Raw genomic sequence first — 54,780 nt, 5'->3', positions numbered from 1 at the left:
GCCTGCGCCGAACACCTCATCGACTGCGGCTACAGCTCGGCAGACAAGCTGGTCGCCGAGGGCCGCAGCGCCGGCGGGCTGCTGATGGGCGCCGTCGCCAACCTGGCACCGGCCCTGTTCGCCGGCATCCTCGCCGGCGTGCCGTTCGTCGACCCGCTCACCTCCATCCTCGACCCGAGCCTGCCCCTCACCGTGATCGAGTGGGACGAGTGGGGCGACCCCCTGCACGACGCCGAGGTGTACCACTACATGAAGTCGTACTCGCCGCTGGAGAACGTGCACCAGACCCACTACCCGAAGATCCTGGCCGTCACCAGCCTCAACGACACCCGGGTGCTCTACGTGGAACCGGCCAAGTGGGTGGCGCGCCTGCGCGAGGTGGGGGCGGATGCGCTGCTGAAGACCGAGATGTCGGCCGGCCACGGCGGCGTTTCGGGGCGGTACGCCGGCTGGCGCGAGCGGGCGTTCGACTACGCCTGGCTGATCGACGCGGCGGGAGCGCATCCGTCGGGTGAGGGCGAATTCGCCTCGGTCGGTGCCGCCGCCGATGCCGCCGACTCGGATGCCGAGTTCGGCGCGGAGGTCGGCATCGACTGATCCCTTCGGGGGCCTGGCCCGGAGGCCCTGGTCAGCGGTGGTTGCCGACCCAGTAAAGTGAGCACGTCGCGGCAGAGTGTCCCGAAGATCTGAGCTGTCGAAGGGGTGCCCGACCGTGACTGCCGCGTCGAATACACTCCGCCGCCACTCTCGGCTCTCGCGCACCGGCAGCGTGGTGATCGGCGGCAGCGCCGTGGTGCTCGTCGCCAATCTGATCGGCCTGGTTTTGCACGGCGACGGCTCCAATCCGCTCGTCGACGGCTGGCTCGCCGTTCTCAGCGATTGGGCCGCCGTCGTTCTGGTCGCTCTGGCGGCGGGCCGGGTACGCGCCACCCGGCCCGACATCGTGCTGGCGGCGGCGGCGGTCACGGCGCTGGCCGTCGGCGACACGGCGTACCGGCTGCTGCCCGGTGACACCGGTACCGAGTTCACCCCCTCGCTGGCCGACACGAGCTACCTGATGTTCTACGTTTTCATGGTGGGCGTGCTCGCGGTGATTGCGCACCGGTCGCTGCGCGGCCAGGCCTGGCCGGTGCTCCTCACCAGCGCCGTCGGCGCCTTGGGGGCCACCTCCCTGCTGGCCGTGCTGCTCGCCCCGGCCATGGAGACGGCGGCCGGCTCCCCCTTCTCCGTGCCGATTCTGCTCAGCCTGGCGTTCCCGTTGCTCGACCTGCTCCTGGTGGCGGCCCTCGCGGGCATCGCCGCGACCCCCACCAAGGTTCTGGGCCGCACCGGCCTGCTGCTGGTGAGCGGACTGCTGCTGTTCGCGACCGCCGACATCGTCTACGCCCAGCGGGTGCAGGAGGACTCGGTGCTGATGGGATCCGCTCTCAACGGGGCCTGGGCCATCGGCTTCGCGCTGATCATCGTGTGGGTGCTCGTCTCGGTGCGCAGCCAGGGCCGGCCCGAGCGGCAGCACCGGTCCTCCGCCGCCGCCCTGGCCCTCGGGTCGACATACGCGTCCTCGGCCGTGGCCGCTCCCATGGCCGCCACGGCAGCCGGCCTGGCCGTGCTGATGCTGGCCAGCCAGACCCACGTGTCGGTGCTGGCAGTCAGCCTGGCCGGCGGCACCCTGGCCCTGGCCGCCATTCCGCTGGCCTTCCGGCAACGCCTGCTGCACTCCCTGTCGCGCACCGACGAGCTCACCGGGCTGCCCAACCGTCGGGCGCTGGCGATGGATGTCTCCAGCCGGCTGCGCTCCGCCGGCGCGCGCCCCAGCGCACTGCTGGTGCTTGACCTGGACAGGTTCAAAGAGGTGAACGACAGCCTCGGCCATGAGGCCGGCGACCGCCTGCTCGAGCGGATCGGCACCCGCCTGTCCGCCGCCCTGCAGTCCGGCGACCTGCTCGCCAGGCTCGGCGGCGACGAATTCGCCGTGCACCTGCACCCCGCCGACAGCAAACGCGCGACGGCCATGGCCCGCCGGTTGCGTTCGGTGACCGCACGCCCCATCGTGATCGACGGCCTGAGCCTCGAACTCGGCCTGAGCATCGGCATCGCGCTCTCGCCCGAGCACGGCTCCGACCTGAGCGGGCTGATGCGCAAGGCCGACATGGCCATGTACGCGGCGAAGTCCAGCCGGATGGGCCAGCGGGTCTACTCACCCGGCGACGACAGCAACGATGAGGCCCGGCTGCGCACCCTGCACGAGCTGCGCATCGCGCTGGCCGAGAAGCAACTCGTGCTGCACTACCAGCCCAAGGTCGACCTGCCCAGCAACACGGTTCCCGGCGTCGAAGCGCTGGTGCGCTGGAACCACCCGACCCGGGGGCTCCTCTACCCCGGCGAGTTCCTGGACGTGGCGGAACACGGCGGCCTGATGCGCGGCCTCACCCGGGCGGTGCTCGAGCTGGCCCTCGACCAGGCCGTGCTCTGGCAGGAGCAGGGCCGCACGGTGACCGTGGCCGTCAATCTGTCCTCCCGCTCGCTGGCCGACTACCAGCTCGCCGGCGTGGTCACCAGGATGCTCGCCGCCCGCGGCTTGCCCGGCTCCGCCCTCATGCTCGAGGTCACCGAGGAGTTCCTGCTGGTGGACCGGGACCGCGCCCGCAGCATCCTGCTGCGCCTGCGGAACGCCGGCGTGCTGATCGCCGTCGACGACTTCGGCACCGGCTACAGCTCGCTCGCCTACCTGCGCGACCTGCCCATCGACGAGCTCAAACTCGACCAGTCCTTCGTCATTCCCATGCTCGACGACGACAGGGCGTCTGCGTTGGTCGCGTCGTCGATCCACCTCGGCCACAGCCTGGGCATGCGCATCGTGGCGGAGGGGGTGGAGACCGCCGAGGTGCTCGACCAGCTCAAGGAGTTCGGTTGTGACGTGGCCCAGGGTTACTTCCTGTCCCGCCCGATTCCCGCCGCGAACCTGGAACAATGGCTCGACGAGCGCGCCGTAGCCCACGTCGGAGCGCCGGTCGCCCGCTGACCCACGCCCGGCGCCCCGGCTGCCCGGGCCTGGCCCGGCACGTCGGGGGTGCGTGAGAGCATTGAGCCATGCCGCCCACCGCCCGATCGCCCCGCCGCGCGGCCGGCACCGCGGCCGGTGCACCTGCAGGCCCGGCGGTAGGCACAGCGGACTGGAAGTCGGCCGTTGCCGCGCTCACCGGCGAGGGCCCGCCCGACCAGGTCGTGCCGCTTGCCGCCCCCGGCGACACCCCCCGCACCGCGATGGGCCTGCTCTTCGAACTGCGTGAGCAGACCCCGCGCAACAACGACCGGTGGCGCGGCGCCACCGCCGTGCGCGCTTCGGCCACCCGGGCCAGGGCCGGCGCCATCAGGCTCGGCGTGCGCCCGGTCATCCGCAGCGACTCGGGCAAGTGGGTCAAGTCCACCATCACCTGGAGCAACGTGGGCTACCAGCTCAACCGGCTGAACCTCGATGCCGGACAGCACCGCTGGTTCTGCCAGTTCGTGCCGCTGCACAGGGTCGACCGGCCGGTCTACAACGGCCAGGACACCGAGTGGCTCTACCTCGACGAGTTCGAGAGCCCGCTGCTCTGGCACCTGCTGGCCGAGGCCCAGCGGCTGGGCATCGGCCTCACCGGCAGCCACAAAGACGCCGACGTCACCGTGGGCGCCGCCGCGAGCGTGGCCATGGATGCCGTGCTGACCGCGTCTGCTCTCACCCTCTCCCCCGTGCTGCGCATCGACGACCACGAGCATCCGGTCGGCACCGCCGGTGCCCTCGGCGGCCACGGCGTCTACGCCTATCGGCTCGGCGCCGACGCCGCCATCGTGCTGGCCCCGAGCCCCACCCCGCTCAGCCCCGAGCAACGCCGGCTGCTCGGCGGCGAGGGTGACCGGGCAGCGGGCGCATCTGGCCTGGTTGTTCCGGCCGCCGAGGTCGACGAGTTCCTGCGCGAGTACTACCCCGCGCTCCGCCGCGGCCTGCCCGTCACGAGCGCGGATGCCTCCATCGAGTTTCCGCCGCCGCCCCCGCCGGTGCTCGTGCACACCGTGAGCTTCGAACCCAAGCAGTCCGTGCGACTCGGCTGGCAGTGGCAGGGCGATCGCGACGGGCAGGCCGAGGGCGAGGTGCTCGACAGGGTGAACGCCGCGGTGCCCGGCCTGTCGGCGCCGGCCGACCCCGAGGCGCCGAGCGTGACCCTCAAGGGCATTCCCGCAGCGGAATACGCCGATAAGACGCTGCCCAGACTCGACGAGATTCCGGGGGTGCGGGTGGATCTGATCGGCGAGAAGCCGGATTACCGGGAACTCACCGCCACCCCGCAGCTGGTGGTGACCACCGTGGAGACCGAGAAACGCGACTGGTTCGACCTCGGCGTGATCGTGCGCATCGACGGCCGCAGCATCCCGTTCAACCCGATCTTCACGGCCCTGGCGAAGGGGCGGAAGAAACTGCTGCTGGTGGACAACAGCTACCTCTCGCTCACCCAGCCGGTGTTCGACAGGCTGCGCGAGCTGATCGAGGAGGCCAGGGCGCTGTCGGAGTGGGAGACCGGCCTGCGCATCAACCGGCACCAGGCCAGCCTGTGGTCGGACTTCGAGGACCTCGCCGACGAGACCGAGCAGGCGGTGTCGTGGCGGGCCGCGGTGGGCGGGCTGCTGCAGCTCGAGCGCGGTCAGGCGGATGCCGCGGCCCTGCCCCGGGCCACGCCGCTGCCGGCCGGGCTGAACGCCACCCTGCGCCCGTACCAGCTGGCCGGGTTCGAGTGGCTGGTCTTCCTCTGGGAGCACGGGCTGGGCGGCATCCTCGCCGACGACATGGGCCTGGGCAAGACCCTGCAGGTGCTGGCCCTGCTCAGCCACGCCGTGCAGCACCCGGCCGACCCGGCCGAGCCTGCCCGGCCGTTCCTGGTCGTGGCGCCCACCTCCGTGGTGTCCAACTGGCTCACCGAAGCCGCCAGGTTCACGCCGGGCCTCCGCGTCGGCGCGGTGAGCAGCACCCAGGCCACCAGCGGCCGCACGCTGGTGCAGCAGGCCGAGGGCCTGGACGTGCTCGTCACCTCGTACGCGCTGTTCCGGCTGGACGTCGAGGCCTACCAGGCGCACGGCTGGGCGGGGCTGATCCTCGACGAGGCCCAGTTCGTGAAGAACCGCACCTCGCAGCTGCACCGCGCCGCCCGCGACCTGAACGTGCCGTTCACCCTGGCCGTGACCGGCACCCCCATGGAGAACAACCTGCTCGAGCTGTGGGCCCTGTTCGCGATCGTGGCGCCCGGTCTGTTCCCGTCGGCCCGCCGGTTCACCGAGGAGTATCTGCGCCCGGCCGAGCGCGGGGTGCGGTCGCAGGCCGAGCTGATCGAACGGTTGAGGCGACGCATCCGCCCGCTGATGTTGCGGCGCACCAAGGATGTCGTGGCCCGCGACCTGCCGGCCAAGCAGGAGCAGGTGCTGCACATCGACCTCGACCCCGGGCATCGCGAGATCTACGACACCTTCCTGCAGCGCGAACGGCAGAAGCTGCTGGGCCTGATGGACGACCTGGAGGCCAACCGGTTCATCGTGTTCAGGTCGATCACCCTGCTGCGGATGCTGAGCCTGGATGCGTCCCTCGTCGACGAGCAGTATGCCGGCGTGCCCTCGAGCAAGCTCGACGCTCTCTTCGAGCAGCTCGACGAGGTGATCGCCGAGGGCCACCGGGCGCTGATCTTCAGCCAGTTCACCTCGTATCTGGCCCTGGCCGCCGCCCGGTTGGAAGCGCGCGGGGTGCCATACAGCTACCTCGACGGCTCCACCACCGATCGGCCGGGCGTCATCGACGAGTTCAAGTCCGGGGACGCACCGGTGTTCCTGATCAGCCTCAAGGCCGGCGGTTTCGGGCTGAACCTCACCGAGGCCGACTACGTTTTTCTGCTGGACCCGTGGTGGAACCCGGCCAGCGAGAGCCAGGCCATCGACCGCACCCACCGCATCGGCCAGACCAAGAACGTGATGGTCTACAGGCTGGTCGCCGCCGACACCATCGAAGAGAAGGTGATGGCGCTCAAGGAGAGCAAGGCCAAGCTCGTGCAGGCGGTGCTCGACGATGAGGGAGTTTTTGCTGCCTCCCTCACCGCCGACGACATCCGTTCCCTCCTGGAGCCCTGACCTACTTCACCAGGGCGAAGCCGCCGGTCCAGCCGATGGAGTTGCCGGCGGCCAGGGTGAGCTGCAGGAAGCCGAGGGCCTCGAGCTCCCGGGCGCGCTTGAGGGCGCCGGCGTCCAGGGCGAGCACGCCACCGGCGACGAGCAGGCCGATCAGGGCGTCTTTGGCGGAGGCGTCGTCGCCGGCGACGAGCACCGTGGTGGGGGCGACGCCGTTGACGCCGCCAGTGGCCAGGGTCGCGGCGAAGGTGGTGTTGAAGGCCTTGAGCACCGTCGCGCCGGGCACCGCGGCGGCGATGACCTGAGCGGCCGAGCCATCCGCCGGCACCACCAGTGAGTCGAAGGTGGCGAAGTCGAGCGGGTTGGTGATGTCAACCAGGATCTTGCCGTCGAGCTGGCCCTCGTACTGGGCGAGCACACCGGCCACCGCCGGGTACGGCAGCGCGAGAACGACGATGTCGCCGGTGAGGGCGTCACCCGCGGTACCCGCGACGACGGATGCGCCGGCCGAGGCGGCCGCCGCCGCGGTCTTTTCGGCGTCCTGTGCCAGCAGCTGCACTGAGGCGCCGCCCGTGGCCGCGATTGTCGCGATTGCGGTTCCCATGTTGCCTGCCCCGATGATGCTGATGCTCGTCATGACGTACTCCCTCTCGCCTTCCGGCGATTGATTAGTTGTTGTTACAAGTAATGTACCCGCTTTTACTTGTCGCGTCAACCAAACTGGCTTCGGCTTGATAAGCTATCCCCATGGACACGAACGAAACTCCCGCCGTGCAGGGACTCAATCAGGCCCAACTGCACGCCTGGTTGCGCTTCGTCGCCGTCATCGAACTGGTGCCCGGCCTGCTCGACTCACAGTTGCAGCGGGACTCGGCGCTGAGCCACTTCGAGTACTACGTTCTCGCCATGCTCTCCGAGGCACCCGACCACACCCTGCGCATGACCGGGCTGTCGTCGATGACCAACTCCAGCCTGCCGCGGCTCTCCCACGTGGTGCGGAGGCTCGAGGACCGCGGCCTCGTGCAGCGCACCCCGTGCCCGAGCGACCGGCGCGCGACCAACGCCTCCCTCACCGACGAGGGCTGGGCCGTCGTGCAGGCCGCGGCGCCCGGGCATGTGCGCACGGTGCGGGAGAACGTGATCGACCCACTCACCGACGAACAGATCGCGCAGCTCGACGCGATCTCGAACCAGCTGCTGATGAAACTCGACCCCACCAACCGTCTCAACCCCGGAGCTCCGAAGGGAGTCTGAGCCATGCGGATCACCCAGCTGGAGCCCGGAGAGGTGTTCGTGTTCGGGTCGAACGCGGAGGGACTGCACGCTGCCGGAGCCGCCGCGCTGGCGCACGACAGGTTCGGCGCGGTCTGGGGCCAGGGCCACGGGCTGCACGGGCAGTCCTACGCGATCAACAGCATGATCGGCCTGGCCATCCTGCAGCACGAGGTGACCGGGTTTGTGCACTTCGCGGCGGCGCATCCCGAGCTCAGGTTTCTGGTGACCGAGATCGGCTGCGGCATCGCCGGGTACACCCCGATGGAGGTCGCACCGTTCTTCGCGAAGGCCGGCGAAAACGTGGTGCTGCCGGAGCGGTTCGCCCAGGAACTCGGGCGCTGAGCGCTCAGCCCTCGACGAGCTCGATGAAAGCGCTCAGCTGGGCCAGGGTGCCCGCGTTGTGGGGCAGGGCGTTGGTGAGCTCGGGCGAATAGACCAGGTAGGCCGCCCACTGGGCTCGCGAGATGGCCACGTTGAGCCGGTTGGCCAGGAGCAGGAACTCCAGGCCGCGCGGCACCTCGTCTGCGCTGGAGGCGGCGAGGGAGACTATCGCCACGGCGGCCTCACGGCCCTGGAACTTGTCGACGGTGCCCACGCTGATGTCGTGCCAGCCGGCCACGGCCAGCCGCTGGCGGATCACCTCCACCTGCGCGTTGTAGGGGGCCACGACGATGAGGTCGCTCTGGCCGAGCGGGGCGGTGCGGCCGTCGACGGTCCAGGGCCGGCCGAGGAGCGAGCCGATGAGCTCGGCGACGGTGTCGGCCTCTTCGGGTGAGGAGGTGGAGTTGTAGGCGTGCGGCACCGGCACCGGGTGCAGGCCGGGCTCGATGCCGTCGAGGTGCCGGTCGGCGGCCTGGGACTCCAGCTTGCCCTCATAGGACAGCCGGGACACGGGCGCGCACACCGCCGGATGCATCCGCCAGCTCTTGGCCAGGAAATAGCCCAGTTCCTCGGGCAGCACGTCGTGCCCGTCGGTGAGCCAACCGAGCGCGGAGACGTCGACGGGTTCGGGGTGCGAGCCCTGGCTCACCTGCGGCAGCTGTTGCGGGTCGCCCAGCAACAGCAGGCGGCGGGCCGAGACGGCGGAGGCGATGGTGCTGGCCAGCGAGAACTGGCCGGCCTCGTCGATCACGAGCAGGTCGAGCGAGCCGGGTTCGATCCGCGCGGCGTTGCTGAAGTCCCACGCCGTGCCGCCGAGCACGAAGCCGCCGGCCTGCCCGGTGAACTCGGCGAACCGGTTGGGGGTCAGAGCGGTCCAGCCGTTCTCCCTGGCCTCCTCCCCCGACTTGGCCTTCTTGCCCACGTGCCCGGCGGCCAGCCCGGCCTTGAGCACGGCCGACAGCATGTTTTCCACGGTGGCGTGCGACTGCGCCACCACGCCGATCTTCCAGCCGTGGTCGCGCACGAGCTGGGCGATGATGCGGGAGCCGGTGTAGGTCTTGCCGGTGCCGGGCGGGCCCTGCACGGCCAGGTAGGACCTGTCGAGGGTGAGCAGGCTGTCCCGGATGGTGCCGATGATGTCGGTCGAGCTTGTCGACGCCGTGCCGAGCGTGTCGACGTGGACCGAACGCGGAGGCTGCCGCCGCAGGATGTCGAGCGCGGCATCGGGCAGCATCGCGGGCAGGGCGTCGAGCACGCGCCGGCCCCAGTCGGCAATCGCCGTGACCTGGGTGCCGGGCGCCGGCGGGGTGCCCGGCGTGAGGGCCATCGGCAGGTGCTCGTAGGGCTCGTCGCCCTTGCTGAGTTTCTCGGTGACGTAGAGCACCTCCTCGCCGGTGGCCTCGTCGGCCAGGCCGGTGATCTCGGTGCGGTCGTGGGCCACCCGGGAACCGGGCGCGCCGGTGTGCGCCAGCGGCGGGTAGGGGGCGTCGTAGAGCAGGAACGGCCTGAGGCCGAGCTTGAGCGAGCTGCCAGGGGCGGCTTCGCCCTCGATGCGCAATACCCGCGACAGGTTGCGGTCCCGGCCGACGAGGGCCCAGTCACGCGCCACGGTGACGTGCTCGGCGACGAGCACATCCCGGGTGGCCGACCACGCGTCGACAGGGTCGCCGAGCCGGGCATAGTGCTCCTGCCAGAACTTCTTGCCCTCCCGCCGGTGGTAGTCGATGGCGGCGGAGGCCAGCGCGATCGCGGTCTGGTCGGCCGTGCGGTCCGCGAGCGCGGCGTCCGCCACCTCGGCGGCCAGGGCGAGGTAGACCGGACTGGGCTCCCGCACCGGAATGTCGAGTTCGAGGTCGCGGCCGGCCGCGCGCGGGATGCCGGCCTCGTCGGCGCGGGCGAGCAGCCAGTCGCGCAACCGGAGCGTGGAGAGGCAGTCGTATTCGTTGTAGTCGGCGATGGCGTCGAGCTTGGCCTGGGCGGCATCCGTCTGCCCGGCCCGGAACAGGTCGCGGGAGTCGGCGTACTCGGTGATGGAGTCGGCGGCGTTGTCGACGCCCTCGCGGTGGTCATCGCCCATGTAGAGCGGTTCGAGCTTCTTGATGGAGTAGCTGCGGGAACCCACCCGCAGGCTCTTCTTGACCACCGGGTAGAGGTCAACGAGCACATTGTCGCGCAGCAGGTCGTCCACGGCGTCTTCGCCCACGCCGTGCCGGGCGGCGAGGCTGAGCAGGTGGGTGCGCTCGTAGGCGGCGTAGTGGTAGATGTGCAGGGCCGGGAAGCGGGCGCGACGCTCGGCGACATAGGCGAGGAAGTCGATCAGCGCCTGCCGTTCCTCGGCGAAGTCGTGCGCCCAGAAACCGCGGAAGGTGCCGTCGGGCTCGATGAGGCCGAACAGGTAGTCCAGGCCCCAGTCGGGGCTGTCGCTGCCGGCGGCGGTCTCGCTGTAGAGCGGGTCGCCCTCGAAGTCGAAGAAGATGTCGCCGGGGTCGGGTTCGGGCAGGGCGCCGAGCGCCACCGGGTTGTAGACCTCGAACGCGGGGGCGTCGGCGTGCCCGGGCTGGCCGGCGGCCAGCTGGCGGGAGGCCAGCTGCAGCCGGGCCTGGGCGCGCAGGGCGCCGGTGGTGGCGTCGACCATTCCGTCGACCGGGCCGGTGCTCGCGGCGAGTTTCTCGATGGTGGTCAGTCCGGCCTCGAGGAGGTGCCGGCGCTGGGTGAGGCGCATGCCGGCGACGAGCAGCACGTCGCGGTGCGCCTCCACCTCCACCGAGCAGGCGGCGCAGCGCCCGCAGGCGGTATAACGCGGGTCGCCCCACGGGGCGGGCTCGGGGTCGGCGACTCGCTCGTCGATGAGGCGTTCGAGCCGGGCCCGGCGCTTGCGGTAGACCGGCAGGATGTCGCGGAGCCGGTGCGTGCTCGTGCGTCCGTCGCCGAGCAGCAGGTGCACGTTCTCGCCGGTGCGGATGCCGAGCCTGTCGAGCTGGTCGCTGTACGCGGCCACCTGCAGCAGGGCGGTGATCTTGGCGGAGCGGGCGAGCTTGGTGTCGTAGACCTCGTAGGCACCGTCTTCGGTGCGCATAATGAAGTCGGCGAATCCGACGAAGCGGCCGTCGAAAAAGGTGGCCTGGAACAGCACGTCGGCCCCAGACCTGAAGGCCTCCGCGGTGACGGCGGCGGCCTCGGGCAGCTCCCGCATCGACGGCCGGTCGAACTCGACCACCTGGCGGGCGAGCCGCAACCGTTCGAGGTAGCGCCGCTCGTGTTCATCACCGAGCACTCCGGCCCGGCGCAGCATGGCGTCGCCCTCATCGGGCACGGTGTCGACGCGGCCGAGCTTGCCGTCGAGCTTGCGCATCACGGCCCACTCGCAGCCGGCCGCCGCGCCGAGGTCGCTCGCGCTGAAGATGATGGTCGACTGTGCCGTAGACCCGACGGTCGACTGTGCGGTTGACTCTGCGGTTGACTCTGCGGTCGAATCGAGCAAGAACACGAAGGCGCCTCCACCTGCTGGGATGTGGTCAGGTTACCGGAGGCCACCGACACCGGTCCGCGCCCCGCAGGGCGAACGGCGGTCTACGCTTAACGGGTGACCACAGCCCTCGTGCACGAACCGGATGCCTCCCGCTACGCCCTCTACATCGACGGCGAACTCGCCGCCCTGGCCGACTACAGCGTGCAGGGCGACACCGTGTCGTTCCACCACACCTTCACCGACCGCAGCCGCCGCGGGCAGGGCCTGGCCGGGCAGGTCGTGGAGTTCGCGATGAACGATGTGGAGGCGACCAGCACCCGGGCCGTCTCGCCGGACTGCTGGTATGTCGACAAGTGGTTCGCCAAGCATCCGGACCGAGCCTACCTGCTGCGGGTGCGCGGCTAGCTCGCGGCGCACCTTTGTGCTCGCAGCGCACGGTAGTGCACGCATAAACCTGCGCCGCGAGAACTAACCTGCGCCGCGAGAACTAGCCTGCGCCGCCGGGAAGCACGGCGAGGCCGGCTCCGCACAGCCGGGCGAGGGTGGTCTCGTCGACGATGGGGATGCCGTAGTCGCGGGCCTTGCGGGCCTTGCCGGAGAGCGAGTCTGGGTCGGCAGCCACGAGCAGTTTCACCTTCTTGGTCACCGCCCGCCACGGCACCAGGCCCAGCGCGGTCAGCTCCAGTTCCAGGTCGCCGCGGGTGCGGCTCATCTCGCCGGTGAGCACGACCAGGTCACCGGCCAGCAGCACGAAGCCGGGCCCGGCAGGCACCGCACCGGATGGCGCCGGCGTCTGTTGGCCGGTCTCGTCCAGGGCCGCCGCGATGGTCTCGGTGGGCTGCCCGAGGAGCATCCCCACCTTCACCAGGTCGGCGAGCTCCGCGGCGGTGAGGATGCCGTCGGACCAGGCCAGGGTGGTGAGAGCGGCGAAGTACTGCCGGTGCAGCCTCTCGCAGGCGGCCCGGCTCAGGCCGAGCTCGCCGGCCAGCCGCACCAGCGCCTGGGCCTCGTGCACCGACAGGGCCCGGTCGAGCAGGCACCGGTCCAGCAGGGCGAGGTAGTCCACGTACTCGGCCGGCCCGGCCACATCCGGCAACCTGTCGGTGATGCGCTCGAGAAAGGTGTCCGCGGTCATCGGGTGTGCCGACACCGTGCGCGCGCACCACGGCGCCGACGCAGCCCCGCCGGCGGGCCAGGGCCGTTTGACGGCCGCGGCGAGGTGCGCGAACCAGAACTCCGGCGCATCCGCGGCCTCGACATAGGCGGTCAGCAGACGCGCGGTGGCCAGAGCGTCGACCGAGGCCCGGTGGGCGCCGTCGAGGTCGATGTCGAGGGCAGCGCAGCAGTCGGCGAGCGAGCGACCGGCGCCGGGGAGGAAGTCCCGGGCCAGCTGCATTGTGCACAGGCTCACGATCTCGGCAGGCCTCGCCAGGCCGGCCCTGTCGAGCTCGGCGCGCAGAAACCGGATGTCGAAACTCGCGTTGTGCGCCACGAGCACGCGGCCGCGCAGCAGGTCCACCAGCCGCGGGGCGATCTGGGCGAACGACGGGGCCTCCAGCACATCCGCCGCGCGGATGCCGTGGATGTCTTGCCGGCCGAGGTCCCGGCCCGGGTTCACCAGCGTCTCCCAGCGCCCCTCGATCACGCCCCGGTCGGAGACGTGCACCACGGCGAGCTCGATGACCCTGTCGTGCTGGGCGGGAAAGAGGCCGGTGGTTTCGAAATCGATCACGGCGAAACCAGGACCGGCCATGGGGCTCCTTCGCTTTCGGTATGCCTGACTCTAGCGCCGGTCAGATCGAGAACTCGCCGTCGACGGGGGCCACAACGACCTCCAGCTGCGGTTCCGCCGCGCCGGCCACCTCGTCGCTATACGACGACGTCACCAGGATGGGCATGTGGTCTGAGGTGCCGCGGGGCAGGGTCTCGACATTGTCGATGGTGAGTCCCACCGAGGTGGCCAGGTCGAAGTGACCGCGGAAGAACTTGTAGCGCGTGTAGGTGCGGCTGTCGCTCAGGGTGAGGTCGTAGCCGGACTCCTTCACCTCGTTGCTGAGGTGCTTCTTGAAGATCGGGTAGTTGTAGTCGCCCACCATCAGGGTGGGCAGGTTGGGTCCGAGCACGTTGAGCTCGGCGTGCGCCGACCGGATCTGGTTACGGCGCAGCGAGTTGAGCGCCGTGAGCGGTGCCGCGTGGAACGAGGCCACGACGAGTTCACGCTCGGCGGCCATGTCGTACAGGCGCGTGCCGATCAACCGTTCGTGCGCCGGCGTGAGCACCAGGTCGTGCAGAGACTTCTTCAACGCGAACGTCTGCGTCTTCTTCGCGGTGAACCTGTCACGCCGGTAGTACACGGCCAGGCCCAGCCGGTTGCGGGTGGTGGAATCCGCCAGGTGCAGCAGACCCACCTCGGCGGGGAGGTCGAGCGTGTCGCACTCCTGCAGGCACAGCAGGTCGGGGTCGTACTTTTCGACCAGGGCAATGAGTTCTCCGCTGGCACTGTTCTTGCGCAGGTTGTAGCTGATGACCTTCACGTCAGACCTATCTCTGAATCGGTGGTAGACATCCAGCCTACGTTCGCTTTGTGACGAATACAGCATCGAGCACCCGCCGCGACGGGCGGATCTGGCCTGCACGGGTGGGCGCGGGGCGCGCTGGTACCGTGGAGTCAGGCCGACGCCCGAACGTCGGCTGCCACAGATTGGATGCTTACCTCGTGAAATCCTGGTCGTTCACCACCTATACCGTCGCCGCGTTCGCCTGCAGCGGTTTCGCCGTGGCACTCCTGATCGTCAACGCCGCCACCGGCAATTCGATGCTGTCGACGCTGCTGCCCGTGGCGATCGGCGCGCTCGTGCTCGGCGGGATCCTCTCGGTGCGGGCCCGTGTGCTGCGCTACCGCAGCCGGGACATCACCAAGCGCTGACCCGCTGCGGGCCCCGCCATATCGACTCGCCCGCAACCCTGCTACCGTCCCCAGCACGGATGCCTCGCGCGGCCCGCTCCGGCGCGCGTGCGGCGCCGTTCACCCGGGGAGCGCCTGCCATGACCGCAACGCCAGCACAGCCGCCACCGCCGCCGCCGCCGGCCGGGCCGCCGGCCGGGCCGCCCGCCGGGAAGCGCGCCACTCCCTGGTGGCGCACCCTGCTGTACATCCTCATTCCGGTGGTGGGGCTGCTCCTGCTCATTGCGGCGTTCGTGTTCGCGCTGTGGGGCCGCAGCGGCCCGGTTGAGCAGAGCGCCGACCTCGAGTCGGGCACCAGCGTGGACGTCCAGACCCCCAACGCCGAGATCGTGCTCGAACCCAGCGCCGACGACCAGGTGCACGTGCGCATGACGGGCTCCTATTTCGGCACCGAGCCCACCCTGTCTTCCCGCACCGAGGGCGGCGTCACCGAGGTGCGCGGCGGCTGCCGGGCGCAGTTCTTCTCCCGCTGCTCGGTGACCGTGACGGTGCAACTGCCGCGGGCGCTGCCGGTGACCGCGGCCGGCGAGAACGGCCGCATCGGGGCATCCGGCCTCACCGGCCGGGTCACGCTGAGCACCACCAACGGCCAGGTCGAGACCACGGGCACGGTGGGCCGGTTGGACCTGCGGACCACCAACGGCGACATCCGGGTGGCCGACGCCACCTCGAAGACCGTGTCTGCGTCCACCACCAACGGTTCCGTCACCCTGGCGTTCCGGGATGCCCCCGAGGCCGTCGATGCCGGCAGCACGAACGGGTCCATCACGGTGCGGGTGCCGGTGGATGCCGTGAGCTACCGGGTCACCGCGCAGACCACCAACGGGTCGGTGACCGACGACACCGTGCCCTCCGACAGCACCTCGCGGCGCTCGATCACCGCGCAGACCACCAACGGTGGCATCACGATCGAGGCCGTGCGCTGACGCGGCGGTGGGGCCGGGTCTGGCAGGATGGCGGCATGACTGAGCAACTGCACGGCACTGTGGTGGCGGTGAGTCTGGACGACAAGCACCGGTTCAGCAAACCGACCGCGCCGAGCATCCGGCTGATCGCCGGTTACGGCATCGACGGCGACACTCACGCCGGCGCTACCACGCAGCACCGCTACCTGATCCGCACCGACCCCACCCGGCCCAATCTCACCCAGGTGCATCTGGTGCGTTCCGAGCTGTTCGCCGAGCTCGCGGCCGACGGCTTCGACGTCTCCCCCGGCCAGCTCGGCGAGAACGTCGCCACGGCCGGCCTCGACCTGCTGGCGCTGCCGCTGGGCACCCGGCTGCACCTCGGCGCCGACGCCGTGGTGGAGGTCACGGGCATGCGCGACCCCTGCTCGATGATCGACAAGTTCCAGCAGGGCTTGAAGAAGACCCTCAAGTACACGGATGCCGGTGGCGGCATCGTGCGGAGGGCCGGCATCATGGGCATCGTGCTGGTCAGCGGCACCGTGTCCCCCGGTGACGAGCTGCGCGTGGAGCTGCCCACGGGTGAGCACCTGCCCCTCGGCGTGGTCTAGGCGCTCGCGCCGCTTCGCCCGCATCCGTCTGCCGCTCGGCGTATTCGTGTGCCGGTCGGCGCATCCGTCAGGTGCTCGGCGCATCCGTCTTCATGGCGCATCTGTCTGCCGCAGAGACGCCGCCCCGCACCGAAATGCCACTTCAGGCCCACTAGATGCTCGCCAGAGGCCACAACGGGCATCTCGCGCGGGACGCCCGCCGACAACCCTGACGCCGAGTTGCGCCGAAGTGCCCCTTCAACTCCCGGCAAGGGGAACTCTGCCGCAACTCGCGGAAGGCCTCCCCGCCGAGATGCGCCGAAGTGCCCCCTTCAACTCCCCACAAGGGGAACTCTGCCGCAACTCGCGAGCACTCCCCCACCGAGAGGACACTTCAGGCCAGTCCAGCGCCCGCCAACTGGCCTCAACTGGCAACTCGCGGGAGGCCCTGCGCCGACATGCACAGAAATGCCCCTTCAGCATCCGCGAAGGGGCATTCTGCCGCAACTCGTGCGGGGGCTCAGCTTGAGCTCGGGCTAGAGCTCTTCGGTCGGGTGGAACCACGGCGGGTAGACCGCGATCTTGGGCTTGTGGCTGGCTGCCGCGAGAAGGGGCTTCACCGCATCGCGCACCCTGTCGTTGGCGACGCCGATGAGGGTGATCAGGCCGAACGGCACCTCGCCGGGCACGAGCAGCTCGGCCTTGAGGATGGTGTCGGAGTCGAGGTCGGCGCGGAGGGTGCGCAGCATCCGGTCGGCCGTGTCGGCCGTGGCGCCGAAGCGGGTGGCGGCGAACGCGGCATCGCCATCCGTCACGGCGAAGTGGGTGGCCGTCGGGTCGGCGGCAGCGGCCACCTGCGTGTCGAGCACCTTCTTGACCGTGGAGACCAGGATCACGAAGTCGAACGCGGCAGCCTCGTGAGCGTCGTCGGAAAGGCGCGGGTCGAGCGACTGGGCCCGGATGTTCTCCCACACCAGCGCGTTGGGCGAGAGGAAGAAGGGCACGTGGTCGGCGACGGAGAGGCTGTCCGGGCCGGAGACGCGGGCGTCGCGACGGGCAACCCGGTTCGCGGACGACGAGATGTCGACGACGGGGCGGTCGGCCCAGTCCTCACTGCTGTCGGCCAGCAGCCGGCCGGTGGCGAGGATGCCGGGCAGGTTGCGGATGTGGGTGAGGTGGTAGATGCGCTGTTCGCCGACATTGTCGTCCTGGCGCTTGGTCTTGGCCGTGCCCGTGGTGATGGGCGCGACGATGGTGCGGAGCGCCGTCGGCGCCTCGGCCGTACGGGCTCGGCTGGCACGCGGGGCGCGGGCAGCGGGCACTGTCGGTGCGACGGGGGCGGCGGGTGGGAAACACAGGGCGCAGAGCTCCCCGTCCAGTCCGTGGATGCATTCCTCGTTCACAACTCAACCCTTCGTGTGCGCAGGCTCACCGTCGTCGGGTTCGACGAACGTGTGCCTACCTATCTAAGTTACGGTCATTTGGGGGCACGTGGTGACACAACCGGGGCCATCCGGGGGCGATCTGGTGACGATCCGGGCCCAATCGGGGGTTTGAGGGCCCGACCCGGCCACAGAATGCACCAGCCGTGCGGGTCATCCCAGCGGCGCGCTGAATCGTCCCACAGGCCGACGCGGCCCGCACCGGCGTCTCCCTACCGTGGGGACATGCCTGGTTTCGACGCCCTCAACGACCTTGTGCTCGCCCTCGCCGGGTCGGCCTGGGTCTACCCGATAGTGTTCCTGTTCGTGGTCATCGACGGGTTCTTCCCGCCGCTGCCGAGCGAGACCGTGGTCGTGGCGCTCGGCGCCCTCGCGGTGTCGGCGGGAGCGCCGAATCTGATCTTCCTGATCGGCGTGGTGGCCGCCGGCGCCGTGCTCGGCGATAGCGTCGCCTACCTCATCGGTCGGAAGATCGGCGTGGCCAGGTTCCGCTGGCAGCGCCGGCCAGGCCCCGCCCGCATGGCCGACCGGGCCAGAGCGGCGCTCCGCAGCCGGCCCGCGTCGCTGCTGCTCACGGCGCGCTACATCCCGGTCGGCCGGGTCGCCGTCAACATGACGGCGGGCGCCACCGGGTTTCCCCTGCGCAGGTTCATTCCGCTGGCGGCTCTCGGCGGGTTCGCCTGGGCCGGCTACTCGGTGCTCGTCGGCGTGCTCGCCGGCGCCTGGCTGCGGAACAACCCGCTGCTCGGCGCGCTCCTGGCCGTGGCCGCCGCCCTGCTGCTCGGCGCCCTCGTCGACGCCGTGGTGCTGCGGATCCTGCACCGGCGCACGCTGCGGCAGGCACGCACCACGGCACGACAGCAGGATGCGTCGGCACCGCGACCCGGGCCGGCGCGGCGGGACCTACTCCATCGAGAAATCGGCGAAGTCGAAGCCGGGTGACACCAGGCAGCTCACCAGGGCGTCTTCCTCGCTGGGCACTGTGCGCTGCCAGACATCCGCCCCGATGATCACCTGGGTACGTTCGCCGCGGAGCAGCCGTCCGCCGAGCACCGGACTCGTCTCGGTGTCGGGCTCGTCGCCGTCGCCGCCGAGTTCCAGTTGCACGGTGCCCTGGCCGTTCCAGATCCAGATCTCGCTGGAGGACACCCGGTGCCAGGCCGAGAATTCCCCGGCCGGTAGGAGAAAGTGAATGAGCGTGGCCGCCGGCCGCACGCGTTCGGCGCCGTCGGCATCTGTGAGCGTCACCGGCACAGGCGACGTCCAGGTGCGCCGGTACCAGCCGCCCTCCGGATGCGGTTCGAGGCCGAGCTCCACGGCCAGCGCCGGGCGCTCCAGGCGTTCGATGAACTCGCCGGCCGCCGTGCGGCGGGTGGCGAGGCGGCTGTCCAGGTCGCTGTCACGGTCTCTGTGCGGTGTGGCCATCAGGGTCTCCATCGTCGGGGTGGTGGCATAACTCCTGCAATTCTCCTCGCTCACCGGCGAGCGCCGCGTCGTTCCGCGGCTGCCTGGCCGCCACTGGGAATCCAGCAGGAGTTATGCGCGCCAGCCGAGCAGCTGGCCGGCCAGGGCGCTGAGGCCGGCCAGCACCAGGAAGACGCCGAGCAGCAGCACCGTGACCACCGTGATCAGCGGCATGTGCTGCACCAGCCACATCCGCAGGCGCACCAGCCAGGCGCGTACCCGAGGGCCGCCGAACGCGTAGGCGAGCACCGGTCCGAGCATGGTGATGGAGGCCAGTGCGGTGAACAGGGCCACCGAGAGCAGGATGCCGGTGGGGTCGGAGTGGGCGCCCAGGATCACCACTCCGGCGGCGGCGGCCATCACGAGATTCTTGGGCCTGAACGCGGCGTAGCCGACCCCGATGATGGTCGCGCGCGCCGGAGACAACCGGTCCAGGGCATTCAGCCAGCGCGGCAGCGGCACCTCCGCGCCTCGTGCGGGCCGGTCATGCCATTGCACCAGTCCCAGCACGATGAGGGCGACCCCGAGCACCAGCGGCACAGCCACCTGCAGGGCCCGGGTACCGGCCGACCTGTCGTGCGGCAGCAGCGACGACAGCAGCGCGAGCAGGGTGGCCGACATCAGCACCCCGAGGAACCACCCGATGCTGAATCCCGCGGCCGCCTTGAAGCCGTCGGGAGCGAGCAGCATCAGCAGCAATCCCGCCAGCGGCAGCGGGCTCAGCGCGATGGTCAGCGCCAGCGGCAGCAGCTGCCCCCACTCGCCCATCTCGCACCTCCCCTATAGCATCGGCTCTTGCAGCGGCTATTGCAGCGACGAGGTCAGCCTGGCCAGGTTGTCGAACACCTTGGCGCTGGTCGGCCGGTCGAGCCAGTCGGCCAGGTCGACCTTGCTGCTGTTGGCACGGTAGCCGTCTTGCACCACGCGCATCCGCTGCACGAAATCGGCGCCGTGCACGAGCACCGAGACCTCCATGTTCAGGCTGAACGAACGGATGTCCATATTGCTCGAGCCCACCACCGACACGTCGTCGTCGATGGTGAAGTGCTTCGCGTGCAGAACCGTGGGCTCCGCATAGAGGTAGATCGACACCCCGGCCCGCAACAGCTCCTCGTAGTACGACCTCTGCGCGTGGTAGACCAGCGCCTGGTCGCCGATGTGGGAGGCGAACAGCTCCACCTCCACCCCGCGCGAGGCCGCCGTGACGATGGCGAGCATCGTCGACTCCTCGGGCACGAAGTAGGGGCTGGTGATGCTGACCCGGTGCTCGGCCTTGTGGATGAGCATGGCGTAGAGCTTGAGATTGTTGTCGTTGTCGAAGCTCGGGCCGCTCGGCAGCACCTGCGCGTCGAGCAGGTCCGGCGCGGGATCGAGCACGATGGGCGAGGTGTCGAACGGCAGGATCTGGTCGGTTTCGCTGAACCAGTCGGCGAGGAACACGGCGTTCAGCTCGCGCACGGCGGGCCCCTCGATGCGCATCATCAGCTCGTGCCAGCGCAGCCCGCGCTTGAGGTTGCCCGGCTTGAGGTAGGTGGGGTCGATCATGTTCTGCGAGCCGCTGAAGCCCAGCCGCCCGTCGACGACCAGCAGTTTGCGGTGATTGCGCATGTCCGGCCGGCGCCACTGGCCCTTCCAAAAGCGCAGCGGCAACAGGGCGTGCCACTCGGCGCCCATCGCCGCGAACGCCGCGATGGTCTCTTTGCGGCGGGGCAGCATCAGGCAGGCCAGGTAGTCGGAGAGCACCTTCACCCGCACGCCGCGCTGCACGGCCCTGGCCAGGGCGTCGAAGAACGGCTGGGTGACGGTGTCCTGCACCAGGATGTAGAACTGCACGTGCACGAAGTCGGTGGCCTCGTCGACGGCCTGCGCCATCCGGTCGATCGAGTCCTCGTAGTCGGGCAGCAGTTCCACCCGGTTGCCGCCGACCATCGGCAGCGCGCCGAGGGTACGGTTCAGCCGCACCGCCGAGCCGAGCCAGGCCGGCCACTCGTCGCGGTGGCTCACCTGGTCGAGACCCTCGGTGCGGGCCAGGATCAGTTGGTTCACCTCGTGCTGTTTCTCGCGGCGGCGGCGCGGTAGCCGGCCCACCCCCACCAGCAGGAAGATCAGCACGCCGAGGTAGGGAATGAAGATGATCGCCAGCACCCAGGCGATGGCCGCGGAGGGCCGCCGGTTGGCGGAGACGTACACCGTGGCGATGAGCACGAACAGGGCGTGCAGCGCCACGAGCAGCCAGGCGCCGGCCTGAAAATCCGCCATCCGTTCCTCCTTGGGCTCGTCGCGAACGCTTCGTCGCGAGCGGGCTCGTCGTGAACCTACACCGGCCTTACCGGGGGCACGACAGCATCCCCGCGGCGTCGGCGGGCCCGCGCCGTTGCCCGCGCCGCCTGGAGGCATTACATTGCCCTGTGCGGCGAACGCCGCATCTGCGTCATGCTCCGCACTCTGCACGGCGCCCCACCGGTCGAGAGGTGACCCGCATGGCAACCCATTCCCCCACTCGGTTCCTGGTCGCCTCGGCTGCCCTGCTGCTGCTGGCCGGATGCACGATCGTCACGCCCGATTCCGAGTCGCCGTCCGGCTCGGTGCAGCCGGGTGCGCTCGTGGGCACCTGGGTGCTCGACCAGAGCTTTGACAGCCCGGAGCAGCCGTACGTCTCGTTCGTGCAGGACAACACCTGGAGCGCTTCCGACGGCTGCAACCGGGTGCAGGGCACCTGGGAGGTCGGCAGCGACGGCGCCCTGACCACGACCTCAGGGCCGCAGACGATGATGGCCTGCGAGGGCGCCCAGCTGCCGTTGGCGGTCAGCCGCAGCACCCGGGTGGAGGTTGACGGCGACACCCTGGTCATCCACAGTTCATACGACTCGACGGTGACCACCCTGGTGCGCTCGACGGACCGCACCGTGGGGCCGCAGGGCCTACCGATCGGCTACTGGGTCGAATCGAACACCCCGACGGCGCCGTTCCTGTCGATCCAGGCCGACGGCAGCTACTCGGGCAACGACGGCTGCAATGTGATCACCGGCACCTGGGAGCAGGCCGACGACGAGGCGATCGTCTTCACCGGCGGCGCCATGACCCTGATGGCCTGCGAGGGCGTGGACCAGTGGTTGAGCCAGGCTGCCCAGGGACGGGTGCAGGCCGGCGTGATGACGTTGCAATCCGCAGACGGCACCGTGCTCGGCCAGCTCACGGCCCGGTAGACCCGCCGAAACCCGCTGAAAGGAGACATCGCGTGGGCGCTTACCCGATTACCATCGTGCTCATCGTGGCCGGTGCCATCGCACTGATCTTCCTGCTCAGGTTCGGCATCCGCCAGAACGCTGCGGCGTCCGCCGTGGACCCGAACCCGGATGCCACCGGCGCGCTGGCCGTGCTCAGCTTCGTGCTGGCGCTGATCCTGCCGGTGATCGGGGTGGTGCTGGCGCATGTGACGCTGTCCCGCATCGCCCGTGGTGAGGCCAGCGGACGAGTGTTCGCCTTCGCGGCCCTGTGGGTGGGTTACGGCCTGCTCACGCTGGAGCTGGCCGTGGTCGTGTTCCTGTATCAGAACAACTATTGGACCTGACCGGCGCGGGCCCGGCGGGGCGTGGCCCGCCGGGCGTGGTCGTCTGGCGGGTTAGTACCAGTTCATCGCCTGCGAGTGCGACCAGGCCGCGCACGGGCTGCCGTAGGAGCCCTTGATGTAGTCCAGGCCCCAGGCGATCTGGGTGCTGGCGTTCGTGGCCCAGTCGGAGCCGGCCGAGGCCATCTTGCTGCCGGGCAGCGCCTGCGGGATGCCGGTGGCCCCGCCGTTGTCGTTGTAGGCCGTGTACTTCCACTCGGATTCCTTCTGCCAGAGCTGAACCAGGCAGGAGAACTGGGATTCGCCCCAGCCGTACCGCTCTGCGGCCAGGCTCGCGGCGGTGGCCTTCGCCCCGGCGGGGGTGTTGCCAGCGGCCACGGCCTCGGCAGCGGCCTGGGCCTCTGCGGCGGCCTGCGCTTCGGCGGCGGCCTGCGCGGCGGCGGCCTCCACGGCCACCCGGTCCGCCTCGGCGGCGGCGGCCTGCACAGTCGCGGTCTGCTCCTTCACCTGTGAGGTGAGCGCGGAGACCTCCTTGAGCGGCATCGAGATGTAGCCGGCCAGCGAGCTGGTGGTGCTCGACAGGGCCGACGCATCCACCTTGTCGGCGGCGGCGGCGAGGGCGCTGTCTGCGCCGACGAGGGCAACGGATGCGGCGAGGTGGGTCTTGCTGATGGCGGCGGCCTTCGCGGCGGCGCGCTCGTCACGCTCCTGCTGGGCCTGCTGCTGCTGATCGGCGACCGCGGACTGCACGGTGAAGCCGGTGCCGGCCACCACTCCGGCCAGGACGAGTCCGCCGGCCAGGAGGGTGAGGCGCTTGGAGCGGGTGCGGCGGGTCTTCCGCTCGGCTCGGGTACTGCTGGTGCTGGTGCTGGTGGTGCTGGTGCTGGTGCTGCTGGTGTTTTCGGGCGTGGTGTTCAGAGAATTATCGGGGCGCATAGACTTCCAGATCGTGAGTGGGGGTGCGCTCTGAGGCGGCACGCTCACTGCTCGGTGGGCCCACGCGCGCTGATCGGCGCGGGCAAGCGGCCTAGCCTGCCTATGCAAACTGGGCAGAACCTCAGTTTTTCCTGCCAAACCCATGTGAACGGGTATTGCAAGGTGTCCCGATCCGGGCCTGTTTTGCCCTCTTAACGCCTGGCCAGCGCGTCTTTTTGCCTCCGGGGTGCCACGACTGCCGATTGCCTGCTGGCGGTAGCGTGGATTGATGCCCACTTCAGACCAGACTCCGCAGACCGAAACCGCTCCCGCCACCGCTTCGGCCACAGCTTCAGCCGGAGCGCGCACCAGCGCCGAGCGCCTCATCGCGGCCATCGAGAGCATCAATGACCTGGACGTCGCCAACTCCCCCGAACCCGACCGTGCGGCCGTGATCGAGCTCATCGACCTGATCAACGACGAGCAGCGCTCCAGCCTGCTGTTCGCCCTGCTGCTGGAGCGCATCCGCATCGGTGCCTGATCTCACCGGAACGCCCATCGGGCAGCGCACCCTGGATCTGGCGAAGACCGCCGACTGGTACCGGCGCTTCAGATTGAACGAGACACCCGGGCAGTCCGAGCTGTACGCCGAGTGGGCCGCCGGGGTCGAGACCGACGCCGAGGTGCTCGCCCTGATCATCGGGTTGCCCCGGCCCAAGCGCCAGCCGAACCTCGTCTTCGCCTGCGCGCGCTTGCTCGGGGCGCCGTTGGCTGGCTATCCGGTCTTTCGTCTCTGGCTCGTCGAGCACTGGCCGGCGATCGCCGCCGAGGCGCGGGTGCGCGCCACCCAGACCAACGAGCCGCGCCGGCTCACCGCGATCATGCCGGTGCTCGCCTCGATCGGCCCGAGCGTGGCTCTGATCGAGGTGGGCGCCAGCGCCGGGCTCTGCCTCTACCCCGACAGGTACAGCTACGACTATGCGGGCCGGCGGGTGGATCCCGTGGACGGACCAAGCCCCGTGCTGCTGCGCACCGAGAGCACCGGGCCGGTGCCGGTGCCGGAGCATCCGCCCGAGGTCGTCTGGCGGGCCGGCCTGGATCTGAATCCGCTCGACGTGCGCGTCCCCGACGACGTGCGCTGGCTCCAGACCCTGATCTGGCCCGAGCAGGTCGAGCGCCGCCGCCGACTGGATGCCGCGATGTCGATTGTGCGCCGCGACCCGCCACTGCTTGCGGCCGGGGACGCCGCCCAGGGTCTGGAGGCGCTGGTGGCGCTCGCGCCCACCGGGGTGCCGCTGGTCATCGTCAGCCCCGCCGTACTGGTCTATCTGGCTCCGGAGCAGCGGGCTGCCTTCACGACGGCGGTGACCGGACTCGGCCGGTGGATCTCGCTGGACGCTGTGGGCGTGCTGCCCCAGGTGGACGCGCTGCTGCCGCAGGCGGCCGAGCCGGGCGACTTCATGGTGTCGCTCGACGGCCGGCCGGTCGCCACGTGCGGCCCGCACGGCCAGACCCTCCACTGGATCGACGCCTAGACAGAGGGTCGCCGGGCACGCTCCTACACTGGACTCATGCGTGCACTCGTGGTCCACACCCCAGGGGGCCCGGATGCCCTCACCCTCGACACCGTTCCCGACCTGGTCGTCGGCGCCGGTGATATCCGCATAGCGGTGGCCGCGGCCGGCGTGAACCGGGCCGACGTGCAACAGCGGCTGGGCCTCTACCCGTCCCCGGCCGGGGCGCCCCAGTGGCCGGGCCTGGAAGTGTCTGGCACCGTCACCGAGATCGGCCTCGCCGTGACCCGTTTCGCCGTCGGCGACAGGGTCTGCGCCCTGCTGGCCGGCGGCGGCTACGCCACCGAGGCCGTGGTGCACCAGGACCTCGCCCTGCCCGTGCCCGACGGCCTCGACCTCGTCGACGCCGCCGCGCTGCCGGAGGCTCTGGCCACGGTGTGGTCGAACGTGTTCATGAGCGCGGGTCTCAGGGCCGGGCAGACCCTGCTGGTGCACGGCGGCGCCAGCGGCATCGGCACCACAGCCATCCAGCTGGCCCGGCTGGCCGGCGCCCGGGTGCTGGTCACGGCGGGCTCCGCCGCGAAGCTGGCCGTGTGCGGTCAGCTCGGCGCCGAGGTGCTCATCAACTACCGCGAGCAGGACTTCGTCACCGAGGTGCTCGCCGCCACCGGCGGTCTCGGCGCCGACGTGATCCTCGACATCATGGGCGGCTCCTACGCCGCCCGCAACGTGGCGGCGCTCGCCCTGGGCGGCACCATCATGGTGATCGCGAACCAGAGCGGCGAGGACGCCGTCTTCAACCCGTTCCACCTCATGCAGAAACGCGGCCGTTACTGGGGCACCACCCTGCGTGCCCGGCCCGCCGTGGAGAAGGCGGCCATCATGGCCGACCTGCTCACGCGAGTGTGGCCGTGGTTGCAGTCCGGCGCGCTGCGCCCCGTGGTCGACAGCCGGTTCGCGTTCGCCGACGCGGCGGATGCGCATCGCCGGCTGGAGGCATCCGCTCACGTGGGCAAGATCGTGCTGGTGCCCTGAGCCGGGCAGGGTTGGTAGGTCAGGTGCGCGATGCCGCGAGGCACACCCGGTTGCGGCCGGCCGCCTTGGCGTCGTAGAGGGCGGCGTCGGCGCGACCGAGCCAGCGGGAGACGCTTTCGCCCTGTTTGAGCAGTGCGACCCCCACGCTCGCGGTGCAGCGGAGCCCGGCGGTGACGACGCCCCACGGGTGGGTGCGCACCTCACCGAGCAGCCGCTCGCAGATCTGCACGGCCTGCTCGACGGTTGTATTGCCGAGCACCAGCAGGAATTCCTCGCCGCCGACCCGCACCGCGAGGTCGGTGTCGCGGGTGGCCGCGCCGAGGATCGCGGCCATGGTCGTGAGGACCCTGTCGCCGGTGGCGTGGCCGTGCTCGTCGTTGACCCGCTTGAAGTGGTCCATGTCGACCATCACCGCGCAGAGCGGCTCCGAACGGTCCCTGGCGTTCTTCATCATCTCGGGCAGCTGCCGGTCGAGTGCGCGACGGTTGGGCAGCCGGGTGAGCGGGTCGGTGTGGGCCTGCTGGTCGAGTTCCTCGGCACGGATGCGCTGCATCTCGGCTTCCAGATGCGAGCGCTGCGCCTCGTGCCTGGCCTGCTCGATCTCAAGGGAGTTGATCAGCATGCGGGACTGCAACCCGGCGGTCTGCCTGGTGAGCCCGAGCATCAGCACGTGCAGCTGCTCGTGGTGCCGCAGGGCCTGCTCGAACCGGCCGGCGGTCTGGTGCATCTCGTAGAGCGACCTGTGCAGCTTCACCTTCAGCGCCGCGTCCTCGGCCACCGACGGGTCGGCGAGCTGGGCATCCATCATGGCGCACGCCACGTCGATGCGACCCTCGGCCTGCGCCACTTCGGCCAGCTGCGCGTCGTTGTTCACGGCCAGGTTGCGGTACCCGTTGGTGATGGCGATGGTCTTGGACCGACCGGCCTGACGCCTGGCCTCGGCGTGTTCGCCGAGCTCGATGAGGAACCCGACGAGGTTGGTGCGGGCAATCGTCTCGTAGAACGCGTGCCGTTGTTCCACCGAGTGCGCCACGGCCGCGCGGGTGATCACGAGGCCGTCACGCAACGTCGCTGACGAGTCTTCGCCCTTCGCGCGCTGCACGCGGGCGATCTCCAGGTAGCTGTCGCCCAGGTTGTTGCGCGCGGCGAACGCGGCCTCGGGGTCGTCGAGGGCGTCCGCCAGGGCCAGGGCCTGCCGGCCCAGCTCGATGCTGCGCTCCGCGTCGCCGAGCGCCTGGTGCACCATCGACGAGCGGGACAACGCCCAGAACTCGGCGGTGCGACTGCCGCAGGCCCGCGCCGCCTCGAGGGCGCCGAGCACATGGCTGAGCGCGGGCTCCTCCAGCGCGGTCTCGTGGAACGCCAGCGCGAGCGTGCAGTGCACAGTGGATTGAGCGAGCAGGTCGCCACTGGCGGTGAGGTACTCCATGGCGAGCAGACCGTGCCGCACCGAGGCCTCGAACTCGCCCAACCGCAGCCGGTGGCCGGAGAGCAGCTGCCGGGCCCGCGCCTCCTGCGCCGGCGTGATGAACGGGTCGGCGAGAACCCGTTCGGCCTGCGCGGCGCCGGACTGGTGCTGTCCGTCGCGGTTGGCCTGGGCGCACTCGTCGAGCAGGGCGTTGATCGTGGCGGATCGTGCCGGCGAGCGCCCGGGGCCGTGCGCCTGCTGCTGCAGGATGGCCTCGCTGGCCGGTGCGGGCAGGTCGGCGAGTTCAACGAAGCCGCCAGGCAGGGTCATGGCCCGGCCGCCGTCTGCCGAGTTGAGGTCGGCGATGCCATCGGCCACCGAATCGGTCGCGGCGAGCAGGGCGTCGGATGACGTCGGTTCGGACTGCACGGTGGCGCCGGCCGGGAGCGGGGCGAACAGGTCATCGGGAACGGTCATCGCGGACCACCGCGGTTCGCGCGACCCGTGCCGGCCGGCACCGCGAGCATCCGTGCCGTCTCATCGCCACCGGTAGACAGGCTGAGCGCACCGCCCGCTGGTCTCCGCGGGAAGTGCTGCGACGGTACGCCAAATGCGTTCACGGCTCAGTCCCCAAACTGCTCGTACCCACGAACCTAGCAGCGCGACGGCGGCCGCCGAGGCGGCTACGCGCTCTGCGTCTCCCCCGTTCACGGGTGATTTTCACCTCGGCTGATCGCGCTCTCATGGCAGCCTCGAAGGCAGCGCATCGGCGGCACACAGCCTCGGCCCGGTCAGCGCCAGCCCAGGTCGGGAGCGACGAAGCGCAGCACCGAGTCGAGCAGCTGGGCGTTGAAGTCCACGCCGAGCTGGTTGGGCACTGTGAGCAGCACCGTGTCGGCGGCCTGCACCGCGGCATCCTGCGCCAGCTGCTCGACGAGCACGTCGGGTTCGCCGATGTAGCTCTTGCCGAACCGGGCCAGGCCGCCGTCGAGGCGGCCCACCTGGTCGCGGTTGTCGGCCTGCGCGCGCAGACCGAAGTAGCGCCGGTCCAGCTCGGTGACCAACGGCATGATGCTGCGGCTCACCGACACCCGCGGGGTGCCGGGGTGACCGGCATCCGCCCAGGCCTGCCTGAAGATGGCGATCTGCTCGGCCTGCAGGTCGCCGAAGTCGGCGCCGGTGTCTTCGGTGAGCAGGGTGGAACTCATCAGGTTCATGCCCTGCTCCCCGGTCCACTTGGCGGTGGCGCGGGTGCCTGAACCCCACCAGATGCGCTCGGCCAGGCCGGGTGACTGCGGTTGGATGGCGAGCAGGCCGCTGTGCCCGGTGAGCTGCGGGTTCGCGTTGGCGACCCCGGCCCCGGCGATGGCCTGGCGGAACCGTGCGGTGCGCTCCCTGGCGTCATCGGCGTCGCTGGTGCCGGGCGCCGGCAGGTGACCGAACGCCTCGGCGCCGCGCAGCGCGGTCTCGGGTGAGCCGCGGCTGAGGCCGAGCTGCAGCCGTCCGTTGCTGATCAGGTCGGTGATCGCGGCCTCTTCGGCCATATAGAGGGGGTTCTCGTAGCGCATGTCGATCACGCCGGTGCCCAGCTCGATGCGGCTGGTGCGGGCCGCCATCGCGGCGAGCAGCGGGAACGGAGAGGCAAGTTGCGGGGCGAAGTGATGCACCCGAACGGATGCGCCGTCCACGCCGAGCTCCTCGGCCGCCACGGCGAGTTCCACCGTCTGCAGCAGGGCATCCTGCGCGGTGCGCACGAGCGAGCCCGGCACGGCCTGGTAGTGGCCAAAGGACAGGAACCCGATCTTCTTCATGGTTGCTGCAGCGTTCCGGGCCCGCGAGGTATTCCCCGAGGCTCCGCCGGTTTGCGGCCCTCATCCGCGGTTCTGGTGGCTTGCCCCGCACAGCGGCGCCTCCCCCGCGCAACGGCGCCTCCCCCGCACAGCGGCCGGAACGGGCGATCTGCGGGGTAAGCGCCGCTATGCCCATGGCGCGCCACCCGCACAGCGGCGCCTGACCCGCACACCGGGCCACGCCGGCAAACCCGCGGATGCTGCCTCGGGTCGCTGGCCCGACGACCCGCCTCATACTGGCAAGCTGTGCTCATGCGGCATCTGTTTCTGGACTTCTTCGGCACCCTCGTCAACTACGCGGACTCCCGCGCCGGGCAGGGCTACGCCGACACGCACGCCAGCATGCGGGCGTTGGGTGCAACCGGCACCGAGCAGGAGACCGCCGCCGCCTGGTTGGATGCGTTCCACCAGCTCAACGTGGAGTCCGACGTCGACCACCGCGAGTTCACCATGGAGGAGTTGTCCAGGCGCGCCATCGTGCAGCTGCTCGGCCGCGAGCCCGACGCCGCCGAGATCGCCGACGGCGCCACCAGCAACATGGCGGACTGGGAGCGCGGTGTGGTGCTCATTCCCGGCATGGCCGAGACCCTCAAAGAACTGGGCCAGACGTTCACGCTCACGATCGTGTCCAACACGCACAGCGCATCCGTCGTGCCGCGCCAGCTGGCGGCCATGGGCGCCACCGACCTCATCGCCAACATCGTGACGTCGCTGGAGGTGGGTTTTCGCAAGCCCCATTCGGCGATCTACCACGAGGCCCTCGCCCGGGCGGATGCCGACCCGGCCCGGGTGATCTTCGTCGGCGACACCTGGGACGCCGACTTTGACGGCCCGCGGGCGCACGGCATGGAGGCCGTGCTCGTGTCCGCCGCCCCGCGTGACGGGGTGCCGGAGACCCGCCGGGTCAGCTCGGTGCTCGATCTGCCCGACCTGCTCTCGTTCCGCTACCCGAGCACCCGCCCGGTCAGCACCCGCGGGCTGGCATAGAGCGGCTATCCGCGCAGCGACGCCCCGCGCAGGGCTCCCCAGCCGAGGCCGAAGGCCAGCGCCGCGGGAATCAGCAGGGCGGCGAAGAAGCTCGCCGTGGGCAGGCCGATCAGCCACTCGATGAGCGGCGGAGCCGCCCCGGTGAGCACGGCGATCGCGATGAGCCCGAGCACCACGAGGGCCACGGCCACCCACAGCACCAGCATTCCCATCGCCCGCCACCGGGCATGGACCGCGGCGAAGGCCGAGGTGACGGCGAAGATCAGAACCTGCAGGCTGAACAGTGACAGCCAGACGGTGCCGACGCCGACGTCGGCGAGCCAGAGCGCCGTGAAGTGGTGGAAAACGACGCCGGATGCGTTGATGGCCCGCTCGATCTCGGTGAGGATCGCCCAACCGGCGGCGTTGAAGGCCGCGATCACCAGATAGGTGAGGAGCGTGCCCAGGGCGTACTCCCGGCGGGTGATGCTGAAACTCATCGCGAACGGGAAGACCGCGCTCACGGCCTGCACGCCCACCACGGCCAGGTACCAGAGCGGCGAGAGCACCGCCCAGCTGTACCCCATGCCCTCCAGGGCCTGTTGGCGGTCGGCGCCGGGCACCGACGCCGCGACGATGAGCAGCGCCACAACGATCGAGACGATCAGGGCGACGCCGGTGATGATCCACGGGATGCCGATGTAGGTGAGTCGGTTGACGAGGTGCAAGCGCATCACCTTGGTGATCCGGTGTCGGCTGGCCGGGTAGGTCACCGACGGTGCTGTGCTGATGGCGGTCATGACGGGCTCCTCACTCGAAGACGACGGATGCCACGGCGGAGCGCGGCGTGGACGGGTTGGTCAGGTCGACGATCAGTTGCTGGAAGGACACGGGGGCGACCTCGAGGCCCGCGGCGACGGCGGCACGGTGGTCGGCGGCGCTCAGCCGGCCCGAGATGGTCACGGTGGCCAGCCCGCCGAGGGTGTCCCGGTGCAACACCTCGCGGCCCTCGGCGAAACTGTCGACGTCGCCGGCCCGACCGGCCACGGCCGACGCGCTGCCGCGCAGGCTCTCGGCGCTCTGGTCGAGCAGGAGTCGCCCCTCGTCGAGCACCAACACGTGCTCGAGCAGGTTGCTCACCTCGTCGATCAGGTGGGTCGACAACAGCACGGTGCGGGGCTGCTCGGCGTAGTCCGCCAGCAGGGTGTCGTAGAAGGTGTGCCGGGCCACGGCATCCAGGCCGAGGTAGGGCTCGTCGAAGATCGTCACGGGCGCCCGGCTGGCCAGCCCCAGGATGACCCCGAGGGCGGACTGCTGGCCGCGGGACAGCTTTCTCACGTCACGCTTCAGCGGCAACCGGAACTTGCCCACGAGATCGTCGGCGAAGGCGGCGTCCCAGTTGGCGAAGAACCAGGGCGCCCCGGCCAACACGTGCCGGGCCTGGTAACCGTCCGGGTAGCGCTGGCCCTCCGAGACGAAGCACATCTGCTGCAGCACGGTGCTGTTCTCCACGGGGTCCTCGCCGAAGACGCGGGCGCTGCCCGCGCTCGGGAATTCCTGGCCGGTGAGCATCCGCATCAGCGTGGTCTTGCCGGCGCCGTTGCGCCCGAGCAGCCCGCAGATGATGCCCGGCTGCAGAGAGAACGTCACGTCCGTGAGCGCCGAGACGTCCCGGTAGGTGCGGCTGAGGCCATCCACCTGGATGACCGGGGTCTGGCTGTTCATCGTGTCTCCTTTTCACTGAGCTGGTTGTCGATGAGCTGGGTGTCTATGAGCTGGGTTTTCATGAGCTGGGTGAGGTGGTCGGGCGTGATGCCCAGGCTGGCGGCTTCGGCGAGCATCGGGGCGATGTACTCCAGCACGAACAGCTCGCGCCGCCGCGTCGTGATGCGGTCCCGGGCCCCGGTGGCCACGAACATGCCGATTCCGCGCCGTTTGTAGAGGATGCCCTGCTCGACGAGCAGGTTGACGCCCTTGCCGGCGGTGGCCGGGTTGATGCGGTAGTACATCGCGAATTCGTTCGTCGACGGCACCTGAGCCTCCTCGCTGAGCGCGCCGGACAGGATGTCGTTCTCGACCCGTTCAGCGATCTGCTGGAATATCGGTCGACCTTCATCCATCACGGTGCGAACCTCCACGGTTAGTTACCTAACTAATGAACCACAGCACCTGAGGTTGCGCAAGGCCCAGGTGCGAGGTCCCGCTCAGCCGACTGGGTAAGCTCGGCGAATGGTTACAGAGGGGTTCCGCATCCGGACGACGCACGTGGATGACTGGCGTGAGGTGCGTGCGCTGCGCCTGGAGATGCTGCGGGACACCCCGATCGCGTTCGGCGAGACGCTGCAGGATGCCGAGGGCCACACCGAGAACGAATGGCGGATGCGCGCCGCCCGCGGCACCGCCGAGCACGGTATCGCCCTGGTCGCGATCGACCCCGCGGGACGCTGGGTGGGCACCATGGGCGGCTACGTGCCGGATCCGGGCACCGGTGCGCTGCTCGTGGGCGTCTACGTGACGCCCGACCACCGCGGTCGCGAGTCCGGTGTCTTCGACGCCCTGCTCCTCGCCATCCAGGACTGGGCACGCGGCGAGGGCGACCGGCTGACCCTGCACGTGCACGAGGACAACTCCCGCGCCCGCGCCGCCTACCTGCGCCGCGGTTTCGCCGAGACCGGGCACCGGGTGCAGTACGTTCTCGACGCCAGCGCCATGGAGATCGAGATGGTCAAGCCGCTCTAACGGCCGCCGCCGCCACCGCCGCCACCACCACCGCCGGAGAACCCGCCGCCGAAGGATCCCCCCGAGAAGCTGCCGCCGCCGCTGCTCGACCAGGACGACGGCGTCGGCGTGGGCGTCTCAGTGGTGTGCACCGAGTCGACGATGCCGTTGAGGGCCGAGGCCAGGTAGATGCCGCTGAATGCGTTCTGGGAGAGGAACCAGTCCGGTGCCGCCGTGGCCCGGTCGTAGTAGACGGCCAGCTCCGCCGCCCACTCCTTTTCGACGCCCCAGAGCACCGCGAACGGCAGCAGCTTCTCGTAGAGCTTGACCAGTTCAACGGTGTCGGGGCCGGTCGCCGCGAGCGCCGCCGGTGCGGCGGAGGCGCCGGGCTCCGCGGGTGGCACGGGTTCCGTGCCCGGGACGGCGCGCGGCACGGTGACCCGCAGCGCACCCTCCGGGCTCTGCAGCATGCGGAACCTGTCGGCCTCGGCCAGCTCCAGGTACACCTTCATTCCAGTGAGGTAATCACGCTGGTCCACCCCGGCGGCGCTGAGCAGCACCGGCCGGCGGGCAGCCGCGAACGCCACGAGCAGGCTGGCGCCGGCGACAGCCACCAGCGGGAACCTCCACCCCACAGGCAGGTTGCCGAACGCGAGCAGGGCTACGACGATCACCACGAGGGCGCCGAGCCCGGTGAGCAGCCACATTCGGGCGCGGGTCAGGGCGGGCCGGGCGCGCCAGCCGCGGGCGATGTTGCGGGTGGTGGCATCCGCTGTCGCTGCGGCCAACCCGCGGGCGAGGTTGTCGTTGGTGACGCCGAGTTCGCACACCGCGCCCGCGGTCAGGCCGGGGAAGAAGGTGGCGAGCAGGGCCAGCTCCTGGTCGTCGACGCCGTCGGCACTGAGCAGCTGCAGTGTGTAGTCGCCGCCGTCCGCGCTCACCGGGTAGTCCAGGATGCGCACCTTGCCGCGCACCGCGAAACTCACGATCTGCGCGGCCATGGCCGACCGCGGCCGGCCGATGAGGTCCGCGGCCTCGAGGAGGTTGAGTCCGGCCGGCACGCTGTACTGGGCGATGACGGTGCCGCGCCCCTTCGGCTCGCGCGGCCGTAGGAACACCCGCGCGAGAGCGTAGGCGGCGCCGAGCAGGCCCACCCCGAGCAACACGAACGGAAACCCGATGCCGCCACCCGGCCACACGAAGCCGGGCTGATAGTCCGAGTCGGGCCGCGCCTCGGCGGGCACCTGCACGAAGGTGCCGGCCGTGAAGCCGATGGCCACGGTGAGGTTCTCCCCCGGGCCCAGATCGGTGGCCTCGGCGGTGAACATCTGGCCGGCCGGGTCCGCGGCGTCGGGGTCGGCCTCCTGCACGATCTGGCACTCGCCGCTCTCGCCCTGCGCCCCGACGTAGCAGGCGGTGTTGCCGGTGAGGAAGGGGGCGATTGCCGGGTCGACGTGCACGCGGGCGGCCACGACGCCGAACGGCTGGTCGAAGCCGGTGCCGTTGGTGTCCCAGTACAGCTCGTCGTCGTTGGTATCGGCGAACGCGCGCACGACGTTCTGCTGGGTGTAGGTGATCACGTAGGTCTGGGTGCCGCGCACGAACTCGTCGGTGCCGAGGGCGAGTTCGGTGAAGCCGCCGTTGGTGCTGGCCTCGAAGGGCACCGGGGCGCCCTGGGCATCAGTGACGGATTCGACGGTGGTGTGCAGCGGCACACCGTCGTAGTCGTTGGGGATGGCGCGGATGATGCCGCGGTTCTGGTCGAAGTCGGGGAACACGGCGATGAAGGATTCCACCGTGCGCAGGGTGGAGTGGCCTGCGGCGTCGCGGCCCAGGAAGTACTCCCCCGCGTAGCCGGCGAAGCTGAAGTCCGAGGTGTCGGCGCTGACGGCGGCGCGCACACCGCCCGCCAGAACCGGCGCCGTGACAGCGCTCGGCGCTACAGCGCTCGGCGTGACAGCGCTCGGCGTGACAGCGCTCGCCGCCAGGGGTGCACCGACCGCCACCGCGGCGGCGACGACGAGAGCAGACAGGACCTTCAGAAGACGAGTCACGCCTCCGAGCCTAGTGACCCCCTCACGGCGATCTCGAAAGTCCGCCGCTCCACGACGGTCCCCTCCGGCAGGTCCTCGGCCACGGCCAGCATCCAGTCGACAAAATCGGCCACCGGCAGGTCGCTGCAGTCGGGACACCATCCCATCAGTTCAAGACCGGCCATCGACGCGGCGAGGTATTCCTCCCGAGTAAGCCCGTGGATCTCCCGCACCAGCGCCGTCGTGGTGTGCCTGGTCGAACTCAGTCCGGAGAACGAACGGCCGCACCCGCAGGCTCCGTCCGGGTCCCGCTCGCTCGCCGAGCACAGGGGATGCAGCCACACAAGTTCGCCCTCGATGCAGTTGGCAAAGTCCGTTGCCCGTTCCCCCTGAGTCACCGATGTCGCCACAAGCACCCTCATGATCTGCTCCGTTTTCTCGGCACGAGGGTTGATGAGTAGGTGACGAAAGGCTAAACGCAACCACCGACATCAGCCCCGCGCCCGACCCGCGGTGGGGGCACGCCGGGCCGGGGCACGGCGTGCCCGGCGACACCGCAGGCTCGGAGCCTAGAAGCCCTCGGGCGCGTGCGGGCGGTAGGGGGCGGCGAGCCGGGCCAGCTCGTCGTCGGTGAGGGTGAGCTCGACGGAGGCGACGGCATCCGTGAGGTGATGCGCCTGGGTGGCGCCCACGATGGGCGACGTCACCGCCGGCTGCTGACGCACCCAGGCCAGGGCCACCTGCGCGCGCGGAATCCCGCGCTCGGCGGCGACCTCGGCCACCGCGGCGGCGATCTCGCGGTCGCCCTCCTCCTGCTGTTTGTAGAGGGTTTGGCCGAAGTTGTCGGTTTCGGAGCGGCTGGTGGTCTCGTCCCAATCGCGGGTGAGCTTGCCGCGGGCCAGGGGGCTCCAGGGCAGCACGCCCACACCCTGGTCGAGGCAGAAGGGCAGCATCTCGCGCTCCTCCTCCCGGTTGAGCAGGTTGTACTGGTCCTGCATCGACACGAAGCGGGTGAACCCGGCCAGGTCGGCGGTGTACTGGGCCTTGGCGAACTGCCAGGCGTACATCGACGAGGCGCCGATGTAGCGGGCCTTGCCGGCCGTGACCACGTCGTGCAGCGCCTCCATGGTCTCCTCGATCGGCGTCAACGGGTCCCACCGGTGGATCTGGTACAGGTCCACGTGGTCGGTGCCCAGCCGGGTGAGGCTGTGGTCGATCTCGGCCAGGATCGCGCGGCGCGAGAGTCCGGCGCCGTTCGGGCCCGGCCGCATGCGCCCGTGCACCTTGGTCGCCAGCACATACTCGTCGCGGGTGCTGAAGTCGCGCAGCGCCCGGCCCAGGATCTCCTCGCTGCTGCCATCGGAGTAGACGTTGGCAGTGTCGAACGTGGTGATGCCGGCTTCCAGCGCCTGCTGGATCAGCGGCCGGCTGGTCTCCTCGGGCAGGGTCCAGGAGTGGGTGCCGCGCATCGGGTTGCCAAAGCTCATGCAGCCCACCGTGATGGCCGACACCTCGAGGCCGGTGTTGCCCAAACGAACGTATTTCATGGGTTCCCTTCGTGGCGCGGATGCGAATCCGATAGCGCGGTCTGCCCTGCTCGACCTCCATTGTGTCTACCGCGTGGGCATCCTGGCGTCAATCGCAGGGGGCGGGCGGGCGGGTGCGAGGGCGCGCTGATGGCGCGTCGCCGTGCGGGTGCCGCGCCGCTATGCGGGTGCCGCGCCGCTATGCGGGTGCCGCGCCAGGGTGGCGCGCCGGGCGCAGGGCGGCGCCTGACCCGCACAGCTCACCCGCGAGACGGTAGGCGGGTGCCGCGCCGCTATGCGGGTGGCGCGCCAGGCGCAGAGCGGCGCCTGACCCGCATAGCTCCCGCACCAGACGGCAGGCGGGCGCCGCGCCGCACCCGCGCGGTACACTCCCCCCATGGTTGATCGTTATGGCAGCGTGGAGGAGTTCCTCGCCGCCCAGCCCACCGACCGGCTTCCTGTGATCGAGGGACTCCGGCAGCTCGTGCACGAGGCCGAGCCCGCCGCGCGCGAACATGTCAAGTGGAACTCCCCGAGCTACGTGGTCAGCGGGGTCGACCAGGCCACGATCAGCGCGCAGGGCAAGGACGGCGTGCGTCTGGTGCTGCACCGGGGTGCGACGACGACCGAGAACAGGGATGCCGCATCCGCCTTCACCGGTGACCCGCACGACCTGCTCACCTGGCACTCCGACATTCGCGCGAGCCTGCTCATCACCGATCTCGCCGACTTGGCCGCCAAGCGGGCAGCAGCCCTCGAGGTCGTTCGTGCCTGGCTCGCCGGCGACACAGCCTCGTCATGAGCGAGGCGCGGAGGCTCCGAGCCGTGGTGGAGGCTACACGCGCCGGGAGGACGCCGTCATGACAACGGAGTCCTCCGATGCTCGTCCGCTCCCCACCTTGACGCGACGCTCCGGCGACGATTTGCGCTGCTCCATCGCGCGTACCCTGCAGGTTCTCGGCGACCGGTGGACGATCCTGATCGTGCGGGAGGGTTTCCGCGGGCACACCAGGTTCAGCGACTTCCGCCGGGTGCTCGGCATCCCCACCGACATCCTCACCTCACGGCTGAGCTCGCTCGTGGAGGCCGGGGTGCTCGAACGCCGCGGCTACCGGGAGCCCGGCGCCCGGGAACGCTTCGACTACCACCTCACCGCGGCCGGTGATGCCCTGCTCCCGGTGCTCGGGGCGCTCGCCGAATGGGGCAACGAGTACCGGCCGTCCGGCCACGGCCCCAGCCGGCTCTACCAGCACGCCGAAACCGGCGAGGCCACCTCGATCGCGTTCGTCACCGCCGCCGGCGCGGTGGTGCCGCTCACCGATATCGCGATCGTGCCCGGCCCGGGCGAGAACGACCCCGGTGTGGGCCCCACCCATCCCCTCGCCGCGCACCACTGAACCGATCAGCCCGACACCCGGCACCCGGCACCCGGCACAAAGCCCGGCCGTCCGCATCAGGACCGGAACTTGACCTCGGCGCCGAGCTCGATGAAGGCGGGCCGATCGTCCGCCGCGCGGAGTCCGTCGCCGGCCCGTGCGGCGGTCGATGAGAGCACCGCCATCGCCTCCAGCGCGACGGCGTGAATGGGCTGCTCCACCGAGGTGAAGTGCCCGGCTTCGGCCAGCACGGTGTTGTCGAATCCAGTGATCATGTACTCGTCCACCAGGTCGGGATGAGCGCTCGCAAGCGCGTCGCGAACCCCGAAGGCGACGGCGTCGTTGGCGCACACGATTCCAAAGACCCCCGGCCAAATGAGCGGGAGATCCTTGCCGATGGCACGTCCGGCCGCAATGGTGTGCTCGCACTGCAGCACCCGGTTGCCCGAGACCGCTCCGGCGACTTCGCGGTAGACCCGCTCCCGGTTGTACGTCGGCCATTCCTCATCGTGCGACCCCACGAAGCCAAGCTCGCTGTGGCCGCGTGCCCGCAGCATCTCCACGAGCTCCTTGATGGCGGTGCGCTGGTCCACGCCCACGTAGGGCAGGGCGTCGTTGGCGAACCTGTCCACCTGGATGATCTGGGTGAATCGTGCGGCGTAGTCGATGATCTCGCGGCTTCGTTCCCGGTGGCAGGGGCTGATGAACAGCGCATCCACATTGCGGCTGAGCAGCGAGCGCACGCCGAACGCCTCGACGGTGGCGTCGTTGGCCGAGTTGACCAGCAGCATGACGATGCCCAGTTCACGAAGATGGGTCTCCAGGGCCTCGATCAGCGACGGGAAATAGGGGTTGGTGATGTCGGGCACCACGAACCCCACTGTGCGAGTGAGGTTCTGCCGCAGCGCTGCCGCGATCTGGTTGGGCCGGTAGCCCAGCTCGTCGGCGATGGCGAAGACCTTGGCCTTGATCGCGGGGTCGACTGCCCGTGCACCGCTCAGCGCTCGCGAGACGGTGGAGGTGGACACACCGGCCCGGTCTGCCACGTCGCGCACGGTGATGCGTTTGTACACCTGCGGGGTTTCAGCCATGTCCGGATCCTTTTCATCGCAATGGGGGCGTGAAGGACGCTCCGAGACCGGATGCCACGCATCCGAGTCGGAGCGCCCTTCATATTAGACGCGGGAGAGCTCGGGAATCCGCCCGAGGCCCTGGGAAGCCAAAACTGCGGCGACCTGCTCTTTTTCCTGCTCGTTGATCTGTTGCAGCGGGGCCTGCAGCAGATCGTGATCGATGATGCCGCGCAGCACCATGGCCGCCTTGAACGCGCCGATGGTGGCGCTGAACCCGCTGATCCGCTTGGCCGCGATCTTGGCGATGAGGCGCAGCTTGTGCAGGCGCTCCTGCTCGATGCGCGCGGCCGCCCAGTCGCCCCGCGAGGCGGCCTCGAAGACCTTGACGAAGCCGTGCGGGTCGATGTTCGCCACGCCGACGATGAGCCCGTGGGCACCCTGCAGAATGGCGGCGTCACCGGTGATGTCCGAGCCGGTGATCACCGAGAAGCCGGGGAGGTCGCGGGTGTTCTCGATCATGTACCGAAAGCCGTCTTCCTCGCCGCTGGTGTCCTTGACACCCCGGATCACCCCTTCGTGGGCGAGCTCCACGATGAGCTCCGCCGGCAGCTTGGTTCCGGCGAAAACCGGGATGTCGTAGGCGTAGAGCGGCAGGTCGCTGCGCGCGGCAATGGTGCGGTAGTGGTGGGCGATCTCCACCGGGCCCACCGAGCCATAGAACGCGCTGGTGGTGACCAGGGCGTCGACCGGGTACTGCTCGGCGATGCCCACATTCTTCAACACCTTGTTCGTGCCGATGTCACTCACCCCGGCCAGAACAGGCACCCGGCCAGCAACGGCCTCGGTGACGGTGGCGAGCACCGTGTGCTGTTCGGCGTCGCTGAGGTAAGGGCCCTCGCCGCCGGTTCCGTGCACGAAGATCGCGCTCACTCCGGCGCCCACTTCGAAGTTCACGAGCCTGGTCAGTGATCGGGTGTCGATGTCTCCGGCGGGAGTGAGCGGCGTGATGATGGGCGGGATTACGCCGCCGAGCGGGGTCTTCGGGTCGATTAACGTCATTGTCTTCTCTTTCTGTGGGTCTGGCTGGTCGGTGAAGCTACTGGCTGCGTGTGCAGGCCTAGCCCCACGAGGCCTCGGTCATGGGGCGAAGGGCCGTTTCGAGCATCCGCATGTGGCGGGGCCGGGTGAGGGTGAAGCTGATCAGTTCGGCCACGTCTTCGGCTCGCATCATGCCCTGCAGCTGCTCGCTGCCGTCGGTGCGGCCTCGTTCGTCGGTGAGGGCGAATTTGGTCCACACCCCGCCGGGGCAGATGTTGGTGGCACGGATGCCGGACTCGCGCAGTTCGTTGTCCAGCGCACGGGTGAGACCCACCTGGGCGAACTTGCTGGCGGAGTACACCGCTTCGCCGGGCAGCCCGCGCCGGCCGGCCTCGCTCGCAACGGTGATGAGGTCTCCCCCGCCGGCCGCCGTGATGTGCGGGATCGACGCCCGGTAGAGGTGGATGGTGCCGAGGACGTTGGTGCCGATCATTTCGTTCTCGTGCTCCTCAGGCACATCCAGGAACTGGCCGTAGGAGCCCACGCCGGCGTTGGCCACGGCGATGTCGACGGAACCGAAGACTGTGGCTGCCTCGTCGACGAACGCCTGCACCGCCGCACGGTCGGTCACGTCCACCGACCGGTAGATGGCGTCGGGCAGGCCGAGGTCGGTGCCGGCGCGGGAGGCCAGCGCGAGCTTCACGCCCTGCGCGCTCAGGGTGCGGGCCAGGGCGGCGCCGATGCCGGTGCTCGCGCCGGTGATGACGGCGACTTTTCCGCTGAGATTTTCGGTGATGTATGTCATGGTTTCCTCGTTGTCTCGGTGATGGGTAGGTGGGTTCGGAGGGTCAGTGGGTCTGGCGGTCAGGGCTGAGCAGGAGCCCGGTGCCCGCGTCGAAACGCAGGGCGTCGGCGGGGTCGAAGGTCACCGTGGCTTCCTCGCCGGTGAACAGGCTGAGCTTGGTGTTGCTCGTGGCATGCACGGGCGTGCCGCCCAGCTCGAAGGCGTAGACCCAGGAGGACCCGAGGTCTTCGATGCTGGTGATGCGGGTTCTCATGCCGGCCGCGGCCGGGTCGGTCGACAGCCGCAGGTGTTCGGGGCGGATGCCCACCAGCGCGTCCGAGGCATCCGAGACATCCGAGGCACCGGCGGCGAGAACTGCAGCGGGCAGGATGTTCATCGGTGGCGCCCCGATGAAGCCGGCGACGAAGACGTTCGCCGGGCGTTCGTAGATCTCCTGCGGCGTTCCGATCTGCTGGATCACACCCTTGTTGAGGATGATCACCCGCGTGCCCATGGTCATCGCTTCGACCTGGTCATGGGTGACGTAGACGAAGGTCTTCTTCACCCGTTGGTAGAGGCCGGCGATCTCGCTGCGCATCGATGAGCGCAGCTGGGCGTCGAGATTGGAGAGCGGTTCGTCGAGCAGGAACAGTCGCGGGTCGCGCACCAACGCCCTGGCCAGGGCCACGCGTTGGCGCTGGCCGCCGGAGAGGTCCTTCGGGCGTCGGTCGAGCAGATCCCCCAGTGCCAGCATCGTCGCGACCTCGTCGATGCGCGCGGCGATCTCGGGCCGGCGCACGAGCCAACGCACCGACAGCGCGTTCATCACCGGGAACTGGTTCCACCAGCGGAACCGGTCCATGGCGAGCGGGAATCCGAGGTTGGCCCGCACCGTCATATGGGGATAAAGGGCATAGGACTGGAAGACGAACGCCACATTGCGCTGGCGGGGGTCCTGGCCCGCCATGTCCTGGCCGTCGAAGGAGATGCTGCCGCCGGTCGTGTCGACCAGGCCGGCGATCATGCGCAGCAGGGTGGACTTGCCGCAGCCGGACGGGCCGAGCAACACGAGGAACTCGTTGTCGTCGATGCTCGCGGTGAAGTCGGTGATGACAGGGGTTGCGCCGTAATCCTTGCGCACGTGGGTGAAGTCCAGTGTGGGCATGCTGCCTATCCTTTGACTGATCCGGCGGTGAGGCCGGAGACGATGCTGCGCTGGGCGATGAGGAAGAACACGATGGCCGGCAGCGCGAAGGTGAGCGCGGCCACCATGACCAGGTTGATCGGGGTGAAGAACTGGCCGAGGAACGACGCCAGACCCACCGAGGCCGGCCACAGCGCCGAGTCGGAGATGAAGGTGTTGGCGAAGAGGAACTCGTTCCAGCCGTCGAAGAAGGAGATGATCGCGGCCGCGGCGACGCTGGGCACGATGAGCGGGAACACGATCATGCTGACGATGCCCATCCGGGAGCAGCCATCCACCCGGGCCGATTCTTCGATTTCGAACGGGACCTTGTCGATGGCGCCCTTGAGGATGAACGTGGCCACCGGCATCGTGAACGCCGCATTGGCCAGGACCAGGCCGCCCAGGTTGTTGAGCAGGCCGAGGTTGGCGAAGAGCGCGTAGAGCGGCACGATCAGCAGCGCCTCCGGCAGCATCTGGGTGGCGAAGAGCACGAACCCGGTCACGCCCTTGCCGTAGAACCTGAACCGGCTCAGCGCGTAACCGGCCGCGACCGCCAGCAGCAGGCTGAGCAGCGTCGTGCCAGTGGCGATCACGAAGGAGCTGCCGAGCCAGGACAGCATCGGCATCGACAGGAAGGCCGTGGGGAAGGCGCCGAGGCGTTCCAGATGCGGCAGGATGTCCTGCCCGGTCTTGTAGAGCTCGGTGTCGGAGCTCAGCGCCGTGGTGAGCATCCAGTAGGTGGGGAAGCCGGCGAAGACCACGAGAGCGGTGATCGACAGCGCCCAGGCAACCCGGGCGACGATTTTGTTCTTCATCTCACGCGTCCTTTCGTTCCTGGCGGTTTTCTACGACGAAGTAGACGACCGTGACGATGATGGAGAGCGACAGTCCGAGCACTCCGATTGCGGCGGCGCGGCCGAGGTTCTGGTCTTGGAATGCGGTGCGGTACACGTTGACCACCAGGGTGTTCGTGCTGTCGAGCGGGCCACCGCCGGTGAGCAGGAAGATGATCTCGAAGCGCCGGATCGACCAGATGGTCATGAGCAGGGCCATCACCCGGATGGTCGGCATGATGTGCGGGAGGGTGACCGCTTTGAATGACTGGAACGGGGTGGCGCCGTCGAGCCAGGTCGCTTCCTTCAGCTCGTGCGGAATGCTCTGCAGGGAGGCGAGCACCACCAGCAGCACCAGTGGGAAGACCTTCCACACCGTCGCGACGAGCACGGCGGACAGGCCGAACGTCGGATCGGTGAGCCAGCCGTGCTGGCCGAGGCCGAGCGCACCGGTGGCGTCGTTGAGCACGCCGTTCTCCTGGTTGTAGATCCAGGCGAAGATGAGCGCGGCCGCCACCGTGGGCACGGCCCAGGGAATGGTGACCAGGCTGCGCACAATCACTCGGCCCCGGAAGGGCCGGTTCAGCAGCAGGGCGCCGAGGACACCGATGCCCACGGCGAAGATGACGGTGACAAGCGTGTAGACCGCGGTGGTGAGGAGCGAGTTGATGAACCTGTCGTTGCCGAGCACGTACTCGTAGTTCTCGAGGCCGACCGGGCGGCCGCCGCTCGGGTTGACGAGTTTGCTGTCGGTGAAGCTCATGGCCACCCCCTGCAGCAGAGGGATGACGGTGAAGACGATCAGGTAGAGCAGCGCCGGCACGATGAAGAGGTACGGGATGAACGACCTGCGGGTGATTCTCGGGCGGCCGGCCGGCGGCACCGAGGGGGCCGTCGACGGCCGGGCTGTGGCCAGAGTGGACATGGGAAGACTCGATTCCAGATGGATGAATTCGATGTGGAAACAGTGGGCGGTCACGACCGCCCCGGGGGCGCTCGCCGGGAGGGGGCATCCCGGCGAGCACTCGAGGAGGCGGGTCTAGCCGAACTCGTTGACGACCTTGTCCTGCACGGCGTCGAATGCGTCCTTGACGTCGTCCCCGCGCACCAGCGCGCCTTCGACGGCGGAGAGCACCTCGCGCCAGATGGCCTTGCTGTCTGTCTCGAAGCCGGGGATCAGGCTGGAGGTGGACTCCTGCGCAAGCTTGAGGTACTCCTCGGCGAACGGGTTGGCGGCCAGGAACTCAGCACTGGGCGGGGTGTCGGTGGCGAGCACGCTGGCGCCGAGAGCGGGGCGGATGGCCGTCTGCCCTTCGTCGCTGAGGATCCAGCGCACGAAGTCCTTGGCCGCTTCCTTGTTCTTGCTGTTGGCGTTCACAGCGAGGATCAGCTGGGTGTGCGATCCGGGGTCGGTGAACGGCAGCGGAGCGGCGCCCAGGTTCTGGCCGGTCACGAGGTTCTCCGGGTTGCTGGTCAGGGTGACCGCGACGCCGGCGTTGTCGATCAGGAAGCCGACCTGGTTCTGCGCGAACTTGGCCCTGAAGGTGGACGCGTCGTCGCCGACCGGCACGACGCCGGAGGTGAACAGCTCGACGAAGGACTCGGCCGCCTCAACGTTCTCCGGCGAGTTGATGGTGAGCTCGCCGTCTTCGCTGAGCGCGCCGCCGAAGCCGTTGATCCAGTTGGCGAACTCGAGGGTCCAGCCATCCACTTCGGCGGTCTGGTGCCGGCCGGCGAACCCGGAGATACCGAGATTGGCCTGCACGGCGGTCGCCGCGGCCAGCAGCTCGGGGTAGGTGGTGGGCACCTCGATGCCGGCGCTGGCGATGAGGTCCTTGTTGTAGATCAGGGCGTAGCCGGGGCGCTCCCAGTTGAAGCCGTACCGGGCGTCCTCCACGAGGCCGGCGTCGTTGCTGCCGTTGAGGGCGGCACCGAGTTCGTCACCCACGTCATCGAGGGGTTCCAGAGCGCCCGCGTCGGCCAGGGTGGCGAACTGGCTGTCTTGCAGCACGAGCACATCGGCGCCGCCCTTCGCACCGATCTCGGTGTTGAGCTTGTCGGCATAGCTGGCGTACGGCGCCTCCACCTTGGTGAGTGTGACGTTGTCGTTGGGGCCGGCGTAGTCCTTCACCGAGTCCCAGAGAATTTCACCCTTGCCGGCTTCGAGCCACTGCCAGTTGGAGAAGGAGAGATCGACCGGGGCGGCGGGGTCGGCTTGTGGTGCACCCGCTGACCCTGCACAGGCCGAGGTGGCCAGGGTGGCCGCCAATCCGAATCCGATCAGGCTGATTAGTCTTAGGGGTTTCTTGCTGGGCATCGTTCTCGCTCCTTTGCGGGTGGCCATGCTGGCCCGGGACTGACCCGGTGGACGTCGTCGTCCGGCGCGCAATTCGATGGGAAATCGATTGCCCGTGGTTAGGAACAGTACAGATCCCGCACGCTCATAGCAAGACAATTTCTCAGTTCATCGTGAACTCGGCCCGCTTCTACGGTGCATTCAGCGCGAATGCCCGCGAATCACTGCCCGCTGCGCCCCGCGCATGCGTTTGCAATCGTTTGCCCACGCTGGTGGCAACCGGGGGCGGCGGAGCGGTTGCCGCCGCGCGCGGTTGACGATGTCGCCCGCCGAGGTGCATTCCCACGCCCCACCTCGCGCACCCGGTCCAGGCCACTCAGGTCAGGCCCACGATAGAGCCTGCGCCTGCCGTTATACCCCCGTTTCGGCGGGCGCGCTCGGGTCGCGGCGGGTCGGTTCCGCCGCCTTCCGCAGGCCGGGCAGCGGCAGTACCGTGTCGTGCATGCGGCGGTAACGCCGCATCCGACGACACCGAACGGAGGCCCCCCTTGAGCAGCACGCCCACCCGCCACACCGGGTATCTTCCGCCCAGTCCCTTCATGGTGCACGTCGTGAACCCGGTCGCCAGGTTCTGCGGCGTCCCCACCCTCATCGTGCGGGGGCGCACCAGCGGCCTGGAGATCAGCACGCCGGTGGCGCCCTTCCGGTTTCAGGGTGACCGGTACATCATCGCCGGGCGCGGCGAGACCCAGTGGGTGCGCAACCTCAGGGTCGCCGGACGCTGCGAACTGCGCCTGCGCTGGCGCCGGCACCCGCATCGGGCCACGGAGCTGCGCGGCCTCGAACACGACCAGGTGGCCGCCGACTACCTGGCGAACCTCGGCCGGCGGGCCGGGCCGTTCCTGGCGGAACTGCCGGACCTGGCCGACCACCCGATCTTCCGGCTCGAGCCCTGCGAGGCCCCGGTGCGCAGCTGAGCCCGGTCAGCGCACGGGTTGCCCCACCAGGCGCAGCCACGCGGCGAGGTGGGCTTCGTCGAGCACCGGCGCCCGCAACGCCGCGTAACCATCGGGCCGCACGACGAGCATGCCGGTGCCGGGCCGGTCGTCGAGCCGGTAGCTGTGCACCAACGGGCCCAGCATCCGCTCGGGCACCGGTCCGGCGTCGGCCTGCAGCAGAATGTGCACGCCCGGCCGCGCCAGCAGTTCGTGCAGGCGCACCCGGCGGCCCTCACACCGCACCAGCGTGTCCGCCACCCGCGCGCCCGGCCGCAGCCCGCGCCGGGCCAGTCCGCCGCGCACAGGCACGAGCGACGCGCGCACGTCCACCGACAGCGGACTGCGCGCGTACTGCAGCCGAAACTGCGCGAGAGTGCGCACCCCCGCCGCGGTGAGCCGGCGTCGCCGGGTGAGCCAGGGCAGCAACGGCGCCGCCAGCGGCACCGCCACGGCGCGGCCCAGCTGGGCGAGCGGATGCAGGCTGGCCTCGGCCCAATAGATGAGGTGCGTCAGGCGCAGCACGGCGCGGTCGGCGGCCCGTCGTTCCAGGGCGTACGAGTCGAGCAGCGCCGAGCCCGGCCGGGCGGCCAGGGTTCCGGGGCCACCTGCAGTGCCGGTTGGCGCGTCCTGAGCTCCGGGGCTGCCCGGTGCTGTGTTTGTCGGCACCTCCTCGGCCCGCCGCCCGGCCGCGGCGGCGAACGCGAGCTTCCAGCCGAGATTCACGGCATCGTGGATGCCGGCGTTCATGCCCTGCGCGCCCGCCGGCGAGTGCACGTGCGCGGCATCCCCGGCGACAAAGAGCGGACCCCGGCTGAACCGGCTGGCCAGCCGGTGCTGCAACCGCACCTGGGCCGACCAGGCCACCGTGGTGATCCGCGCCGGCAGCCCGGCCTCGTCGACCAACTCCTGTAGCTGCTCCCGCGGTACGGGCGGGCCGAGTTGACCGAACGGCTGCCGGTCGCCGCCCGCGCGCCGGGTGGCGAGCATGCGCCAACTGGCCTGTTCGCCGATGTTGACCAGGAACACCAGACCCCGCCGCCCGACCACGACGTGCGCCACCCCCTCTTCGAGCACCACCGGCGCCAACGCCCGCGCGGTTCGGGCCGCTCGCGCCGCCCGGGCCGCCGCGGCCCGCGCAGACACGGCCCACTCCCCGGCGGTCGGGGTAGCCGCGGCACCCGCCTCCCCCGCCGGCGGCCCGGCGCCGGCTCCTTCGCCGTCCGCAACCTCCTCGACCACCGCGGTGCGTGCCGGTGCCAGCGCGCCAGGCGGGCCCAGTTCAACATCGGCGAGCACCACCTCCTGGTCGTAGTCGCCGCCGAGAAAACCGCCGACCGACCGCCGCACCAGACTCGCCGGCCCGTCGCATCCGGCCAGATAGCGGCACACCACGTCTTCGTCCGGCCTGCCGTCTTCGGTGCGCAGCACCGCCCGGGCCCCGCCCTGACGCAGCCGCGCCACCCGCACCACCTCCGCGCCGCGCTGCACCACCACGCCGCGCTCGGCGAGCGCCGCGGCCAGCACCGCCTCCACGTCGGCCTGCCGAATCAGCAGCAGGTGCGGAAACGCGGTGCCGGGCAGGTCAAGCTGCTCGATCGAGACCGGCACCACCCGCGATCGCAGGTGCAGTCGCACCGCCGGCGACGTGTTGCCGAGCGCGAGCAGCGCATCGGTCACGCCCAGCGGGCGCAGCAGCTCGAGCGTGCGCGGATGCATCACCATCGCCCGCGACGGCCGGAACGACTGCGGCCGCCGCTCGACGATGCGCACCCGGGCCCCGTGCGCCACGGCCTGCAACGCCAGGGAGAGCCCGGTGGTGCCGGCCCCCACCACCAGGACGTCCACGTCAGGATCGGTCATACGGGTTCGCGCACCCGGCCCTTCGGCGAAATCGGTTCGGCCACCCGCCACCAGTCCTCAGCGCCGGCGGCCGGCGCGCCCGCATACCGGTGCGGGTCGTGCAGGAACGCGTCCCGCCGCACACCCGGGAGCACCCGGTAGCGGATCGACCCCGGCACGCTGCCCAGCGCGAGCACCCGCCAGAGGCTGCGGGCATAGGTTTCAGCTCTCTCGGCGCCGTCCCACTCGTAGACGCCCCGGTACAAGCCGTTGCCGTCGTGGGTCAGCCACAGCTTCGACACGTAGCCGGGAAACCCGACGAACAGCGGCGTGTTCAGGATGCTCTCCACCCGGAACCAGCGGTGCGCCCGCCCCCGCAGCAGCCGCAGCCGAAACCCCACCACCAGCACCGCCGGATCACGGGTCTCCCCGCGTTCGACGACGGTTTCGCGGTAGACCACCGCGCGGGTGCCGTCGGCGAACGACAGCCGTTTGCCGGCGTTCTCCCGCGGCAAGTGGATACGCCGCCCGGCCAGCAGCACGCCGGTGCGCGCCACGCACGCCACCAGGCCCAGCACTGCCGTGCCCACCGGCAGGGGCGGTTTCTCGGTCATCGTCGCACCTCCCACCACCAGCGGCGGCCCCCTCGGCGGCGGCCGACTCACGACGCTGCCAGCATAGGCAACCGGTCCGCTGTGGGGAAGGGCCCGGGCACCTGGCGCCCGCGGGCTCGTGCGTTCGCGGCGCAGGTTTGCTGCCGCAGCGCAGGTTTGCCGCCGCGGCGCAGGTTAATGCCGACAATAACCTGCGCCACGAGGAACAACCCGCGCCACGGGGAACAACCTGCGCCACGAGCGACTGTCCGGCCGTCCGTCAGCCGGCGAGCTACCCAGCCGCCGAGCCACCAATCCGACGAGCTGCCCCTCCGACGCCGGCGACCCCGCGTGCACGACCACCCGACCGGATGCCCGGCCGAAGGCCCCGGGTGTACCGCCGCCGGCATCCGTGCCAAGCTTGAAACCCGTGCCTTGCACCCGCCGCACCACCGGCAGCCACACCACCACCGGCACCCACACCACACCACACCACCACACCACCACCACCACCAGAAGGTCCGCTGACGCAATGACGCCTCCCGCCCGCTCCGCAGAACGCACCGCTGCCCGCCCCGACGTGGGCGTGCGCCGTGCCAGGTTTGCCGTGGCCGTGCTGTTCTTCACGAACGGCGCGCTGTTCGCCAACCTGATCCCGCGGTATCCCGCGATCAAGTCCGAGCTCGGGCTCAGCAACGCCGAGTTCGGCTTCGCCGTCGCGGCATTCCCGCTCGGAGCCCTCATCGCCGGGCTGGCCGCGGGCATGCTCATCCGCCGGTTCCGGTCGTCCCGGGTGGCCGTGGTCTCCACGATGTTCACCGCGGTGGGCCTGATTCTCGCCGGCATCGCACCCAGCTGGGCGGCGCTGGCCGCCGGAATCTTCCTGGCCGGGGCGATGGACTCCATCACCGACGTCGCCCAGAACTCGCACGGTCTGCGCGTGCAGCGGCTCTACAAACGCTCCATCCTCAACTCGTTCCACGCGGTGTGGAGCATCGGCGCCGTCACCGGCGGGCTCCTCGGTGCAGCGGCCGCCCAGCTCGACATTCCGCGCGGCCAGCACCTCATCGTGTCCGCCGTCACCTTCAGCCTGTTCGCGCTGTACAGCTACAAGTTCATGCTCGCCGGACCCGAACCCCTCGAAGCCGAGCCCAGCGACCCGGCACCGCACACCGACACGCCCACCCGCTCCCCCGCCCGGTGGGGCAAGTGGCTGGTGCTCGGCGCCCTCGTGGTGATCGCCGCCTCCGGCGCTGTCGTCGAAGACGCCGGGGCCTCGTGGTCGGCCATCTACCTCTCCGACGCGCTCAGCGCATCCGCCCTGGTGGCCGGGCTGGGTTTCATCGCGCTGCAGGGCATGCAATTCATCGGCCGGCTGCTCGGCGACGGCCTGGTCGATAGGTTCGGCCAGCGCGCCGTGGCCCGCACGGGCGGCGCGATCGTGTTCCTGGGCATGGGCACCGCTCTGGCGTTCCCGTCGATTCCCGGCACCGTCGTGGGCTTCGGCCTGGCCGGCTTCGGTGTCGCCACCCTGATCCCGGGCGCGATGCACGCCGCCGACGAGCTGCCCGGCTTCCGGGCCGGCACCGGGCTCACGATAGTCTCCTGGTTGCTGCGGCTCGGATTCCTGCTCGCGCCGCCCATCATCGGCGCCATCGCCGACCTGTCCCAGCTGCGCTACGGGCTGTTGCTCGTGCCGCTGGCCGGTCTGCTGGTGGTGTTCTTCGCTCCGGTGCTGGCCACCCGGGTGCACCGCCGGGCCGCGGATGCCGCGGACGCCGCGGATGCCGGACCCGCCGAGGAACCGGAACTCACCACCGCCCCCTGATCGCCGGGCGCCCGGCACGATCGCGGCCAAACCCGGGCGCTCAGCATCCGCCCAGCCGCCCCGCGCCTAAACTCGACGGATGACCGCATCCGCAACGCCCGCGACCACCACCGCCACCATCACGATGTTCGGTGCCGAGTGGTGCCGCGACTGCCGCCGTTCGAAGAAGCTGCTCGACGGCCTCGGTGTGGCGTACGACTACGTCGACCTGGAGACCGTGGCCGATGGCGCCGACCGGGCCAAGGCCATCAGCGGGCGCACGCAGATTCCCGTGATCGTGTTCTCCGACGACACCCACATGGTCGAGCCCAGCGACGCCGACGTGCGCGCCAAGCTCACCGAGCTCGGCACCCTCTAGCCCGCACACCGGCGGAGCAGCCGGGCTCGCGTCAGACCCGGTGCTCCCGGATGCCCAGCGCCGCGAGCTCCGTGGCGAGCGCACCGCTCAGCACCTCGTATACCCGCGTTCGGCAACCGCCGCGCCTGGGCTGCACGCCGCGGCGGTACCGGGCACCCGAGCTCAGCAGCCCCCGCGCCTCACGCCGGCGACGCTCTCTAGCGGGGCGCCCCGAGCATCGCCGCCAGGGTCGCCAGCGCAGCCGCCTCCTCGGCGGTGGTTTGGCGGGCCGCGCTACCCGTGGGCGCGACTTCCCTGGCCACGCGCACCACGTGTTCGCCCAGCCGGTACAGCCAGGCCCGGAACGCCGAGTCCATCGCCGGCGCCTGCGCCTCAACCAGGGCCAGCGCCCGCGCCAACTCGCCGAGCACCCGGGCCTGCTCGTCGGCGGCACCGTCGATCATGCCCAGATCACTGGTGAGCACCTGGGCCACCAGATCGGCCTCGATTTCCTTCACGATCGGCAGCCCGTCCGGTTGACGCGCCTCGCGCGTCACGGCCTTCTCCGCGGCCAGCATCTCCGCGATGGCCCCCATCGGTCCCGCGGGTGATGCCCCCACCAGGTACAGGCCCACCAGAAACGGAGCGGCCCCGACGGCCTGCCATTCCTCGGTGCTGAACGCCTCCCTGACGGCCATCTCGACTCCTTTGTGCCCGGCCTCCCGGCCAACGCTACGCCTGCGCCGTGCGGGCTCGCAACGCAAAGACGCGCGCGCGCATCCTGTCCTGGCGGGCCGGCGCATCCCGTCGCCGCGCCCCGCACCGGATGCCGTCGGCCGACTGCGTGCACCCGCCCTCGGCGGCCCGCGCCGGATGCCCCCGGCCGAGCTCTGCGGGCAACGCGCCGGTATGCCCGTGGCGCGCCACCCGCATAACGGCGCCTCGCCCGCACATCGCCGCAAGCCCCGCAGCGGATGCCGCCGCCCGGCCTGCCCCGCGCATCCGCCACCGACTCCGCAGCGGATGCCGCCGCCCGGCCCCGCGCATCCACCACCACCCCGCACCAAACGCCGTCGGCGCAGTTGCCCGCCCCACAGCACGGGGGTACCGTGTTCTCCACGTCGCAGCGGGCCGCACCAACACCCGGCCACCGCCACCCGCGACGGAATCGCCGTCACCCACGACGTGCTCCCGACTCTGGGCGCTCGTCGATCACCCGCACATCCCGCGCACCGATAGTCTTCACCCCGGGGGTACAGATGAACACGGCAGAGCAGAGCACCACAGAGGCCGACGGCCTCACGATCTTCGACGACGTGCACGAGGTGCCCGACGAGCCGGCGGCCTTCGTGGGAATGCAGCTGGTGGCCATTGTTCTCAGCTACTCCGTGGCGCTGGGCATTCTGGTGCTCGTGGTGGTCCCCATCGTGCTGGCCCTCACGCTGTTGTGGCCGTACCTGCTCAGCGCCCTGTTCCCCGGGGCGCCTGGCCTGTAACCCGCCGCCGGCATCGGCGGCTAAAAGCGTGCCGCACCGATGGCCGGCCGCCTCACTTCACCAGCGCCGCCCGGTACCGCTCGTACCGTTGCCGGCCCACCAACCGCCAGAGCAACCGCACCGGAGCGGGCAGGTGCTCGTGCTGCCACTCGTATCCGCCGTCCGGCTGCGCAGCGAGGATCGTGCCCAACTGCACGAACATCTTGCCCTTGGGCGTGGCCTTGCGGCCGTGCTCGGAGAGCGCGTCGACCTCGCGCGGCGTGATCACGGTCTCCATCACGGGCACGATGTGAGCCTCCTCGTCGGGCAGGTGCACGGCGAGCGCAGCGTTGATGCCGGCGAGGGCGGTGGCAATGGATGCGGCATCCGTCGCCCGGCCGCTCGCCCGCCAGGCGGGCAGGCTCTTGTCGAGCTCCTCGAGGTGCCCCAGCATCACGGCGTGCTGCTCCTTCATGCGCTCCACGTGGGCGGCGCAGGCGGGGGCTCGCTTCTCCAGCCGACCCCACAACATGGTGTCCTCACCCTCGTGATGCGCGTGCAGCCCGGTGGAGAGCATCGCCAGGTGGTCGCCCACGACATCGGCCTGCTCAGCGTCGCCGTCGGCGACCCCGCCGACCAGCGCGGGGCTCTCGCCGAACCCGGCCCGGAACATCCGATGGATCTCGGCCATCCCCCGGGCGTCACAGATCTTCACCGCACCGGCCAGGGCAGCGTCGTCGGGGTCGTCGCCGCTGGACGGCAGCGCGGTGGCAGGCATGGGTCCTCCTTCGGTCACGAATTCGGTCACGGGTACGGTCACGGGTTCACGCTGGAACCGTATCCGCGTGAGGCCCGCCCTTCAAGGGCAGCCGGCCGCGTCGGCCAGCGCCCGGCCTCACCACCCGGGCCCTCCGGCCCGGTCGGGCTTGTCGGCACCGGGCCTCCCCACCTACAGTCACAGGTACCGCCACCACGCCGCCGCAATGAAGGACACGCCCATGGAACAGACCGACCGGGACGTCACCGATTTTCTCGCCACCCTCGAGGCACCCACCGCCACCTAACGTCGTGCGCTTGGCTCAGCGCGCGGCCGGCTCAGCTCATCGCGCCCGCCGGTAGGTGACGTGCGTCACCAGTTCCTTCTCCACCGAGCTCACCTGCTCCAGCCCGAGGTTGTCGAGCCCGGCCAGCAGGGGCTCACCCGAACCCAGCACCACTGGCGCCACGTGCAGGCGCAGTTCATCGATCAGGCCGGCGGCAAGGTATTGCCGAACCGTGGCTGCCCCACCGGCCACCGACACGGTCTTCTCCCCCGCTGCGGCGCGGGCCTGCTCCAGTGCCGACTCGATGCCGTCGGTGACGAAAAAGAACGTCGTGCCGCCCTGCATGGCGAGCGGTGGTCGCGGGTAGTGCGTCAGGACGAAAACCGGCGCGTGGTACGGCGGATCCTCGCCCCACCAGCCGGTCCAGTCGTCGTCCCACTCGCCGCGGCCGGGAGTGAACATGTTGCGGCCCATGATGTAGGCGCCCGCCTCCACGATCGCCGCGATCTCCTGGGCGTTCTCGGCGGCCCGCTCCATCATCCATCGGTGCACGCCGTGGCCGCCTTCGCCGATCGGATTCTCCAGGCTCTGATGCGGACCGGCCGCGTAGCCGTCGGTGGAGACCGCGATGTCGCAGGTCACTGTGGTCATGGTCGATGGTTCCTCTCGCCGGAGTCAGGCCGATGTGCCTGACCGTCATGATGCCATGCCTGCGTCATCGTGTCGGGTCGGCCCTGCATTGTGGTGCGCTGAGGCGCAGCTGAGGCACCGGTCCGGCGGGTTGCGGGCCGACGCGCGTGGGCGCGGGCCGACGCGCGGGTTGCGGGCCGACGCGCGGGTCACGCGCCGACGCGCGGGCCACGCGCCGTGAGGCGGGTGGCGTGCCAGGCGCATTGCGGCGCCGCACCCGCACTCCGGCCGCGCTCGACCGGGCCGCGCCCTGCGGCATCCGTAGAATGGCGCACATGTGCCCCGCCGCCGAACTTGCCCTGCCGACAGCCGACGACCTGGAGCTGATCGAGTTCGCCCGCGAGGTGATCGACGCCAACACGGATGCCGGGCCCGACGAAGACGGCGCCCACACCATGGGTGCGGCCGTGCGTGCCGCCGACGGCCGCTTGTTCGCCGGCGTGAACCTGTTCCACTTCACCGGCGGCCCGTGCGCCGAACTGGTGGCGTTGGGCACGGCGCGCGCAAACGGTGCGCGCGGCATCGAGACGATCGTGGCCGTGGGCAACCACGGTCGCGGGGTGGTCGGCCCGTGCGGACGTGACCGCCAGGTGCTCTTCGACTACCACCCCGGCATCCGGGTGCTGCTGCCCACGGCCGAGGGCGTGCGAGTGGCCCCGATCGAGACCCTGATGCCGTTCGCCGCCGCGTGGAGCATGGCGGATGGCGTGGGGCAGTTCGACGAGCAACGTTTCAGCTGAGCCGGCGACCCGGCGCGGCACGCGCATCCGTTGGTTCTCGGTCACACGCTGACCTTGACACTTGCGGTGGGCACGCCCTAGGAGTCGTCGGAAGCGGCTGTCACGTGGCGCAGGGCATCCGTGATCTCGTTCTCGTTGAAGCCCCGCTCGCGCAGCCGCACCCGAATGGCCTCGTCCGATTCGCGCGCCGCCCGCGTGTGCCGGGCTCTCGCCCGGGCGTCGCGGCTGATCTTCAGCAGCTGCCACCCGATCACACACACGACCAGCGCCACCGCCACAACCAGGAGCAGCACGAACGCGCCGGAGAAGCTCTGCAGTAGGTCCATATGCGCTGATCCTACGCCGCCGGGCGGTCGCGCACCCCGAGCCGGGCCGGCTCACGCGCACCGGGCCTCCGCTGCACCGTCACCACCACCGCCACGGGGCTCTGGCGAGGTATGCGGGTCGGGCGCCGGTATGCGGGTGGCGCGCCACCCGCATACC

The 54,780-nt window shown here is 70.2% G+C and carries 54 protein-coding genes (1 of these 54 only partly in view); 24 read left to right on the top strand and 30 right to left on the bottom strand.

Features of this window, described 5'->3' with window-relative positions; genetic code table 11:
• From ACEN2M_RS10870 to ACEN2M_RS10860, 3 genes are all read left to right on the top strand, one after another.
• Positions 1-597 carry the 3' portion of a S9 family peptidase gene (locus ACEN2M_RS10870; protein WP_441648139.1) on the top strand. The gene continues 1,623 nt to the left of window position 1, outside the view, so only the last 597 of its 2,220 coding nucleotides appear in the window; its start codon lies beyond the left edge, outside the window; the stop codon is at positions 595-597.
• A 115-nt stretch (positions 598-712) separates the two neighbouring features.
• Positions 713-3,022: a putative bifunctional diguanylate cyclase/phosphodiesterase gene (locus ACEN2M_RS10865; protein WP_441648138.1), complete on the top strand. Its 2,310-nt coding sequence runs from the start codon at positions 713-715 to the stop codon at positions 3,020-3,022.
• Between the two features lie 68 nt (positions 3,023-3,090).
• Positions 3,091-6,147, top strand: coding sequence for a DEAD/DEAH box helicase (locus tag ACEN2M_RS10860; protein WP_441648137.1), 3,057 nt, complete (start codon positions 3,091-3,093; stop codon positions 6,145-6,147).
• Between the two features lies 1 nt (position 6,148).
• Here the strand turns inward: ACEN2M_RS10860 and ACEN2M_RS10855 are convergent, their stop codons facing one another.
• Positions 6,149-6,781 (bottom strand): NADPH-dependent F420 reductase, encoded by a 633-nt coding sequence (locus tag ACEN2M_RS10855; protein ID WP_441648136.1) that lies wholly within the window; start codon positions 6,779-6,781, stop codon positions 6,149-6,151.
• A gap of 110 nt (positions 6,782-6,891) precedes the next feature.
• Between ACEN2M_RS10855 and ACEN2M_RS10850 the strand changes: the two genes are divergently transcribed.
• Together ACEN2M_RS10850 and ACEN2M_RS10845 are read left to right on the top strand one after the other, a co-directional pair.
• Positions 6,892-7,398 carry a MarR family winged helix-turn-helix transcriptional regulator gene (locus ACEN2M_RS10850; protein ID WP_441648135.1) on the top strand — a complete coding sequence of 169 codons (507 nt, stop codon included), beginning with the start codon at positions 6,892-6,894 and terminating at the stop codon, positions 7,396-7,398.
• Positions 7,399-7,401: 3 nt separating this feature from the next.
• Positions 7,402-7,761 (top strand): A1S_2505 family phage non-structural protein, encoded by a 360-nt coding sequence (locus ACEN2M_RS10845; RefSeq protein ID WP_441648134.1) that lies wholly within the window; start codon positions 7,402-7,404, stop codon positions 7,759-7,761.
• Between the two features lie 4 nt (positions 7,762-7,765).
• On the opposite strand, the gene ACEN2M_RS10840 is transcribed toward ACEN2M_RS10845, so the two are convergent.
• Complete coding sequence (locus tag ACEN2M_RS10840; RefSeq protein WP_441648133.1) at positions 7,766-11,287, bottom strand: TM0106 family RecB-like putative nuclease; 3,522 nt, start codon at positions 11,285-11,287, stop codon at positions 7,766-7,768.
• Positions 11,288-11,383: 96 nt separating this feature from the next.
• Here ACEN2M_RS10840 and ACEN2M_RS10835 point away from each other — a divergent pair, with 96 nt between their 5' ends.
• Positions 11,384-11,674 carry a GNAT family N-acetyltransferase gene (locus ACEN2M_RS10835; protein ID WP_441648132.1) on the top strand — a complete coding sequence of 97 codons (291 nt, stop codon included), beginning with the start codon at positions 11,384-11,386 and terminating at the stop codon, positions 11,672-11,674.
• 82 nt (positions 11,675-11,756) lie between these two features.
• On the opposite strand, the gene ACEN2M_RS10830 is transcribed toward ACEN2M_RS10835, so the two are convergent.
• Together ACEN2M_RS10830 and ACEN2M_RS10825 are read right to left on the bottom strand one after the other, a co-directional pair.
• Entirely contained in the window at positions 11,757-13,022 is a 1,266-nt protein-coding gene (locus tag ACEN2M_RS10830; RefSeq protein ID WP_441648131.1) for an exonuclease domain-containing protein, read from the bottom strand.
• 40 nt (positions 13,023-13,062) lie between these two features.
• Positions 13,063-13,803, bottom strand: coding sequence for an endonuclease/exonuclease/phosphatase family protein (locus tag ACEN2M_RS10825; protein WP_441648130.1), 741 nt, complete (start codon positions 13,801-13,803; stop codon positions 13,063-13,065).
• A gap of 182 nt (positions 13,804-13,985) precedes the next feature.
• Here ACEN2M_RS10825 and ACEN2M_RS10820 point away from each other — a divergent pair, with 182 nt between their 5' ends.
• The 3 genes from ACEN2M_RS10820 (at position 13,986) to ACEN2M_RS10810 (ending at position 15,750) form a co-directional block, all read left to right on the top strand.
• Entirely contained in the window at positions 13,986-14,195 is a 210-nt protein-coding gene (locus ACEN2M_RS10820) for a hypothetical protein (RefSeq protein ID WP_441648129.1), read from the top strand.
• A 119-nt stretch (positions 14,196-14,314) separates the two neighbouring features.
• Positions 14,315-15,160 (top strand): DUF4097 family beta strand repeat-containing protein, encoded by an 846-nt coding sequence (locus ACEN2M_RS10815; protein WP_441648128.1) that lies wholly within the window; start codon positions 14,315-14,317, stop codon positions 15,158-15,160.
• A gap of 35 nt (positions 15,161-15,195) precedes the next feature.
• A complete protein-coding gene (locus ACEN2M_RS10810) occupies positions 15,196-15,750 on the top strand; it encodes an MOSC domain-containing protein (RefSeq protein WP_441648127.1) in 555 nt (184 codons plus the stop codon).
• A 515-nt stretch (positions 15,751-16,265) separates the two neighbouring features.
• Here the strand turns inward: ACEN2M_RS10810 and ACEN2M_RS10805 are convergent.
• Positions 16,266-17,132 carry a DUF4433 domain-containing protein gene (locus ACEN2M_RS10805; protein WP_441648126.1) on the bottom strand — a complete coding sequence of 289 codons (867 nt, stop codon included), beginning with the start codon at positions 17,130-17,132 and terminating at the stop codon, positions 16,266-16,268.
• Positions 17,133-17,396: 264 nt separating this feature from the next.
• On the opposite strand from ACEN2M_RS10805, the gene ACEN2M_RS10800 reads away from it, so the two are divergent.
• On the top strand, positions 17,397-18,113 hold the full coding sequence (locus ACEN2M_RS10800) for a DedA family protein (RefSeq protein WP_441648125.1): 717 nt from the start codon (positions 17,397-17,399) through the stop codon (positions 18,111-18,113).
• On the opposite strand, the gene ACEN2M_RS10795 is transcribed toward ACEN2M_RS10800, so the two are convergent.
• The 3 genes from ACEN2M_RS10795 to cls form a co-directional block, all read right to left on the bottom strand.
• The gene (locus ACEN2M_RS10795; RefSeq protein ID WP_441648124.1) at positions 18,075-18,596 is read right to left on the bottom strand and encodes a cupin domain-containing protein; all 522 of its coding nucleotides are present in this window, start codon (positions 18,594-18,596) and stop codon (positions 18,075-18,077) included. The genes ACEN2M_RS10800 and ACEN2M_RS10795 overlap by 39 nt on opposite strands.
• A 111-nt stretch (positions 18,597-18,707) precedes the next feature.
• Positions 18,708-19,403, bottom strand: coding sequence for a GAP family protein (locus ACEN2M_RS10790; protein ID WP_441648123.1), 696 nt, complete (start codon positions 19,401-19,403; stop codon positions 18,708-18,710).
• A gap of 36 nt (positions 19,404-19,439) precedes the next feature.
• Complete coding sequence (gene cls, locus ACEN2M_RS10785) at positions 19,440-20,894, bottom strand: cardiolipin synthase (RefSeq protein WP_441648122.1); 1,455 nt, start codon at positions 20,892-20,894, stop codon at positions 19,440-19,442.
• 221 nt (positions 20,895-21,115) lie between these two features.
• Here cls and ACEN2M_RS10780 point away from each other — a divergent pair, with 221 nt between their 5' ends.
• Both ACEN2M_RS10780 and ACEN2M_RS10775 read left to right on the top strand, forming a co-directional pair.
• Positions 21,116-21,841, top strand: coding sequence for an META domain-containing protein (locus ACEN2M_RS10780; RefSeq protein ID WP_441648121.1), 726 nt, complete (start codon positions 21,116-21,118; stop codon positions 21,839-21,841).
• A gap of 32 nt (positions 21,842-21,873) precedes the next feature.
• The gene (locus ACEN2M_RS10775) at positions 21,874-22,206 is read left to right on the top strand and encodes a DUF4190 domain-containing protein (RefSeq protein ID WP_441648120.1); all 333 of its coding nucleotides are present in this window, start codon (positions 21,874-21,876) and stop codon (positions 22,204-22,206) included.
• 51 nt (positions 22,207-22,257) lie between these two features.
• Here ACEN2M_RS10775 and ACEN2M_RS10770 read toward each other — a convergent pair whose 3' ends face one another.
• The gene (locus ACEN2M_RS10770; RefSeq protein WP_441648119.1) at positions 22,258-23,139 is read right to left on the bottom strand and encodes a phospholipase; all 882 of its coding nucleotides are present in this window, start codon (positions 23,137-23,139) and stop codon (positions 22,258-22,260) included.
• A gap of 268 nt (positions 23,140-23,407) precedes the next feature.
• Here ACEN2M_RS10770 and ACEN2M_RS10765 point away from each other — a divergent pair, with 268 nt between their 5' ends.
• From ACEN2M_RS10765 to ACEN2M_RS10755, 3 genes are read left to right on the top strand one after another with little or no spacing between them, the layout of a single operon-like run.
• Positions 23,408-23,659 carry a hypothetical protein gene (locus tag ACEN2M_RS10765; RefSeq protein WP_441648118.1) on the top strand — a complete coding sequence of 84 codons (252 nt, stop codon included), beginning with the start codon at positions 23,408-23,410 and terminating at the stop codon, positions 23,657-23,659.
• Positions 23,652-24,653: a DUF2332 domain-containing protein gene (locus ACEN2M_RS10760; protein ID WP_441648117.1), complete on the top strand. Its 1,002-nt coding sequence runs from the start codon at positions 23,652-23,654 to the stop codon at positions 24,651-24,653. The genes ACEN2M_RS10765 and ACEN2M_RS10760 overlap by 8 nt, the downstream gene beginning before the upstream one ends.
• Before the next feature lie 36 nt (positions 24,654-24,689).
• The gene (locus ACEN2M_RS10755) at positions 24,690-25,667 is read left to right on the top strand and encodes an NAD(P)H-quinone oxidoreductase (RefSeq protein ID WP_441648116.1); all 978 of its coding nucleotides are present in this window, start codon (positions 24,690-24,692) and stop codon (positions 25,665-25,667) included.
• A gap of 19 nt (positions 25,668-25,686) precedes the next feature.
• On the opposite strand, the gene ACEN2M_RS10750 is transcribed toward ACEN2M_RS10755, so the two are convergent.
• The gene (locus ACEN2M_RS10750) at positions 25,687-27,552 is read right to left on the bottom strand and encodes a GGDEF domain-containing protein (RefSeq protein WP_441648115.1); all 1,866 of its coding nucleotides are present in this window, start codon (positions 27,550-27,552) and stop codon (positions 25,687-25,689) included.
• 314 nt (positions 27,553-27,866) lie between these two features.
• Complete coding sequence (locus tag ACEN2M_RS10745; protein WP_441648114.1) at positions 27,867-28,886, bottom strand: LLM class flavin-dependent oxidoreductase; 1,020 nt, start codon at positions 28,884-28,886, stop codon at positions 27,867-27,869.
• Positions 28,887-29,177: 291 nt separating this feature from the next.
• Between ACEN2M_RS10745 and ACEN2M_RS10740 the strand changes: the two genes are divergently transcribed.
• Positions 29,178-29,912 carry an HAD family hydrolase gene (locus ACEN2M_RS10740; protein WP_441648113.1) on the top strand — a complete coding sequence of 245 codons (735 nt, stop codon included), beginning with the start codon at positions 29,178-29,180 and terminating at the stop codon, positions 29,910-29,912.
• Between the two features lie 5 nt (positions 29,913-29,917).
• Here the strand turns inward: ACEN2M_RS10740 and ACEN2M_RS10735 are convergent, their stop codons facing one another.
• From ACEN2M_RS10735 to ACEN2M_RS10725, 3 genes are read right to left on the bottom strand one after another with little or no spacing between them, the layout of a single operon-like run.
• On the bottom strand, positions 29,918-30,691 hold the full coding sequence (locus ACEN2M_RS10735; protein ID WP_441648112.1) for a hypothetical protein: 774 nt from the start codon (positions 30,689-30,691) through the stop codon (positions 29,918-29,920).
• Positions 30,692-30,701: 10 nt separating this feature from the next.
• Entirely contained in the window at positions 30,702-31,616 is a 915-nt protein-coding gene (locus tag ACEN2M_RS10730; RefSeq protein ID WP_441648111.1) for an ABC transporter ATP-binding protein, read from the bottom strand.
• A complete protein-coding gene (locus ACEN2M_RS10725; protein WP_441648195.1) occupies positions 31,613-32,011 on the bottom strand; it encodes a GntR family transcriptional regulator in 399 nt (132 codons plus the stop codon). The genes ACEN2M_RS10730 and ACEN2M_RS10725 overlap by 4 nt, the downstream gene beginning before the upstream one ends.
• A gap of 109 nt (positions 32,012-32,120) precedes the next feature.
• On the opposite strand from ACEN2M_RS10725, the gene ACEN2M_RS10720 reads away from it, so the two are divergent.
• The gene (locus tag ACEN2M_RS10720; RefSeq protein ID WP_441648110.1) at positions 32,121-32,630 is read left to right on the top strand and encodes a GNAT family N-acetyltransferase; all 510 of its coding nucleotides are present in this window, start codon (positions 32,121-32,123) and stop codon (positions 32,628-32,630) included.
• Here the strand turns inward: ACEN2M_RS10720 and ACEN2M_RS10715 are convergent.
• From ACEN2M_RS10715 to ACEN2M_RS10705, 3 genes are all read right to left on the bottom strand, one after another.
• Entirely contained in the window at positions 32,627-34,663 is a 2,037-nt protein-coding gene (locus tag ACEN2M_RS10715; protein ID WP_441648109.1) for a DUF2207 domain-containing protein, read from the bottom strand. The two genes, ACEN2M_RS10720 and ACEN2M_RS10715, sit on opposite strands and share 4 nt — an antisense overlap.
• On the bottom strand, positions 34,660-35,064 hold the full coding sequence (locus tag ACEN2M_RS10710) for a DUF7715 family protein (protein WP_441648108.1): 405 nt from the start codon (positions 35,062-35,064) through the stop codon (positions 34,660-34,662). The genes ACEN2M_RS10715 and ACEN2M_RS10710 overlap by 4 nt, the downstream gene beginning before the upstream one ends.
• A gap of 147 nt (positions 35,065-35,211) precedes the next feature.
• Positions 35,212-36,189, bottom strand: coding sequence for an aldo/keto reductase (locus ACEN2M_RS10705; RefSeq protein ID WP_441648107.1), 978 nt, complete (start codon positions 36,187-36,189; stop codon positions 35,212-35,214).
• 376 nt (positions 36,190-36,565) lie between these two features.
• Here ACEN2M_RS10705 and ACEN2M_RS10700 point away from each other — a divergent pair, with 376 nt between their 5' ends.
• The gene (locus tag ACEN2M_RS10700; protein ID WP_441648106.1) at positions 36,566-36,970 is read left to right on the top strand and encodes a DUF1801 domain-containing protein; all 405 of its coding nucleotides are present in this window, start codon (positions 36,566-36,568) and stop codon (positions 36,968-36,970) included.
• A gap of 58 nt (positions 36,971-37,028) precedes the next feature.
• Positions 37,029-37,565 (top strand): winged helix-turn-helix transcriptional regulator, encoded by a 537-nt coding sequence (locus ACEN2M_RS10695; protein WP_441648105.1) that lies wholly within the window; start codon positions 37,029-37,031, stop codon positions 37,563-37,565.
• Between the two features lie 56 nt (positions 37,566-37,621).
• Here ACEN2M_RS10695 and ACEN2M_RS10690 read toward each other — a convergent pair whose 3' ends face one another.
• The 7 genes from ACEN2M_RS10690 to ACEN2M_RS10660 form a co-directional block, all read right to left on the bottom strand.
• Positions 37,622-38,635, bottom strand: coding sequence for a LacI family DNA-binding transcriptional regulator (locus ACEN2M_RS10690; protein WP_441648104.1), 1,014 nt, complete (start codon positions 38,633-38,635; stop codon positions 37,622-37,624).
• A gap of 84 nt (positions 38,636-38,719) precedes the next feature.
• Complete coding sequence (locus ACEN2M_RS10685) at positions 38,720-39,676, bottom strand: dihydrodipicolinate synthase family protein (protein WP_441648103.1); 957 nt, start codon at positions 39,674-39,676, stop codon at positions 38,720-38,722.
• Between the two features lie 58 nt (positions 39,677-39,734).
• Positions 39,735-40,460 carry an SDR family oxidoreductase gene (locus ACEN2M_RS10680; RefSeq protein WP_441648102.1) on the bottom strand — a complete coding sequence of 242 codons (726 nt, stop codon included), beginning with the start codon at positions 40,458-40,460 and terminating at the stop codon, positions 39,735-39,737.
• A gap of 43 nt (positions 40,461-40,503) precedes the next feature.
• Positions 40,504-41,604, bottom strand: a complete 1,101-nt coding sequence (locus ACEN2M_RS10675) for an ABC transporter ATP-binding protein (RefSeq protein WP_441648101.1) — start codon at positions 41,602-41,604, stop codon at positions 40,504-40,506.
• 5 nt (positions 41,605-41,609) lie between these two features.
• Positions 41,610-42,440, bottom strand: coding sequence for a carbohydrate ABC transporter permease (locus ACEN2M_RS10670; protein WP_441648100.1), 831 nt, complete (start codon positions 42,438-42,440; stop codon positions 41,610-41,612).
• Position 42,441: 1 nt separating this feature from the next.
• Entirely contained in the window at positions 42,442-43,383 is a 942-nt protein-coding gene (locus ACEN2M_RS10665; protein WP_441648099.1) for a carbohydrate ABC transporter permease, read from the bottom strand.
• Positions 43,384-43,497: 114 nt separating this feature from the next.
• On the bottom strand, positions 43,498-44,775 hold the full coding sequence (locus ACEN2M_RS10660) for an ABC transporter substrate-binding protein (RefSeq protein WP_441648098.1): 1,278 nt from the start codon (positions 44,773-44,775) through the stop codon (positions 43,498-43,500).
• A 527-nt stretch (positions 44,776-45,302) separates the two neighbouring features.
• On the opposite strand from ACEN2M_RS10660, the gene ACEN2M_RS10655 reads away from it, so the two are divergent.
• Positions 45,303-45,731 (top strand): nitroreductase/quinone reductase family protein, encoded by a 429-nt coding sequence (locus ACEN2M_RS10655; protein WP_441648097.1) that lies wholly within the window; start codon positions 45,303-45,305, stop codon positions 45,729-45,731.
• A gap of 6 nt (positions 45,732-45,737) precedes the next feature.
• Here ACEN2M_RS10655 and ACEN2M_RS10650 read toward each other — a convergent pair whose 3' ends face one another.
• Together ACEN2M_RS10650 and ACEN2M_RS10645 are read right to left on the bottom strand one after the other, a co-directional pair.
• Positions 45,738-47,612 (bottom strand): FAD-dependent monooxygenase, encoded by a 1,875-nt coding sequence (locus tag ACEN2M_RS10650; RefSeq protein WP_441648096.1) that lies wholly within the window; start codon positions 47,610-47,612, stop codon positions 45,738-45,740.
• Positions 47,609-48,205 (bottom strand): hypothetical protein, encoded by a 597-nt coding sequence (locus ACEN2M_RS10645; protein ID WP_441648095.1) that lies wholly within the window; start codon positions 48,203-48,205, stop codon positions 47,609-47,611. The genes ACEN2M_RS10650 and ACEN2M_RS10645 overlap by 4 nt, the downstream gene beginning before the upstream one ends.
• Before the next feature lie 511 nt (positions 48,206-48,716).
• On the opposite strand from ACEN2M_RS10645, the gene ACEN2M_RS10640 reads away from it, so the two are divergent.
• Positions 48,717-50,012 (top strand): MFS transporter, encoded by a 1,296-nt coding sequence (locus tag ACEN2M_RS10640; protein ID WP_441648194.1) that lies wholly within the window; start codon positions 48,717-48,719, stop codon positions 50,010-50,012.
• A 79-nt stretch (positions 50,013-50,091) separates the two neighbouring features.
• Positions 50,092-50,370 carry a glutaredoxin family protein gene (locus ACEN2M_RS10635; protein ID WP_441648094.1) on the top strand — a complete coding sequence of 93 codons (279 nt, stop codon included), beginning with the start codon at positions 50,092-50,094 and terminating at the stop codon, positions 50,368-50,370.
• A 197-nt stretch (positions 50,371-50,567) separates the two neighbouring features.
• Here the strand turns inward: ACEN2M_RS10635 and ACEN2M_RS10630 are convergent, their stop codons facing one another.
• Positions 50,568-51,047, bottom strand: coding sequence for a hypothetical protein (locus ACEN2M_RS10630; protein WP_441648093.1), 480 nt, complete (start codon positions 51,045-51,047; stop codon positions 50,568-50,570).
• A gap of 561 nt (positions 51,048-51,608) precedes the next feature.
• On the opposite strand from ACEN2M_RS10630, the gene ACEN2M_RS10625 reads away from it, so the two are divergent.
• Positions 51,609-51,845: a hypothetical protein gene (locus ACEN2M_RS10625; protein WP_441648092.1), complete on the top strand. Its 237-nt coding sequence runs from the start codon at positions 51,609-51,611 to the stop codon at positions 51,843-51,845.
• Between the two features lie 52 nt (positions 51,846-51,897).
• On the opposite strand, the gene ACEN2M_RS10620 is transcribed toward ACEN2M_RS10625, so the two are convergent.
• Together ACEN2M_RS10620 and ACEN2M_RS10615 are read right to left on the bottom strand one after the other, a co-directional pair.
• Entirely contained in the window at positions 51,898-52,602 is a 705-nt protein-coding gene (locus ACEN2M_RS10620) for a hemerythrin domain-containing protein (RefSeq protein ID WP_441648091.1), read from the bottom strand.
• Positions 52,603-52,924: 322 nt separating this feature from the next.
• On the bottom strand, positions 52,925-53,518 hold the full coding sequence (locus ACEN2M_RS10615) for a dihydrofolate reductase family protein (RefSeq protein WP_441648090.1): 594 nt from the start codon (positions 53,516-53,518) through the stop codon (positions 52,925-52,927).
• A 230-nt stretch (positions 53,519-53,748) separates the two neighbouring features.
• Here ACEN2M_RS10615 and ACEN2M_RS10610 point away from each other — a divergent pair, with 230 nt between their 5' ends.
• Positions 53,749-54,297 (top strand): hypothetical protein, encoded by a 549-nt coding sequence (locus tag ACEN2M_RS10610; protein ID WP_441648089.1) that lies wholly within the window; start codon positions 53,749-53,751, stop codon positions 54,295-54,297.
• 77 nt (positions 54,298-54,374) lie between these two features.
• On the opposite strand, the gene ACEN2M_RS10605 is transcribed toward ACEN2M_RS10610, so the two are convergent.
• The gene (locus ACEN2M_RS10605) at positions 54,375-54,623 is read right to left on the bottom strand and encodes a hypothetical protein (protein WP_441648088.1); all 249 of its coding nucleotides are present in this window, start codon (positions 54,621-54,623) and stop codon (positions 54,375-54,377) included.
• Positions 54,624-54,780: the final 157 nt, after the last annotated feature.

Origin of the sequence: Cryobacterium sp. W22_MBD10_FK3 (genome assembly GCF_052113745.1) — a bacterium.
GTDB lineage: Bacteria > Actinomycetota > Actinomycetes > Actinomycetales > Microbacteriaceae > Cryobacterium.
Note: the sequence above shows the minus strand (reverse complement) of the source record. Positions and strands in the feature narration are given on the sequence as shown.

What these genes read in the sequence shown, in the direction of transcription:
- ACEN2M_RS10690 (WP_441648104.1), bottom strand. Translation starts at nt 38,635, where the DNA reads ATGGCTGAAACCCCGCAGGTGTACAAACGCATCACCGTGCGCGACGTG.
- ACEN2M_RS10675 (WP_441648101.1), bottom strand. Translation starts at nt 41,604, where the DNA reads ATGCCCACACTGGACTTCACCCACGTGCGCAAGGATTACGGCGCAACC.
- ACEN2M_RS10685 (WP_441648103.1), bottom strand. Translation starts at nt 39,676, where the DNA reads ATGACGTTAATCGACCCGAAGACCCCGCTCGGCGGCGTAATCCCGCCC.
- ACEN2M_RS10780 (WP_441648121.1), top strand. Translation starts at nt 21,116, where the DNA reads ATGGCAACCCATTCCCCCACTCGGTTCCTGGTCGCCTCGGCTGCCCTG.
- ACEN2M_RS10815 (WP_441648128.1), top strand. Translation starts at nt 14,315, where the DNA reads ATGACCGCAACGCCAGCACAGCCGCCACCGCCGCCGCCGCCGGCCGGG.
- ACEN2M_RS10630 (WP_441648093.1), bottom strand. Translation starts at nt 51,047, where the DNA reads ATGGCCGTCAGGGAGGCGTTCAGCACCGAGGAATGGCAGGCCGTCGGG.
- ACEN2M_RS10660 (WP_441648098.1), bottom strand. Translation starts at nt 44,775, where the DNA reads ATGCCCAGCAAGAAACCCCTAAGACTAATCAGCCTGATCGGATTCGGA.
- ACEN2M_RS10850 (WP_441648135.1), top strand. Translation starts at nt 6,892, where the DNA reads ATGGACACGAACGAAACTCCCGCCGTGCAGGGACTCAATCAGGCCCAA.
- ACEN2M_RS10635 (WP_441648094.1), top strand. Translation starts at nt 50,092, where the DNA reads ATGACCGCATCCGCAACGCCCGCGACCACCACCGCCACCATCACGATG.
- ACEN2M_RS10770 (WP_441648119.1), bottom strand. Translation starts at nt 23,139, where the DNA reads ATGCGCCCCGATAATTCTCTGAACACCACGCCCGAAAACACCAGCAGC.
- ACEN2M_RS10755 (WP_441648116.1), top strand. Translation starts at nt 24,690, where the DNA reads ATGCGTGCACTCGTGGTCCACACCCCAGGGGGCCCGGATGCCCTCACC.
- ACEN2M_RS10700 (WP_441648106.1), top strand. Translation starts at nt 36,566, where the DNA reads ATGGTTGATCGTTATGGCAGCGTGGAGGAGTTCCTCGCCGCCCAGCCC.
- ACEN2M_RS10730 (WP_441648111.1), bottom strand. Translation starts at nt 31,616, where the DNA reads ATGAACAGCCAGACCCCGGTCATCCAGGTGGATGGCCTCAGCCGCACC.
- ACEN2M_RS10830 (WP_441648131.1), bottom strand. Translation starts at nt 13,022, where the DNA reads ATGGCCGGTCCTGGTTTCGCCGTGATCGATTTCGAAACCACCGGCCTC.
- ACEN2M_RS10860 (WP_441648137.1), top strand. Translation starts at nt 3,091, where the DNA reads ATGCCGCCCACCGCCCGATCGCCCCGCCGCGCGGCCGGCACCGCGGCC.
- ACEN2M_RS10855 (WP_441648136.1), bottom strand. Translation starts at nt 6,781, where the DNA reads ATGACGAGCATCAGCATCATCGGGGCAGGCAACATGGGAACCGCAATC.
- ACEN2M_RS10790 (WP_441648123.1), bottom strand. Translation starts at nt 19,403, where the DNA reads ATGGGCGAGTGGGGGCAGCTGCTGCCGCTGGCGCTGACCATCGCGCTG.
- ACEN2M_RS10645 (WP_441648095.1), bottom strand. Translation starts at nt 48,205, where the DNA reads ATGACCGAGAAACCGCCCCTGCCGGTGGGCACGGCAGTGCTGGGCCTG.
- ACEN2M_RS10810 (WP_441648127.1), top strand. Translation starts at nt 15,196, where the DNA reads ATGACTGAGCAACTGCACGGCACTGTGGTGGCGGTGAGTCTGGACGAC.
- ACEN2M_RS10695 (WP_441648105.1), top strand. Translation starts at nt 37,029, where the DNA reads ATGACAACGGAGTCCTCCGATGCTCGTCCGCTCCCCACCTTGACGCGA.
- ACEN2M_RS10765 (WP_441648118.1), top strand. Translation starts at nt 23,408, where the DNA reads ATGCCCACTTCAGACCAGACTCCGCAGACCGAAACCGCTCCCGCCACC.
- ACEN2M_RS10710 (WP_441648108.1), bottom strand. Translation starts at nt 35,064, where the DNA reads ATGAGGGTGCTTGTGGCGACATCGGTGACTCAGGGGGAACGGGCAACG.
- ACEN2M_RS10650 (WP_441648096.1), bottom strand. Translation starts at nt 47,612, where the DNA reads ATGACCGATCCTGACGTGGACGTCCTGGTGGTGGGGGCCGGCACCACC.
- ACEN2M_RS10800 (WP_441648125.1), top strand. Translation starts at nt 17,397, where the DNA reads ATGCCTGGTTTCGACGCCCTCAACGACCTTGTGCTCGCCCTCGCCGGG.
- ACEN2M_RS10740 (WP_441648113.1), top strand. Translation starts at nt 29,178, where the DNA reads ATGCGGCATCTGTTTCTGGACTTCTTCGGCACCCTCGTCAACTACGCG.
- ACEN2M_RS10670 (WP_441648100.1), bottom strand. Translation starts at nt 42,440, where the DNA reads ATGAAGAACAAAATCGTCGCCCGGGTTGCCTGGGCGCTGTCGATCACC.
- ACEN2M_RS10795 (WP_441648124.1), bottom strand. Translation starts at nt 18,596, where the DNA reads ATGGCCACACCGCACAGAGACCGTGACAGCGACCTGGACAGCCGCCTC.
- ACEN2M_RS10705 (WP_441648107.1), bottom strand. Translation starts at nt 36,189, where the DNA reads ATGAAATACGTTCGTTTGGGCAACACCGGCCTCGAGGTGTCGGCCATC.
- ACEN2M_RS10725 (WP_441648195.1), bottom strand. Translation starts at nt 32,011, where the DNA reads ATGGATGAAGGTCGACCGATATTCCAGCAGATCGCTGAACGGGTCGAG.
- ACEN2M_RS10625 (WP_441648092.1), top strand. Translation starts at nt 51,609, where the DNA reads ATGAACACGGCAGAGCAGAGCACCACAGAGGCCGACGGCCTCACGATC.
- ACEN2M_RS10615 (WP_441648090.1), bottom strand. Translation starts at nt 53,518, where the DNA reads ATGACCACAGTGACCTGCGACATCGCGGTCTCCACCGACGGCTACGCG.
- cls (WP_441648122.1), bottom strand. Translation starts at nt 20,894, where the DNA reads ATGGCGGATTTTCAGGCCGGCGCCTGGCTGCTCGTGGCGCTGCACGCC.
- ACEN2M_RS10720 (WP_441648110.1), top strand. Translation starts at nt 32,121, where the DNA reads ATGGTTACAGAGGGGTTCCGCATCCGGACGACGCACGTGGATGACTGG.
- ACEN2M_RS10750 (WP_441648115.1), bottom strand. Translation starts at nt 27,552, where the DNA reads ATGACCGTTCCCGATGACCTGTTCGCCCCGCTCCCGGCCGGCGCCACC.
- ACEN2M_RS10620 (WP_441648091.1), bottom strand. Translation starts at nt 52,602, where the DNA reads ATGCCTGCCACCGCGCTGCCGTCCAGCGGCGACGACCCCGACGACGCT.
- ACEN2M_RS10665 (WP_441648099.1), bottom strand. Translation starts at nt 43,383, where the DNA reads ATGTCCACTCTGGCCACAGCCCGGCCGTCGACGGCCCCCTCGGTGCCG.
- ACEN2M_RS10735 (WP_441648112.1), bottom strand. Translation starts at nt 30,691, where the DNA reads ATGACCGCCATCAGCACAGCACCGTCGGTGACCTACCCGGCCAGCCGA.
- ACEN2M_RS10845 (WP_441648134.1), top strand. Translation starts at nt 7,402, where the DNA reads ATGCGGATCACCCAGCTGGAGCCCGGAGAGGTGTTCGTGTTCGGGTCG.
- ACEN2M_RS10680 (WP_441648102.1), bottom strand. Translation starts at nt 40,460, where the DNA reads ATGACATACATCACCGAAAATCTCAGCGGAAAAGTCGCCGTCATCACC.
- ACEN2M_RS10605 (WP_441648088.1), bottom strand. Translation starts at nt 54,623, where the DNA reads ATGGACCTACTGCAGAGCTTCTCCGGCGCGTTCGTGCTGCTCCTGGTT.
- ACEN2M_RS10640 (WP_441648194.1), top strand. Translation starts at nt 48,717, where the DNA reads ATGACGCCTCCCGCCCGCTCCGCAGAACGCACCGCTGCCCGCCCCGAC.
- ACEN2M_RS10745 (WP_441648114.1), bottom strand. Translation starts at nt 28,886, where the DNA reads ATGAAGAAGATCGGGTTCCTGTCCTTTGGCCACTACCAGGCCGTGCCG.